Here is a 49,321-nt window from a genome sequence, read left to right on the forward strand (position 1 = left end):
GAAATTTCCGCAATCCGCTGATATAGATCAAGGGGTTCGTCTCCGGACCCTTGACTTTCTTGAGTTTCTCGATGAGATCCCTCGTCATCCGATCGGTCAGGACGCACTCTCTCCCGCCGTGCCTCCTCCAGGCAGATGACTGAAGCTGATGGCAAATCGATGAATGCGCAGGCTGCGCCCTTCTTACGAGCCCAACGCATCGCCTGGAATTCTGGTGAATAATCGGCAAACGGCCATAGAACGGTACGCACGGGCAATTGCTCGGTAAAAGCAAGGATCGCCACCGGAGGCTTGGTGGAGCTACTCGTCAGATGAACAATTTCAGAGGTGGCGTCCGACGGACCTTCAATCAAAACCGCCGTAGGCTGTACATGCTCCAAATAGTCCAGGACATGAAACGCACCGGCTGGCGACAGGTGCCGGACGCCAAAAATATGAACTCCGGCGCCGCGTCCCCCTTTCATGGATTGATCTCCTTGCATGCGTTATAAAGCCCTCGCCAGCCCGCCCCGCGTTTTTTCATCACATGGTCCAGGTACTCCTTCCAGACGAGCCGGTCTTTATCGTCATCCTTGACGATGGCCCCCTGGAGGCCGGCCGCCAAATCCTCGTCCGTCATCTCTCCATCGCCGAAGCTGGCGGCAAGCGCCATACTGTTCGTGAGCAGCGAAATCGCTTCAGCGGTCGAGATGACGCCGGCAGGGGATTTGACCTTTTCCTTTTTATCCAGCGTCATCCCGCTTCTCAGTTCCCTGAATATCGTGACCACCTTGTGAAGCGCTTCGTCTGCCGGAACCGCCGCCTGCAGATCATAAGAAGACGCAATTTCGGCAACACGTTTCTTGACGATCTCGACTTCGGTCTCCAAATCCGCCGGCGCAGGCAGTACGATCATATTGAACCGGCGCTTCAAAGCCGTCGACATTTCATTGACTCCGCGGTCACGGGTGTTGGCGGTAGCGATGATGCTGAAACCTTTCCGTGCATGCGCTTCCTTGCCGAGCTCCGGAACGGAAATCGTCTTTTCCGATAAGATTGAAATTAACGCATCCTGAACTTCCGAGGCACAACGTGAAATTTCCTCAAACCGGGCAATTCCCCCTGCCTCCATCGCTCTCATGATCGGACTTTGCACAAGCGCCTCCGGTGTAGGGCCTTGGGCCAGAAGCATGGCGTAATTCCAGGAATAACGCACCTGTTCTTCGGTAGTCCCTGCGGTTCCTTGAACGACCAAGCCCGAATTTCCGTATATAGCCGCAGCTAAATTTTCGGACAGCCAGGATTTGGCCGTTCCGGGCTCGCCGATCAGCAGCAGGGCCCGGTCCGTCACCAACGTAGCGATCGCCATTTCGACAATCCGCGTGTTCCCGATATATTTGGGAGTGATCTTTTGCTTGCCGGCCACGCCCCCGACGATAAACTTCAATACGGCTTGAGGAGACATCTGCCATCCAGTCGGGATTGTCCCTCGATCTTCCGCTATCAGCGCCTTAAGCTCATCCTGAAACAGCAATTCAGCCGGCAGGCGCATCACATCTTGCATACTATCCACGTTGCTCATATCCGACACTCCTTGTGAATTAGTTTTGTGAGTTCAAAATAGAAGTCAATTGTTCTTCGGCACGGCCTTTAAATTTCGGAAGCACCGCGCGAATTCGTTCCGCATAACGCGCCGGCAAACAGCAAAGCTGCCCGAACAGAAACAACTCGATTTCGTGACATTCCGTATTCCGCTCATCCTCCATAGCGGAAACCAGAGCTTCATGAAGGTCGTGTTCCGGGATGCCCGCCCTTACAAGCCCGATCACCACCAAATTGGCAAAACGGTTGCGGAATTCCGGTGAATTCTTCAACCGGTCCAGCAAAAATGATATCGCACCCTCATGACCGGGCCGGGCAAATGCACTTACCAGTGCCAAATGATCTAGTAGGATAAAATGATCCAGCCATCTTGAATCCCAGCTTGCCGCAATGGATTCTGGCGATGGCATTTCCACATCATAGACATAGACTTCTTCGCCACGGGCCCAATCCTGAGCTAAGCGCTTATAGGTTCGTGAAACTACGAGCCCCTCTATGGTCCCCAGCAGTCGCTTGCAATTTTTCTTGCTCCCGCTTAATGCGGACGCCCCGGTTCCCTGTTCCAGTACATTTGCATATACCTCGTACAGCCTTTGCGGAGAAAGGATCGGCTGTGCTTTAACAAAGATTTCGCATGTAAAATGAACGGTATTGGCAGATCGGGCAAAATCCAACTCCAAAGCTTCCTCCACTAATCGGCGCCCCTCCGCGGTGCCCGTCCTGCTCACGTATCGAATGGCTTCATTGGCCAAATATGACCAATCCAGTTTAAACATGTACCATTCATACCGGCGCAGCACTTCCAGATAGAGCGCTTCGAGCTCGGGGCTTTCTTTGAGATGGAGCGACCAGAGATAACGCTTGATTTGGGCCGCATTGTCCGTTGTTTTTTGCTTATCTGAAAGGGGAGGTATCTCTTGCTGTGACTTTAACAGCTTTGCGAAATCCTGAGCGAGCATTCGTGTTAGTAATGGAGATTGGCAGCGGGACAAGGAAGGATTTACGAGTTCGCTGTCTTTTCTTTGGGATGCTTCATAGAGCCTTTCTACCGCACTCTCCCACCCGCTCTCCGCCAAAGCCGCATAGGCTGCCTCGCGAATGCCCTTCTTCTTGTCGCGGCTCCAGTCCAGCAGGGCTTCCTCGTATTCCTTATGCCCGGCGAGCAAATGGATCGCTGTAGTTCTTACCTCGTCCGAACCAGAGACGGCAGCTTCATATACTGCAGTTAGTACTTCTTTTCCGCCGCACTTCGCCACGACGGTCAGCTTGCGAGCTTCAAGCCTCCCTCCTTCAGCGTGAAAGCTATCCAGCAAATGCGGTACGATGGCGGGTCCGTAAGCGGGCAGGATCCGGTCCATGGCCAGATCGGCAATTTCCGTATAAGGATCACTTAGCGCTTGTATCGCCAAGGGAACCAGTCTGAGGTCCTGAAAATAACCGGACTGATAAGCATCGTAAATGATCTCGTAACGACCTCCTCCCCGGGTCGTCAAGGCGGTCCGGACTGCAGAAAGTTTGCGATAGGATAAAAAAGTACGCAACGGCATCGGGTTGGTGACAAGCGGTGCCGTCTTTCCTTCCGCCGCTCCCTTCCCCTGGGTACGTAATATCGACTGCAACAGCAGGTTGACATCCTGCAGGCGTTTGGCCGAGTCGGTCTCCGGATTATTGGCCGCCGGCTCGATCAGCTCCGCGACCCCTTCCGACAGTTTCATAAAAACCGGTGCCCGCTGGCCCATCTGCTGCAAAACGGGCAGAAGCCGTTTAAGTCTGTAGTCTCGGGCAGCCAAATCGCTTCCGGCTATATACAAGCGCCTGAATTCTTCGTTTAACTCCATCAACGGCGTGTTGCTCATTTGCCCCGGTCCCTCCATATGCTTTTATTTAGTAAATGAAACGAATGATTTCCTTCCCGTTAAGCAGGCTTAACGGCTGAACACGCAATCTGCCGCTCAGAGTATGATGATCGAATAAGACAAGCATTACCGCATCCTTCAGTTGGTCTTGGGGTATAACCTTAAGCAAGGGCACGGTGGAAATCTCAAACAAATCAAGTAGTTCCAGACTTTCTCCGCGGGAATCGGAGATGAACAACCTGCCTTTTTCATCTACTCTCACCTCTTCAGAGTGAAGCAGCATTACAGGATTGGAATCGGCCAAGGGGTTTTTCAGCTGATTTTTCACCTTTTTCGTGGCTTCGGCGTATGAGTTCACGGCAAATTTCAGGACTCCGGACAGATCCGTATCCTCGATTTTTCTTGTTGTAAAGCTTTCATAACGCACTCGTCGGTTCATATCTCCGGGATACCTGTAAAGCTGGGGAATACGGGCTACATCAAAAAAACTGTCTTCTTCCCGCATCAGCTTGGCTGCTTTATAAGGACGATATTGAACCGTGCTGTGGATCTCCCCGCTGTCCAGCTGAATCCAGTAACCAAGGTCGACAAACTCTTGCCGGCTCGGGTCATCATAGCTAATAAACGATAGCTGAATCATTTCAACTTCATGTGTGGTCAAATTAGCTGCTCTTAATTCCGCAATCTGCCAGGCATGGCCAAGCCATTCTTCTATCGTCGATTCATGATCCAGGGCAAGCTCCGGATCTTCCAGCTTCTGAAGTAAATGCGCCCGTCCTTTTTTAATAAAAGCATGGATCACCGCAAGCTGCTCCGCAGCATGGGCATATGCTTTTTCTTTATCCTCTGAGGATAAAATCAATTGCAATTTTCGAAGCTGGATTTGCGCCCCGTTTAAATAGTGGCTTCCCATTTGCTTCACATGCTCTTGAATCATCTTGAGTTCCTTACTGTCCAAGGAGCCAAAGCCTCTGCGGACCATGGTATGCGTCAGCCTCTCCAGTACGTCCAAGCCTTCCAGCTGTGCAGCAATCTTTTTCTTGAGCGCCGATTTATTTACTTTCTTTGGTTTCGATTCTGCCTCTCCGGCCAGTTCTTTGGCTTTCTTTTCTTCCCGTTTCCCCGCCTTTTCGCGCTTCGCGGCAAGCTCCTCCGGCACCCCGGCTTGAGTAAAGGACTTGCCCTCCACATAGGCATATAACAGCCCAAGTCCATGCTTGCACGGAAATTGCCTGCTTGGACAAGTGCAGCGCATTACCGGATTGCCGGGTGTCATAAAATCGGCCGAAGGGATATAAGGGGTCTTTCCGCTGCCTGTACAGATCCCAAACAAAACTTGCCGGTCCTCGGTTTGATGAAATGCAGTAAACTTTCCTTTTTTTACGAGCTCATGTCCGTTTTTAATGGCCGCACTATTGGGAGCCAGTGAATCTACCCAGCTCTCTGTGATTTCTAGCAAAGGAATTCCCTCCTAAACTGGCTATGTATGTAATAAATCAATAATATTACTCTATCTATAAATGTATTCTTATGCGCCCGGGCGAATGTGAACAGGAAACGCAAAAAAGGCCTGCAACAAAGTTGCTAGGCCCGAGGGATGCTTGTAAACCGTTAAAACTGTCTACAGCTTCCGTTTCTTTATGTTTGTCATTCCGGCTGAGGTACCGGTACTCCATCGATCATACGGTACGGAAGCGATTTGACCGGCACAAAAAAAGATTGTTCGGTCAGATATTCCCGCAAATCCTTATCCGCCTGCGGAGAGGATTCCGACTTGTCCACCGCTTGCATAATGTCAAAAGCATAGTCCGCGTAAACCCGTCCGTCTTTGTCTACCAGATAGTCCTGGGACTGACCGGAATACACGCTCTTCAGACTGTAATCCTGTGCCCCGGCCAGCTTCAGATCGACCGTGAATAGCCCGGGGTAGGTTTCTTCCTCTGATGTTACCGGGAGTTTGCCATTTTGCGAGTTACGGTATTTGTCCACCAACCGCTGGACGTCGTTAATCTTCTGGGTCGTCAGCAAGTCCAGTACTTTTACTGCCGGATCGGATTCTTCATTGATAATCAAAAAATAAGCGCTGCCGCCTTTTTCAAAAGCGGTCGTCGGAATCTCATCGATATACCCCTGTTTGTTCAGCAGATCCAGGTCGATCCGGAACTTCTCATAACGCGGGGTTTCCTGCCCTGCGGTGATAATCGGCAAAATACCCTGATCGGCTTGGAACTGGTCCACAGCCCGTTGAATTCTGTCAACGCTTTCAAGGTAGGAGACCCTTCTCTCCTGCCGCTCTTCGCCGGGGTAGAGACAGCCGGCAAGCATTCCAACAAAAACGGCAAGCATGACTGCTGTGCATAGGGGACGAGCCCATACGAGGTACCGTCGTTTTCTTCCACGCCATTCCAAAGTGCCTTCATCCTTTGCTATATGTTATTGTTATTGTTCACCATAGATCATCATCGTTTTGCCGCTCCAGCTGTTTTCGGATCGCCGCCTTAAGCGGATCTTCGGGCAGCTCGACTACGGCGGAGCCGATGATGTTAGCCTGGCAAGCCAGACGGATCCCCTGGTTCAGCAGCGGACCCAGCTTCCGTCGTTCAGCTTCCGTCGGCGGCGTCAGTGCGTCCGCTTGATCCGGAGCCACCTTCACCTTGCACATCAGGCAGCCGGCATTGCCGCCGCACCGGGTCGCAATATGAACCCGAGCCTCGCGCGAGGCCCGGAGAACAGTTGAGCCGGGTCGGACTTTCAACGTCTTTTTCTGCGGTAAAAATGTGATTTGCGTCTCCACCGGACCCTCCTTATGCTTCATGGCTACCCAGTTCGCCCCACCGGCTCGAAAGCAGCGGCTGATCCAGCAATTCCGCCATTCTGGCAATCGTTTCGAATGTCCAGTAATTCCGTTCTAACAGGAGGAACAACAACGGTAAATGCTGTTTCGGATTCTTTCGGATCTCTCCGGCTATTGGCAAATAACGGTCAGGCCGCGCCCTTAGCACGTTAAAAATAAACTCATGCGCTAATGGCATCAGCATTACGACCTCAGATTCCAATGAAACCGTTCCGGCCGCAGGTGCAAGAATATCGGCAACTTCCGTCCGATACAGAGCACCCTCTGTCTTCACCTGAAATCCGCCGACCAATTCGAGCGTCAAATTGCCAAGCTTGTAATGACTTAAACGGGATTTATACAATCCGCTCTCATCCAGCTCAGGCTCGTCCAACGCGAAAGCTTCCAATAAACTGTGCAGTGTGCCGGCATGCTGTGTATCGGCGTAAATATCAATATCTCTGGGTGCGGCAGAGAGCGGCACGCCTTGCAGCCATAGGGCGCAACTTCCTCCCAGCAGCCAGCTTCCCTCGGCATCCTTACAGACCTGAGACAGCTTTTGAATCGCCTGATTGACCTTCGGGTACATTTCCCCCGGGCTTTCGATCTCCATCATCATATTCCTATCCTCTTCTCTTTCTGTCCGGGCCTTAAGTTATGGAAACGATACCTGCCAAAAAGCCGGTCAGCATAATTACAAATGCGATCAGCGACAGTACTCCCCGAAGAACCCCTTTCGTTTTTGTCCGCGCAAACGTAATCAAAAAGACAGACAAGCCCATTACAAGAATCGCTGCCAAGGATAACCACATTTTTGTCATTGCGTCCATGAACATTACACTCCCAATCTTTTTTTCACGGCATTCATATGATGAATATTATAGCATCTACATCTTAAACAGGCTACGCGTTCAAATTGACAGAATACTTGCATGCATTCTTTTACTATAATATGAGTTCAAAAAGTCGGCTTTTCAGCACCGAGAAGGTTGGATGAAGGGGGGACTGAGGAGCGGAGCGTAGGCAAAACCTACGTGAGCACCGGAAGGCCCGCCTGAATTCAAGATTCGATGTCGGGTATGCTACCTGATACACTTCGTGATCAAAAGATGACTTATTGAACAACCAATCCTGAAAAAGCAGAAGGACTGCCTTGGGCCTATGATGGCTTTCGGGAAGTCCTTTAAAAGCAATCTTATTTTTTTATCATCATTTTCATCAGTGCTTCCATATTGGAAGGGTTCATGCCGCTCTTTTTAACGGCCCCGACGATTTCATTAATCGTATCTTCCGAAACAGGCACTTTGGCCATGGCGGAAACTTGCTTGATCAGCTTTCTCAGCTCAGCCTCACTTTGCATCGTTGAGGGCTTCACCGTGCTGGCCAGCTTTTTGACCGCGCCTTCTGATATGTTTTTCCCGGTTTTTTTATTGATCGCATTCAAAGCGTCCTTGGATACTCTGCCCATATATTCGCCTCCTCCATTGTCCTCTCCATCAGTTTATGAGGCGGAGACGAAAAAGGTCCTAGGCCCTTGCGGATTACGATTCCCGCGGAGCCTAGGACTTCGATCAGTCAAACTAAGTATGCCACTGCTCCCAGGTTTCCAGAGACATTACTTCCATCTCGGTCTTGCGGTCCCGACCCATAAGTGCCTCCACGGCGGTTCTTGGATCCAGTCCCTCGAAAAGCACGTGATAGAGCTGTTTGGCAATCGGCATCTGAACCTGGTACTTCTCTGAAATCGTATGGGCTGCCTTCGTAGTCCGAATACCTTCGACCACCATGCCCATGGAGCCGAGCACTTCTTCCACCGATTTGCCTTCCCCGAGCATAAACCCTGCGCGCCAGTTCCGGCTGTGTCGGCTTGTCGCCGTCACTACAAGGTCACCGATGCCGGCAAGTCCTGCAAAAGTAAGAGGATTAGCTCCCATTTCAACGCCGATTCTGGTGATTTCCGCCAATCCGCGGGTGAGCAGTGCAGCCTTGGCATTGTCGCCGTAACCGAGCCCGTCGGACATACCGGCACCAAGAGCGATGATATTCTTCAAAGCTCCGGCCAACTCCACGCCGACCATATCCCTGTTCGTGTATACGCGGAAATAGGAATTCATGAACAAGTCCTGTGCGGCCTTGGCATGAGTTTCGTCCATAGAAGCAACCACGACCGTGGTCGGACAACGTTTGACGACTTCCTCCGCATGGCTTGGTCCGGACAATACGACAATCCGGTCCTCGCTGCATTCAAGCTCTTCCGCAATCACGTTGGAAATCCGTTTCAGGCTCTCCGTTTCAAACCCCTTCGTCGCATGAACCACCAGCATATCTTCATGCCAGAATGGTTTTAACGAGCGGGTTACCTCCCGTACAGCGGATGACGGGGCCACGATCACTACCGCTTTAGCTCCGGCAACCGCTTCCTCCATCTCTGTAGTCGCATGCAAATTGGGCGGCAACTCTACCCCCGGCAAAAAGCGCTCGTTCCGGTGCAGACCGTTAATTTCATCTCTCTGCGCTTCATTCCGGGTCCATACGGCCACATCCATGTTCTTGTCAGCAAGAACGCTGGCAAGCGCCGTTCCCCAACTGCCTGCCACTAGCACAGCAGCTTTTTCAGACAACGCGTTTTCCTCCTTTGGAGCCCAGTTTGTTCTCTTTACCCTGGGCGATTTTCACGATATTGGTGCGGTGTCTCCAAAAGGCGAATATGCAAATGATCAGACTAGTCCAAAAATAGGGTCCGAATTCACCTGTCACCGCAAGAAAGACCGGCGTCAAAAACACGAAAATCAATGAACCCAGCGAAACATATCTGGTAAACACAATGGATAGGATCGCAATAATTCCCGCAAATAATGCGGGTAAAAAGACCAGGGTCGCCATGACCCCGATAGTCGTGGCGATGCCTTTACCTCCGCGAAAGCGGAAATAGAGCGGCCAGTTATGCCCCATAATGGCGGCGATGCCGCACAGCGCGGCCGCCCATTCCGACCCGCCGCCGAGCCAACGGCCAAGCCAAACGGCCGCGATCCCTTTCAACACGTCAAGTGCCAGCACGAGGATCGCCGGTCCTTTGCCCAGCACGCGCAGCGTATTGGTCGCGCCCGCATTACCGCTCCCGTGCTGACGTATGTCGATTCCTTTTAAAGCCTTCGCCAGGACGACGCTAAAACTGACCGAGCCCAGCAAATAGCTTGCAATGATTCCAATGATGGGTAAAATCACTTGATTTCTACTCCCCTAACCTTCATCAGACTTACGCCGCGTAAACAACCGGATCGGCGTTCCTTCAAAATCAAAAGCTGCTCTGATTTTGTTCTCCAGGTACCGTTCGTACGAAAAATGCATGAGCTCCGGATCATTGACAAACACCACGATCGTCGGAGGCTTCACGGTAACCTGGGTGACGTAATTGATCCGCAGTCTCCGCCCTTTGTCGGTAGGTGGAGGGTTAATTGCAATCGCATCGGATACGACATCGTTCAACAGATGCGTCTGCACCCGCTTGTTATGCTGATCGGCAACATGCTGTACTACCGGAAGCAGCTTGTGGAGCCGTTGCTTCGTCTTCGCGGATAGAAACACGACCGGAGCATAGGTCATGAACAGGAAGTGATCGCGAATTTTTTGTTCAAACTGGTGCATCGTCTTATCGTCCTTCTCGACGACATCCCATTTATTGACTACAAACAGCGATGCTTTACCCGCTTCATAAGCATATCCGGCAATGTGCTTGTCTTGCTCGATGATGCCTTCTTCGCCGTTAATCAGGACCAACACCACGTCCGCCCGCTCAATCGCCTTCATCGCCCGCATCACGCTGTATTTCTCGGTCGTTTCATATACCTTGCCGCGTTTGCGCATCCCAGCCGTATCGATAAGGACGTATTTCTGGCCATCCTTCTCAAACGGCGTATCGATCGCATCACGCGTCGTTCCGGCAATATCGCTAACGATAACGCGTTCCTCGCCGAGGATCGCATTCACCAGAGAGGATTTGCCGACATTCGGACGACCGATCAAGGCGACGCGGATAACATCGTCTTCATATTCATCATCCGGCAATTCCGGCAATTTATCGGTGATGGCATCGAGCAAATCGCCGATTCCCGTACCATGGCTCCCGGATACCCCGATCGGGTCCCCGAAACCTAAATTATAAAATTCATAAATATTGTCCATCCGGCCGATGTTATCCACTTTGTTTACCGCAACGACAATCGGTTTACCCGAACGGTATAGCATCCCGGCGACTTCTTCGTCGGATCCGGTAACCCCGGCTTTGGCATCACACATAAAGACGATGACGTCCGCTTCCTCAATAGCCAATTCCGCTTGCATGCGGATCGATTTCAGAATCGGTTCCTCATCGTCCAGCTCTATGCCTCCGGTATCAATGATACTGAAAGGCTTGCCGTTCCATTCCGACGCGCCATAAATTCTGTCGCGCGTAATCCCCGGCTTGTCTTCCACAATGGCCAAGCGGTCGCCGATGATCCGGTTGAATATCGTGGATTTCCCGACATTCGGCCGGCCTACAATGGCCACAACAGGTCTTGCCATGCACATACCTCCTACAAAATGTATTTATATTTTAATCTTTCATGACGATTTCAGGTTATACCTAGATCATCATAGCAAAAAAAAGATCAATTGGCTAACGGTGCCATGAATAAAACAAAGCTAACGAAAAATCGGCGAACCCGCTTCAAAGGGTCCGCCGATCCGTAGCCTGCCTATGTCAAGACTATTTCAATTTGCTCAGCTTGTCGCCGAAACGTTCGCCCAGCGTGATGCTCAGACCTTGGTTGCTCAACGAAACATTCGGGTTGTCTCCCAAATCTTCTTTTCTTACGCTGCTGCCCTTGGAAGGCTTTTCGCTTCTTGGAGTCGGAGCAGGAGCTTCCTCGGTTTCCTTGATGCTGAGGCTTACCCGTTTCTCGCCCGGATTCACATCCAGAACTTTCACTTGAACGGATTGACCTTCTTTCAGCACTTCATGCGGTGTGCCGATATGTTTATGCGAAATTTGAGAGATATGAACGAGTCCTTCTACGCCCGGTGCGATTTCAACGAATGCACCGAAATTGACGAGACGCTTCACTTCGCCGCTCACGATGTCGCCGGTGTGGAATTGCTCGGCAGCCGTTTCCCAAGGACCTGGAGTAGCCGCTTTGATGCTAAGGCTGATTTTGCCTTTCTCAGGATCCACTTTCAACACTTTTACTTTCACTTTGTCGCCTTCGGAAAGAACGTCAGCAGGCTTATCGACATGATTCCACGCGATTTCGGACACGTGAACCAAACCGTCTACTCCGCCTACGTCTACGAATGCGCCAAATTGAGTCAGGCGTTGAACAGTACCTTCGAGAACTTCGCCTTCTTTCAATTGTCCCATTACTTGAAGCTTGTTAGCTTCAAACTCTTCGTCAAGTACATCCTTTTGGGAAAGGATGACCTTGTTGTTCTCACGGTCGATTTCCTTCACTTTAACGCGAAGAGTCCGGCCTTTGTAGTCGCTGAAATCTTCAACGAAGTGGCGTTCAACCATCGAAGCAGGAATAAATCCGCGTACGCCTACATCCGCTACGATTCCGCCTTTAACTACGTCGGCTACCGTTACTTCGAAAGTTTCTTGGCTGTCGAAGCGTTTTTGCAGCTCATCCCAAGCGTTCTCGCTGTCGATCGCACGTTTGGACAGAACAAGGCGTTCTTTCTCGTCGTCGATGCTGACAACCTTGGTTTCCACTTCTTGACCAACCTCAACGGCATCAGCTGCGCTGTCCAGGTGGACAGAGGACAACTCGCGAATAGGAATAACGCCGTCGTATTTATATCCAATGCTTACATAAGCCTGGTTATCTTCGATTTTGACGATCGTTCCTTTAACGGTGTCCCCTTTTTTCAAGGATACGATTTGTTCCAATTCTTCCTGGCTTGCCACCTCAGCGGCTTCCAATTCATTCTTTGTTTCTTCCGACATGTGAATACCCTCCTCAATTCAGAAAAACCCATTTATTTAAACCCGCTGATAGCGAAGTTCAAAACTATTCAATCCTAGCTTTCCAAATGCCCCCTGCCTTCATGCATGAGACATCCTTATCCTCGTGATTTAAGCTCCGCAATCCGGGACATGATCGCCGCGGTTGCCAATTCAGCTGAATCCGGGCCCTTTTCTTCCTTAAAAACCGTCAGATCGACAGGAGCTCCGTAAACCACTCTCATTTTTCTAAAAAGCTTATAATTTCCAATGATAGCTACCGGAATAACGGCCGCATCGCTTCGGAGCGCAAAAGTTGCCGCACCCCTCTTGCCGACCCCTTCGTCTTCACCCTTGTTCCGGGTGCCTTCCGGGAAAATTCCCATTACATGTCCTTCGCGGAGCAGCAACAGGGAGGTTTTAATCGATTCCTTGCTTACGCCGCCACGTTTGACGGGAAATGCTCCCAGCTGCTTGATAAGCCAGCCGAATCCGAAAATATCGAACAGTTCCTTTTTCGCCATAAAATGGACCTTGCGCTTCAGCAATATGCCTATAGTAGGCGGGTCCAATAAGCTGATATGGTTGGAACAGAGCAGAACGCCCCCTTCTGCGGGGATATGTTCCAAACCGCTTGCCTCCAAACGGAACAGCAGTTTGTAGATGAGGCGAAGCGCGCCTCTGCAAAAACCGTAGATCATCCCAGTTCTCTCTCTCTCACAAAAGTTCTGCACATGGAAACGATGGATTCGACAACTTCTTCCAGCGTCATGTTCGTGGTATCCAGCAATACGGCATCCTCTGCCTGGCGCAGCGGGGAAATTTCCCTTTCCTGATCCAGCCGGTCCCGTTCGGACATATCCGCAATGAGTTGCTCCATTGTAATCTGATTCTGTTCCTTCATTTCCTTGTAGCGCCGCCGCGCCCGTTCTTCGACGCTGGCTGTCATGAATATCTTGACTTCAGCATCCGGAAGAACCGTAGTGCCGATATCGCGTCCATCCATCACGACGCCTTTACGCAAAGCCATTTGCCGCTGAAGAGAGACAAGCCTGTTGCGCAGCCCCTCGATTTGCGCATATCGGGATACTTTGGCATTGACCGCCAAGGAACGAATTTCTTCCGTCGCTTCTTGACCATTGACCCGTACCCGCTGTCCATTCTCTCCTGGTATTAATTCAATAACCAGATTGGGTAAAGTTTGAAGCACTTTTTCTTCATCTTCAGGTTCAATCCCCAATTGATTAAAATACCAGGTCGCCGCACGGTACATCGCACCGGTGTCGACGTATACATAAGACAGCAAGCCGGCAACCCGGCGGGCTATGGTGCTTTTGCCTGCCCCGGCAGGCCCGTCAATCGCGATGTTGATCTTGCCATAAGATGATGACGCTCCGCTTGCCAAAAGGGCATTCCTCCTCAAAACACGGTCTCAAGAAAAAAGCAGGCATTGCCTGCGACGTGAAAATTATACCACACATAGCAAATGGATGCAAAAGCCTTGAGTACATTGGAATTGTTTACTAGTGACGATCAAGCCGCTGAACAGGCACTCCTTCAAACTTCTCAGCCGAAGAAAGCAAATGCCGAAAACCCGGTATCGTCAACGCCGCCTGGAATAGACATAGGGCTATAATGAGACAGATCAGCAATCGCATCATCCATAATTCGGCTTGTTGCGAGAAGCTTATAAACAGCGCCGTATAGTCTTGTTCCTCTTCGCCTTTATGCATGAAAGCCCTCCTTCTTTCGATCGCTACAGTCTGCATTCATAGCATATCCAAATGAAGGAAATACGCTTCCTTTCTTAAATAAAAAAATTACCGATTCCGGAAGTCGAATTGGCGTTCGAAGCAATAGCGGATAATTTTCTGCCGCTCCATATCCGAAATGCTGGCGAATTTCAACATAACCAACATTCGTCCGGTCTCCAGCATTTTAGTCCTGACCACTTCCGCTTCAAAGGGCGCATGCTCGATTGAACCGTTCTTATATTGTATCAACAGCCAGCAAAACAACTGATCCCCTTGAGTCAATTTATATTTGCCGTCACACAAAAAAGAAACCCCGCCACCGCCGACATCGTCGGTATGCGCCACAAAACGGGTGTTGTCCTTCAACTTTACGGCAATTTCCAATTCAGCGACGACACGCAAAAAATTCCGGCGCTGGATCTTGGTAATCGATTCCGGCTCCGGCTTGCGGATCCGGATCAGTTGCACGACATCGTCAACGGACCCAAGCACATATGTATTGAAATAATTTTTTACACCGGCATCAGTCAAGAAATAAACAGAGAGCTCGTCCCCGACAAACAGTCGCTTGATTCGCCCGCTTCCGATTTCGATCGGCATCTCGATCAGAAAAAACTCTTCCTCGACATCGGCAATTCTGGACTTGCATTCTTTATCCGTTTCCTTATTATCCGCAGAGGCGACTTGGATATAGACCAGATCGTTTACTTTAGGCAACAACTTTCCCACCCACCCCTTAATGAAATCTTGCTGCATATTGAACAATTATATCATGAGGGCGAGACTTTGGAGCGAGATTTTTAATCGGGGTCGAAAAATACAAAAAGGAGAGCATCCGACAGCGGATGTTCCCCTTCTTGGCTTATGATCGTGCAGGCGCAGCCTGACGGGCATTGCGAATTTCTTCAATCGTCTCTTCGCCGCCGGTCTCGGCATTGATGAAAATTTTGTAATCCGAGCCGTTGATCGACCCTCCGAATTCGTAAGTCGTCACTTTCTCCGACATATCGTTTTCGATTTGCGCAAGACGGTGGTATTTCTCTTTGTAATCCGAGTTCAAAAACTTACGTGCCTGTTCCAGCGTCAATTTCGGTTTTGCCGGAGTCTCCCGATTCTCGCGCTCGTAAACGTAGTCGCTGGCTTGCATGCCTGCTACCTGGCCGTTATCTAACGCTACCCGGACGGTAATCTTCTCGGGATAGATCAGGATATCACCCTGTTTACTTACAAAGGTAAAGGTCCCGATATTGTCATACTCGTCATACGTAACCGGCGTCATATCCTGGAAGCCTTTATCTTTCAGGAATTTCTCCGCTTGTCCTCTCGCTGCTGCGACGTTCACGGATTTCGGCCCGATCGTCCGGCTGTCGGAGTAAGAGATCAAATGACCTCCGTTCTTTGTGAAATCGAGAGTCTTAACATCCCCCTGATTTCCATGAACTTGAGCCGTAAATGAAGCCCATTCCGTTCCACGGCCGTTTTCCACCACTTTAATGGCTCCATGATCGTTATGACCCGTAAAACGTGCAGCATCAGCTTTGACTTTATCCACGGTGACCGGAGTTCCGCCCAGCTTTTTCACCGAGCGTTTGTTGTACATGCTGGAAACCGACGGTCCCCAGTCCAGTTCCGGATATTCGCTCACTTTTTTGTCCACGGTTTTAAAACCGTCGATGATCGTATTGTCCCGCGGCTCTTTTTCGCTCGCCAGTGCGGTCTCTACGTCCATCCACCGCAAGCGGTTATTGATAACCTTGTTCTGAACGGCCTGAAGATCCTTTGAAATTTGGGCGGAGCTTTTGTACAGTTCTTTCAGATTTTTAACCTCTCCATCCGAAAGCGGCTCTTTCGTCAAATCACGAACCCCAGTCTGGTAAGAAAACTTGGAGATTCTCGATAAGAATTCCTCGGTCTTGTTGAAAGGCAGCAATGTCAGCGGCAGCTGGTTAATTTCATTTTGAGCTTCGCTCGTAATTCTCCAAACGTTGACGAGTCCCTTGCGATGGGCCCCTGTAGAAGCGGAATGGACGGCAAGTGTATTGCCGAGTTCGCTATGAAGCCTGTCCACGTGGTACGACAGATCATGGAACGCCCGTTGGTATTGGTTCTCCGCTTTAATCAAAATCGCGTTTTTCTCCTGGTTCTCCTGATAACCCCAGACCAGCGAACCGATCAATAGAATCGCGGCGATCGGAAATAAAATAGCACTCAATCGTTTATACATCCTTAAACGCACTCCCTTCTTCAACTGTCTGAGGATAGTTTGACAAGAAGATAGAAGGTTTATGCATTCAGAGCGTGCAGTTAATAAACAAGAAGAGGAGGTCGCCGTTTATTACAGCGCCTCCTCCTCAATATCAAACCGATGACGATTATCGCAGATGCACTGCTTAAAGCCCGTATCGACCTGCCCCTTTTCTTTTTTGCCCCGGAGAATAAAACGTTCCCCGCAATTTTTACAGATGATTTTCACTTTTACCCGCACCAAAAAGGCACCCCTTCCAGAACAGCGGCCAGTAGCCTTGCTTCTAAAATAAGGATGCCCTCTTTAATTCAACTTTAATCTTGCCCTCTCGCCTCTGTAATCCGGAAAGGCGAACGATTGTTAGCCCTGTACATCTTGCCGATACCTCCATACCATAAAAAGGCCATCAGCGGAATGATATACCAGATCCAGTACAGCGATACGTTCTCAAGAATCCAGTCGTATACCCCATGCCAAAACAAGGGGAGCAACAGTGAGTACAGCAAAAACTTTCGGCTCTTCCTGCCCGTTGAAAACTTGGCACGGCCCAGGTAGTAGCCCATCATGACACCGAACATCGCATGCCCCGAAACCGGAAGCAAGGCGCGTACGAGCATCGTCCCGATCGAAGCATGACTCGCCAGGGCGAAAATCACATTCTCAACGGTTGCAAAACCTAGCGAAATCGCTGCAGCGTAGACGATTCCGTCGTATGGCTCGTCGAACTCCGTATGATTATAAATCATATGGAACAATACGAACCATTTTAACGACTCCTCGACACCGGCTGAAATACCGAAAGCCGATATCAATGGACCATCACCGAGCCAAAGGGCTAATCCACGCTGCACGATCATAACTGGCAATACAATCAAGAAACCAAGCAAAAAAACTTTAATGACCATAGAGAGCGGCTCGGCATCATACTTGTCCTTCAAATAAAAGTAGGTCAAAAGCGCGATACCGGGAGCAACCGCTGCCGTGGCAATCGAGAAAAAGAGCAACGGTTATCCCCCCTTACAGTCATCCGACCGTCCCTTATCTCCCATGTTGTATGCCATCCCTATTTTCATGGAATGACATTAATCCTGACGTTTAAAATGGCTGCAGATGACGTCGATCGCATTCTCGGCCATGATTACCTCTCCGTATTCGTCCAGCATAGCCGGGGTAAGCGAGGTTGCCTCGCCGAATTCGGCCAAAACGGCAATCAAAGCCGGGATCTTCCCTTCGTCAAGCTCGTCAGGTTCCAGCCTCAGAACCCATTTCCCGTTATATTTATACAGTCTGCCGGCTTCATCATGCATATGCCGCAGAACGTGAGCCGCTTCGATCAATACTTCAAAATCATCGAAAGAGTAGAGAATAGTATCGCTCTGCTCCAGCGTCACTTCCATTTCATATACTTCTTCGGGCAGTTCATCCTCATATGGCGATCCGACCCCAAAATGATGGTGATCGTATTTGCCTCGTGTAACGATGACGACCATTCCCTGGGCAGGAAGGGCGAACACTTCCACTGCAAGAGGTCCAGTTGCATCAAAGCCCACTTCGTTATATGCCTGGTCCATCATCTCGGTGAACAGGTCGTGGACTTTCGGAATTTCCTGCCACATATCCTCTTTTTGAATACCGCGTTCGCTTAGATCGTCAAACGTGAGGAAAATCCGTATTTTATCCTGGCCAAGTCTCTCAATCCTCATACAGGATCCTCCTCTCCATACCTTGTTATAACAGATTATGAAACCTGCTCTAATGTGTGCTGGAAATGGTTCTTTGTAAGTATGTTATCATTTATTTTCGGTAAATGCACGTAATAAAATAGTCAAAAAAAGAATCACTTCCGGTTCCCCTAAAGAGAAACCGAAAATGATTCATGCAGGGCAAGGATTACAAACCGGGGATTGTGGAATGAGTTTCCTTCAATATTGCGTCGACCTCGCGGCGGACATCCGGATTGCCTTTAATAAAATCAGTAATCTGCTTCAGATTGTATTCCTTCGAATGATTCTCATGGGTCGAAGAAACCGGACTGGGATGCACCTGGGCCGTTGCAGCGGCACCGATCTTATCCTGGCCTGTGGCGGCCTGCGACGATTTGGGTTGCGATGAATTCGAGTTCGTCTCGTGCGTCTTCAGAACGGACCCCGCTCCGTTCATCATGGACATCAGACCACCTTTGCGGCGCGATGCCCAGACGGCGGCTACGGCACCAAACAATACACCGCATAAAAATGAGGAAGATTTCACCTAAACAACCTCCTTGGATATGTTAGAATCAATTGTAGTGTTCGCGCAATGAAACAAACTCATGCGGAATAAATACAGGAAAGCGAGATGATAAAGTTGATCAGCAAAAAAGTTCTGCTGTTTGCAGCCGTATGCCTGCTCCTAAGTGCATGCGGCCAAAAACAGGAAACACCGGAACCGACTCCCTCCGCAACTGAATCCAATGCTGCCGCTCCTTCCGGAGGCACCTCGGCAACGTCAACGGACTCGGAAACCGGTCAAAATCAGGAGAATGGAACCGATCCAGCAGGACCCAACGATCAAAACAACAATGACAAACAAAATGGGCAAGAGCAGCCGGTAAACCTTTACTATATCGACCATACCAACAATGTAGTTCCCCTTGAAGAGGGCGCCGAAAAGAAAGTGGTGCTTTTGACGTTTGACGACGGTCCAAAGGAAAAAGAAATGATCGACGACCTTATCGATACCTTGGACAAGCACAACGCCAAAGCTATATTTTTTGTCAATGGCTACCGGGTCAAAGAGAAGCCCGAACTCTTGAAGCTGATCCATGACCGCGGTCAAATCATCGGGAATCATAGCTGGGACCACATCGATCTAAATATAGAAACGGAAGACAGCGTCCGTAAGCAGATCGAGGACGTACAGAACATCGTCGAAGATACGATCGGTGAAAAACCCCGGTTTTTCCGTCCGCCATTCGGCTCGGTGAACGACACGCTGCAACAAATCGTCGGAGAGAACGACATGATCTACACGACCTGGTCCAACGACTCGCTTGATTGGGATCCCAAGAATAACAAGCCGGAAGCTGTGATCCAGAACATCATGGATCAGATGCATCCCGGCAGTAATATCCTTATGCACGAACTCCCTTGGACCGTGGAGGGACTTGATGAGCTCCTGACCAAACTGGAAGCTGAAGGCTACAGTTTCGTGGATCCGCGTACCATTTCTGATAATCCCGGAACGGGCAATTAACTTATCCATCCCTGGGGAACAATTCTCTCTTCCGACTCACAAATTACTAGTATCTCCACTTTATTCGCACTTTAAAACAAACTCATACTGCATAAATACAGGAAAGCGAGATGATCCACTTGATCAGCAAAAAATTGGTGTTGTTTGCAGCCGCATGCCTGCTGCTAAGCGCCTGCGGCCAAAAACAGGAAACCCCGGAACCGACTCCCTCTGCAACCGAATCCAACGCTGCCCTTCCGTCCGGAGGCACTTCGACAACGTCACCTGAATCGGAAACCGGACAAAATCTGGAGGCTGAGCAAGAACCTGAGAATGGCACCGATCCGGCAGGAACCGACGGGCAAAACAAGGATGACGAGCAAAATGGGCAAGAACAGCCGGCAAACCTCTACCATATCAACAAAGCCTACAATGTGGTTCCCAATGAAGAGGGCACCGAGAAGAAAGTGGTGCTGCTGACCTTTGACGACGGACCAAAAGAACAAGAAATGATCGACGGTCTTATCGATACCTTGGATAAGCACAACGCCAAAGCGATCTTCTTCGTCAACGGCTACCGCGTCAAATCGAAGCCCGAACTATTGCAGCTGATCCATGACCGCGGTCAAATCATCGGGAATCACAGCTGGGATCACATCGATCTAAAAAAGGAAACGGAAACCAGCGCCCGGAAGCAAGTCGAAGACGTTCAAAACATTGTCGAGGAAACGATCGGCGAGAAACCCCGTTTTTTCCGTCCGCCATTCGGCTCGGGGAATGACAAGCTGCATCAAATCGTCGAAGAGAATGACATGATCTACATGACCTGGTCCAACGGCTCTCTTGATTGGGATTCCAAGAATAAAAACAAGCCGGATGCAGTGATCCAGAACGTCATGGATCAATTGCATGCCGGCAGCAATATTCTTATGCACGAGCTTCCTTGGACCGTTGAGGCACTCGATGAGCTCCTGACCAAGCTGGAAGCCAAAGGCTACAGTTTTGTGGACCCGCGCACCATTTCTGAAAAACCGGAAACGGCTGAATAATGAAAGGCCATGTTCTTCAAATAACTGGATTTTCTACAGTTAATTTCACGTAATTTATTCAAAATTCAAAAATAGATGTAAAACCTCCAGTTAATTAACCGCTATCCCTGTTACATCGGGAAATGGGGCTGAATAGCTGGAGGTTTTACAGTTAATTCACTCAATTTGCCTTTCTATCGGATAATAACTGTAAGTTTTACAGTTATTTGCATCCAGCACGAATCCTGAAATTGTTGTACTTCAGTTCCGTGTTGATCCATCCAAGCGCTGCGCTTGAGGTCCCCTGGGTTTGAATCTCTTTAAGAAGTCAGTCGTTCCTTGCTTCAACAAGACCGGGAACCAACAACTCTCTTCCGCCCAAATAATTACGAAGCGCCTCCGGGATATAGATCGACCCATCCTCTTGCTGATGATTCTCCAGCAGCGGAATCAGGATGCGCGGCGACGCTACCGCCGTATTGTTGAGGGTATGGCAGAATACAAGCCGTCCATCGGTATCACGACAGCGGATATTGGACCTACGCGCCTGGAAGCTGTGCAGGTTCGAAGACGAGTGAGTCTCCCCGAAATCGCCCCGGCTGGGCATCCAGGTTTCAATATCATACTGTTTGAACGTCTTAGGCGACATGTCGCCGGCACAGACAGCCATCACCCGATAAGGCAGCTCAAGCAGCGAGAGTAGCCGCTCCGCATGGCCGGTAATTTCGCGATGCAGCGAATCCGAGACGGCATCGTTCGGCTCACAAATCACTACCATTTCTACTTTAGAAAACTGATGAACCCGGTATAATCCCCGAACATCCCGTCCCGCCGAACCGACTTCATTACGGAAGCAGGTCGACACAGCTGCCAATCTGATCGGCTCCTTCACATCTAGAATTTCGTCCCCGTAATACGAAACAAGCGGCACCTCCGCTGTTCCAGCCAACCATGCTCCTTCATTATCTACCGAGTAGGCCTGGTCCCTCCCCGATGGAAAATACCCCGTATTAATCATTTGCTCCTCTTTCATGAGCAAAGGCACCTCAAGCGGGGTGAAACCCGCATCAAGCAGCAGATCAAGTGCAAGCTGCTGTACGGCCCGATGAAGGAGCAAGCCCGGTCCTTTCAAATAGTAGCTGCGGCTGCCAGCCACCTTTACCCCTCGGGGAATATCAATCATTCCGTGCAGCGCGCCAAGCTCCACATGATCTTTAGGCGCAAAATTCCAGACCGGCAGATCCCCCTCTCTCCTGATCTCCACATTGTCGGCATCGCTTGCCCCAGCCGGAGTATCGGCCGAGGGTACATTCGGAACAAGCAGCATCAACCGGTTGAATTCCAATTCCGCGGTTTGTAATTCCTTATCCACTTCTTCCAATTGCCCGTTCAATTCCTTCAGCGATACTTTCATGCTCTCCATCTTGGACAATTCGCCAGCTTGGGCCGCTATAGCTACCTCCTTCGACCCTTCATTTCTCCGTCTTCGTAACTCCTCCGATTCCTGCAACAGCTGACGCCGACGTTCATCCCACGTTAAAAGTTCCTCCACCGACAGGTTCAACCTTTTTGCATCGGCCGCTTCCTGTACTTGTGTCGCGTTTTCGCGAATCCACCGAATATCAAGCATTACCACCGCTCCTTTTCTTAAAAAAACACAAAGAGCGCCCTCATCCTTGGGACGAGGAGCGCTCTGCTCGCGGTGCCACCCAACTTATTGCAGCGCATACGGCTGCAATCACTTTGGATCCGCGATAACGGGCGGGCCGGTAAACTTAGAAAATTCGGTTTGATTTTCTTGGCGAAAACGCCTCCGAGTTGGATGCTCATCATCGGCATTTTAAGAATTTTAAATTTTTCACAGTATATCCGATTTGCAAATCAAGCGCAACCCCGGATTAGAGACCATGGCTTTCTCCCCAAGGAGAGTCACTGATCCCCCACCACAGCAAATAAATCATGATCGCGATGAATATGTACAATAACGAATTGTAAAACCATCTGGTAATTTTGATACGCTGGGAAGGGAACATCTCTTTTCTCGTCGGCAGTTCGCTCACGTCAGATTCATTGCCTTCCGTGAAATATTCGGTATCACTGATAATTGGTGTGGTTTCTGAAGACACCGCCATTTCAACATAGGATGTCCCCGATGCTTTACGCTCAAGCGTTTCGGACGCCTCGATTCGGCGCGTCCTTTTACGCGTCCCATTAGCGGAGCTGCGGTTTCGTGCATGCCGCTCCGATCTGCTCAGCCTTTCGTTCATGTTTCCCTCCGATATTTGATAGCTAGTCCTGAGATGAGGTCGATGAGAAAATGACAGACGATCGGGGCCCACAGCGTCCCTGTCTGTACGTAGATAAATCCAAGGCCATAACTGCTGGCAAACACCCAGCCCGTCGGGATCCAGTGCTTCAGATAACGGATATGGATCACGGCAAACAGGATGCTGGTCCAGTAAGGTCCCAGACCGTGCTGAATCGCTCCGCGAAACAAAAGTTCTTCACAAATCGACACAACGAAAGCGATCAAAACGATATGCCACACGGGGCGGGCTTGGAACAGCTTGGTATTGATTCCCCCATCATCCAAAGCTTCCTCAAGGACGATTTTTGAAAGCAGCAAGTCAATGACCAGCATGCACCCCGCAAGGCCTACTCCCCAATAAAGGAATTCCGGGGTCTGCGGAAATTTCAGCACGGTAAGCGGATTTCTTTTTTGAAAAAAGAGAATAATCAGTCCAATAAACAAAGCTAAACCTTGAGTAAAATAAAGATTGATCAATAGCAAACGGTCATCAATCTGAGCGGGATCCACTCTCTGGATCTTCACTTTGCCGAATTTGAATTTTTTCATAATTTTGTCAAACCCTGTCTATTGTAATAGAAATACAAGTCAATAAGTCAATCAGTTAGCCAAAGGCAAAAAAATACCCGGCTCGTCCGGAAATGAGCAAATTCGACATTAATAAAATCATACCCAAAAAACCGGTCGGATTCAAGGCCGCTCCCTGCGCCCGAAACCGATCGGACGAAATAGTATTGACACCTCTGACGCCGCATGATACATTATGAAAAATTAGATTTCGCAAAAAACTGTGAAGGAAACAAAGTCGTCCGGAAGCTCCCAGAGAGCCGGTGGTGCTGGAAACCGGCAGTGGAACGACAACTTTAGCGATCCTGAGTCACTGCGTTGAACCTCTTATCAGATTGTAGGCGCAGTCGGAATAATTCCGTTATCATTCCGTCATTATGACATTGAGGCTGTGACCTGCAAAGGTCCAGTGAATTAGGGTGGTACCACGAACAACTCTCGTCCCTTACTACGGCAGTAGTATGCGGATTGGGAGTTTTTTTAGTACCTTTCGCCCAATCGCGCCAAATTCTTTGTTTGCGGTGCTCATCTATCTCTATCCTTTGGCACAGTGTAACGGTAATGGAGAAAAGCAAGTGCGTATGGTAATGCTTCCAGGGGTATGCAGGCTGCTGCGGGCAGTCCGCAATCCCGAAGAAGCAATCCTATAAACAAAAGACAAATTAGGAGGCTAGAAATCATGTTTAAAGTATTAGTTTCGGATCCAATCAGCGACATGGGAATTCAGCAGCTCATGGACGCAAGCGACGTCGTCGTGGAGAAAAAGACAGGACTTAGCGAGGATGAGCTTGTTGCTATCATCGCCGAATACGACGGCCTGCTCGTCCGCAGCCAGACCAAAGTAACCGAGAAGATTATGGAAGCCGGAAAAAACCTCAAAGTTATCGGCCGCGCAGGCGTCGGCGTTGACAACATCAACCTCGAAGCGGCTACCAAGCGCGGGATTGTCGTCATCAATGCTCCCGATGGCAACACGATCACAACTTGCGAGCATGCTTTCGCTATGATGATGGCGCTGGCCCGTCACATTCCGCAAGCGTACGCCAAGACGATCCAAGGCACATGGGACCGCAAGTTCCTGGGCGTGGAATTGCGCAACAAGACGCTCGGCGTTCTCGGCATGGGCCGGATCGGCAGCGAAGTCGCAAAGCGTGCAAAAGCGTTCGGCATGGATATTCTCGGCTACGATCCGTTCCTGACGGAAGAGCGTGCTGAGAAGCTCGGAATTACGCTGGCTTCGGTGGACGATATCGTCCGGAACGCTGACTTCATCACCGTTCACACGCCGTTGACACCGGAAACGAAGCATATGATTTCGCGTCCTCAATTTGAAGTTATGAAAAAAGGCATGCGCATTATCAACTGTGCCCGCGGCGGTGTAGTTGACGAAATGGCGCTTGTTGAAGCGATCGATCAAGGGATCGTAGCCGGAGCGGCGTTTGACGTATTCGAGAAGGAACCGCCGGAAGCGGATCACCCGTTCCTGAACAATCCGAAAGTCATCGTTACTCCTCACCTCGGCGCATCCACAATTGAGGCCCAGGAAAATGTGGCTATCGACGTATCGGAGCAAGTTCTGCACATTTTGCGCAACGAACCGTTCAAGAACGCCGTGAATATGCCTCCGGTAGCTCCTAGCGTAATGAACAAGCTTCAGCCTTACTTTGAGCTCGGTGAAAAGATCGGCGCATTCTTGGCTCAACTCAACGATGTGGCGGTTCAGGAAATTCATGTCGATTACGCTGGCGACTTGGCGGAAGTCGACACTCAGCCACTGACTCGTTATATCATTAAAGGTGTGCTGTCGCGCCATTTCGGAAATGACGTCAACATCGTCAACTCGATGCACCTCGCCAAAGCCCGCGACGTGAACGTTGTCGTATCCCAGGCTTCGGCTACCAAAGGCTTCACCAACCTGATCAGCGTATCGCTTAAAACCCAGGACGGTGCAGAACGCCGCATCGCGGGTACGCTGTTGAACGGGTACGGCGCACGGATCGTTCAAATCGATAAGTTCCCGGTTGACATCGCTCCGGAAGGACATCTGATCTTCATCTCGCACAACGACAAGCCGGGTATTATCGGCAGCGTAGGCACGTTGCTCGGCAAAAACGATGTCAACATCGCTTCGATGCAGGTTGGCCGGAAAATCGTTGGAGGCGAAGCGATCATGGTGCTCACCGTTGATAAAGAAACGCCTAAGGAAGTCCTTGCTGAGCTGACCAAGCTGGCTGAAGTCAACAAAGCTCAACAAATCGCTTTTGAATAATAAGTCTCTGAACTAAGATTCAATCCAATATGTTCCACGTTGAACAAGATTAATCTCTTCGGTTCAACAAAAAAACACCCTTTTTACAAAGGGTGTTTTTACATTTTTACGATAATTGCGGCTTTTCGACAGGCAGCAGCATATGAAATGCGGTTCCCTTCCCCACTTCACTCTCGGCATATATCGAGCCGCCATGGGAATCGACAATGTTCTTCACAATGGACAAGCCTAACCCCGTTCCTCCGGTTTCACCGCGGACGCGTGCTTTATCGGCTTTATAGAATCTGTCGAAGACGAACGGCAAATCGTCCGCCGGAATCCCGACTCCACTGTCTCTAACGGACAAGTGCAGCTCGGATCCATGTCCCCCTTCAGCCATTCCCGCTTCAATAGAGATCGTGCCGCCTTCAGGAGTATGACGGAAAGCATTGTCCAGCAGATTCGTCAGCACCTGCTCCAGACGATCCTCGTTCGCCTCCTGGAGTTCCAGGGCACCGTCCTTAAGCTCCAGCCGCAAAGCGATGTCATTCTCCTTCGAGCGTACGAGAAATTTGCGGTATACGCGTTCGGCGAGCTCCCGAATATCCACAGATTGCATAGTCATATCGGTATGACCAGCCTCCATACGGGCCAAGTCCAATAAATCCCGGACAAGCCGCCCCATTCGAAGCGATTCATCATGAATAACCTGGACCAGCTCTGCGCTCTCCTCCGGAGATGTCGCCATTCCGTCAAGCAACGCTTCGCTGTATCCCTGCATCATCGAAAGCGGTGTCCGGATTTCATGCGAAACATTAGCTACGAAATCCCGGCGCATTTTTTCCAGCTTCACTTCTTCGGTAACATCGCGCAGAACAGCTACCGCCCCGCGAATGCCTCCATCCGAAGCAAGGGGGGCCATATGCACGGACCAGACGCCTTTTTTTACATGGATGTTCATGCTCTGGTCGCCTTCCTGATCCAGCACTTTACGAAACATCTGCTGAAGCGGACGCGGAATCTTTTGCAATGAGCCCTGAACGGTTTCCGCCGCTTCGCTTTCCTCATCCGGCAAATCGCCCCACATCTGCAGAATGCGTTCACCCGGGGGATTGGTCAATATGACATAGCCGCTCCCGTCCAAGGTAATAACCGCATCATTCATGCTGCGAAGCACGCTGGATAGGTGCTCTTTTTCATGGTTCAGACTTCGGATCGTCTTCTCCAATTCCTCGGCCATATGGTTGAACGTATTAGACAACACGCCGATCTCGTCGCTGGTTTTCAGCGAAAGCCGGGTGTCGTAATTCCCTTTGCGAATCGAATCCGTGGCTTGAATAAGCCGCTGCATCGGCTGCGTAATTTTGGTGATCAAAAATAACGCAAAGAACGTTGTCAGCGAGAAGCCGATCATCGAAACGAGGACGAACAGTTTTTTGATGGCTCCCGGATTCGTAAAATTCGTATCGATATAGGGAAGAAAAAACAATCCCACGGAAAGGAGGACAAATGCCACCAGACAAATGATCGTAATCCACAGCTTACCGACAAGCGTTCTTAAGAAATTCACTTATTTCGCTACCTCCAGCTTGTAACCTACGCCCCATACCGTCGTGATCATGGCTGCGGATTCCGGAGATACTTTGTTCAACTTCTCGCGAAGGCGTTTCACATGCGTATCGACCGTACGCAGGTCGCCGAAAAATTCGTAGTTCCATACATCCTTCAAGAGCTCTTCCCGGGAGAACACTTTATCCGGGGAGACTGCCAGATAATGCAGCAGTTCATATTCCTTCGGCGTCAAGCTGACTTCCTGCCCGCTGGCCGTAACCCGGTGAGCGTCATGCTCAATAACGAGATGAGGGAACACGATATTGTTGCTAGTACCGTTTTCCTTGGTCAAGTAGGCTGTCGCCGAAGCGCGGCGCATAATCGCTTTGACCCGGTAAATCACCTCGCGGGGACTGAACGGCTTGACGACGTAATCATCGGCACCGACTTCAAATCCCTGCACCCGGTTGATCTCTTCCCCTTTGGCCGTCAACATTAACACCGGCGTCGACTTCACTTGTCTAAGACGGTTACATACCTCTACCCCGTCGATTCCCGGCAGCATCACATCGAGGAGAATCAAGCCGTAATCGTTGGCGGTCGCTTTTTTCAGAGCGATTTCTCCATCCTCGGCTTCATCGATTTCATATCCTTCTTTTTCCAGATACATTTTAAGCAATCGGCGGATGCGTTCTTCATCGTCGACTACCAGAATACGGTTTTCTTGATCTGACATGGACAACAACCCCTTCATCTTCTTACGCTTGAGCACTGAATGTAGTTCATTATTGGTTAGATTATTATATCATTAGTCTGTGCCCGCATAGGAATGCAAACCCGCAATGATGAGATTGACCCCTACGAGGGTAAACATAACGACTAAGAAGCCGAGCACGGCGAGCCAGGAAGCCTTGCGCCCCTGAAAACCGCGCGATAAACGAAGATGCAGATATGCACTATAGAAAAGCCAGGTAATGAGAGCCCATACTTCTTTCGGGTCCCAGCCCCAGAATCGTCCCCATGCCTGCTGCGCCCAAATCATCGCAAAGATGAGAGCTCCCAGCGTAAAGATCGGGAACCCGATTGCAATCGCGCGATAGCTGATCTCGTCCAGATCATCCGGATCTATACTCTTCACCGTCGGTGCCAGCAATTCGCTGAGCGAACGGCGGAGAATCAAACGAAGCAGGACGTAAATGATTACGCCGGAAATCAGCGCCCACAACACCGTGTTAAGCTTGCGGCCCGAGTTATCGCCTTTCATCCACGCCGGCGCTTCAAACAACGGTTTATCCAGGCCGAGGAACGGTTGAATGGATTCTACACTGCTGTCATGCGGAGCCACAATCGGAGGCATAGAGTACATCTTCTTGTCTATTGTACTATCTTGCTCTACTTGGCTGTCAATCTTTGTCGCATTTTGCGTAAAAACAGCTTCATAACCGGAAGCGCGGAATGCGAATACGGAGACAATGAAGCCCACTACTATAATAATAGAAAAAAGCGTAAATTCAACCCACCATTTTTGCCGGCGGGATATTTTGTCTTTTGCGCTGAAGTCGATTGTCCGTAGCAAATACATTAAACCGGCGGCAAAACCGACCGCAAAGAACGATTCTCCCAAAGCCGCCAAAGTAACGTGTATGTACAACCAGATGGATCTAAGCGACGGAATCAAAGGCTGAACATCCTGCGGAAATACCGCTGCATAAGCCATAATAATTATGGCGATCGGTAAAGCAAACATACCAAGCAAAATTTTACGGTAAATCAAGAAGACGACCGTAAAGGCTACCATAACCATCATGGACAAGAAGGTCATGAATTCGTACATATTACTCACCGGAACATGCCCGCTGTACGCCCAACGCGTACCGCAATAGACCAGATGGGCTAGCAGTCCAAGGGAAGAGGTCGCAAACGAGATAATCCCCCATTTGCGTTCATGCTGCTTCGGATCGCGATTTCTCCAGGTTTTCCCCGTTACGGCCACTACATAAAAAATAAAAGATAAACAATATAAATAAAACGCAATTACAAAAGCCTGTCTACTGACCTCTAAAAAACTCATGACCGATTCCCCCCGTTATCCAATTGCTTCTCATCCACTTCCACATTCATCATTTTGAGAAATGAAGCCACTTCGCGGCGCAAGCCGAACCAGTTCTTCGAAGTGTGGCCCCCCACGGTCAATACGCCGTCATCGATGCGAAGCCAGATCCGCCGGTGCTGCCAGTAAAATCCCATAACCAGCCCGAGCATTACGATTCCAAGACCCGTCCAGACATAAGGCATCGCCCGGTCGATACGGATATTTAAGTAGCTGGAGGACTCGATAAAGTCGACATCTTCCATTCCGATTACATCCAGCTGCAGTTTGTTCTGCAGACCGCCGAGCTTTTCGTTAATGGCATCCTGCTGAAACCGTTCTTTATCGATCTGTTTGGGAAAATAAATGTACTGGCTGCCCTTTTCCGGTAAATCCGGTCCCTTGACCAAAAACAAAAATGCTGGAGCATTCGGATCTTTGGATTTGGAAATCGGCTGACCTTGATCATTTAAGGCAAAATCCATGAACTTGTTTTTCAGCTCCAGCGTGTAAGGGCCAAGAGTGAAATTCTGCTGCGGGTTCGTCATATCAAGCTTGAACTTTCCGTATTGCTCGCCTGTCTCAACATTAACAAGCACGGGTTGTACCGACCGCAGCTTCGGCGTCAAGTCAAAGTCGAACTGATACGCCTTAAAGCCTTTATAGTTCAAAGGGTCATTGACCCGGATCGCATGCTGTTGAACCTCTTTCAGCTTCGGCTCCTTAGAAGGATCGCCGCAATCCGCCGTGCATTCATACAGGATCGCCTTTGTCTCAAACAGCTTCGGAACGATCTTGCCGGTACCACGGAAATCATCGGACATTTCTTCTTCGGTGTAGTATTCGACCGTGAATTTGTCGTTCTTCAAGTAAAGATTCGTGTCGGGAATTTTGGTGATCTCCCCTTCAGGGAACCAGTAATGCTTGTCGAGATGCAGACCCGGCAAACCCCGGAATAGCACGGCCAGCAAAAACACGATCAGGCCGATATGAATCACGTAAGGGCCCCAACGGCTGAACCGCTGCTTCTCGGCCAGGAGGGCGGAACCGTCCGTATGCACGCGGTATCCCTTTTTCTTAAGCGGCTTCACGGCCTGTTGAACCCATTCCTCGCCGTTTCCCTCGACCGGCCCTTGGTAAACCACCTTTTGCCGGGTAAGAAATTGCATGTGCTTGCGAATCTTCTGTTTTGAAAGCGCTTTGTAAAGCGGAAGCACCCGGTCCAGACTGCAGATGACAAGAGAGGCTCCGATCATCACGAGCAGCAAGACGAACCACCAGGACTCGTAAGTGTGGGACAAGCCCAGCTTGTAATAAATATCGCCGATCGTTCCATACTTGTCCTTGTAAAAGGTTGACGGATCAAAACTCACGAAATTGCTTTCCTGTTCAAAAATCGTACCGAAAATCGCACCGATCAAAGTGAATATGATTAGATAAATAGCCACCTTGACCGAGGAAAAGAAGTTCCAAATCTTATCGATAAAGTTCGGGTTTGCGCGTTGCGAACGCCGGGCTACGCCGTCGTAACGCATCTCCAGCAATTCCTTGGAATCCGCATGTTCGTCGAGCGGCTTGCCGCAGGCTTCGCAAAGCACCGTGCCGACCCGATTCTGGTGCCCGCATTCGCACTTCGTATTTTTAATCAAAAGAAAGTCCCCCTATCTCCATCAAGGATTCACCAGCCGCTTGATTTGATCGTCCAAGGTCGCCAAATTCAGCTCGCCTTCATGGATAGAGGCAATTTTGCCTTTCTTATCGACAAAGAAAGTCGTCGGCATCGGCACAACGCCGTAATCCTGAACCGCTTCATTGTTCGTATCGTAAAGCACCGGAAAATCGATGCCGAGCTGCTGCGTAAAATTCCGCACCGTCATCTCGTCTTCGCCAGTGTTGATGCCTAGCACCACCACGCCCTGATCGCTCCACTTCTTCCACTGCGCCTGAAGCGCGGGCATTTCATTAACGCAATACGTACACCAGGTAGCCCAGAAATTAACGACCACCGCTTTACCTTTGTACTCTTCCAGGGTATGTACCTTGCCATCCATCCCAAGCAATTTGATCGCGGGAGGTTTGTCACCCATCTTAGGTTTACCGCTTCCGCCGCCGGATACAGCCGATCCGATGGCATAGACGCCAAGGATGACGATAAAGATTAAAATGACGATTTGTACCGGACGTCTCGCCTTCCCCATAACCAACTCTCCTTCTATGACAAATATCATAATCAATGGACAAAAAGTGAATATCCTATGAACATTATAACGAAAATTGCCATAGTTTCAGCCGGGGGAAATTTGAATATTATGTGTCCTTATCATTATATAATAAATTCATTTTTCTGCAATTTACGAGGCTGGAGTGCAAAAAAACCACCTTTTCCTAAGCGGTAATCTTCGATCCGAGCCAAGCGCAAAAAAACAGGGCACAGAATCTTTACGGATTCCATGCCCTGCATTTCTATTTCGATCTGTCCGCTTGTCCTTTTGCGGACTTATTGCCTGCTATTCTGGCCTGTTTGAGCAGTCCCTCAATCTCTTCCTTGGTCAGATGACGATAAAGGCCTCTCTTCAGGTTGCCGAGGTAAAGATCGCCGAAAGAAATCCGTTTCAATTTGGTAACAGGATGCTTAATCGCATCGAACATTCTCCGCACCTGCCGGTTTCTGCCTTCGTAAATCGTAATGGAAATGGTTGAGTGTTTCTGTTCGGGATCAATATCCTGATATTCCACTTCCGCCGGAGCCGTCATGCCATCCTCCAGCATTACACCCTTCTTCAGCTTGTCCAGTTCAGTTCCATGAGGAACGCCTTTTACGGTTGCATGGTACGTTTTCGGAACATGATGCTTCGGATGGGTCAGCAAATGGGCGAAATCTCCGTCATTCGTCAAGAGCAGCAGACCTTCGGTATCATAATCCAAACGGCCAACCGGATAAAGCCGTTCGGTAATGCCCTTTAAATAATCGGTGACGATTTTGCGGCCTTGGGGATCCGATGCGCTCGTAATAACGCCTTTCGGTTTGTTAAATACGATGTAAATCTTCTTTTCCGCGCCGATCGTTTTCCCGCCGACGGTAATTACATCTACAGCCGGATCAGCCTTGGTGCCAAGTGTAGTCACGGTTTCTCCGTTGACCTGCACCTTCCCGCCGAGAATCAATTCCTCACATTTACGGCGTGATGCTACTCCGGCTCCCGCCAATATTTTTTGCAATCTTTCCATGTCTATAAGTCACCTCATACACATGATACCCATAGGAACCGAAAATCACAATAGCAGCCGTCAAGCTGATCAGTCCGCCGGGGGAGCCGGAGGAGTCTGGGGCGGCTGACCTTGCCCGGAATTTGGTGCTGCAGGTGCATAGGGATCTTGATTTCCCGGCGCTGTTCCGCCAACTGGGGGATCTTGCGTCAGATTACTTTGGAGTTCCTGTTTCTTTTTCTTCTTACCGGTAATAAATCTCCATACCACGCCCAACGCGGCAATAATAACTACCCAGAACTTCCGGATAATCAGGACCAGGGCGCCGATCAGTCCGACCTTCTTCGCCACGGCCAGGCCGGCGCCGCCTACGATCAAAGCGGTGAGGCCATACTCCGCTTTTTTATCCACTTTGGGATCAAAATCCTCATACCGCTGCCCATCCTTCAGAGTAAACGCCGTCAGAATCTGATCCTCCATAATCTGCTTCGACTGAGCAAGCTCTGCCGGATCGGAGATCAACACAGCGGATACATTGCCTTCGCGCGTCAAAATACGAACGTTATAGTTAATAATCTGTTCATCATAGGCATCGTGACCGATGAGCGACCAAGTCAGGCTCCGCAGCTTCTCATCATATTTTGGCGGCGTTTCCCAGCCGTCCACGAACATATGATTCGCTTCATCACGATTCTTATTGCTCTCTTCCGTTCCTTTTATATAACTTTCAAGCAGCGCATCCGCATCGATATCATTCTTTTTCTTTATCGGATATATGTCCGGAGTCTTCATATTCAAACATGACCGCCCAATTCTGAGCATCATCCATCGGAAATACCATCCCGATCTCCATCCCGCTTGGAACTCCGCCGGATTCCTGTTGGAAAGTTTGAGTGTCGGCTCCGTTAAGAAACACGAAAGCCTCGCTCAGCTTCAGTTCAGCCAGATCATCCCCGAGCGTAACACTTTGTCCCGTTCCTTCAATCCAGTTCAATTCCGTTTCGGCATAGGCGCCGTTAGACGTAAAAATGGTTGCGAGCATCATGACAGTAATGGAGGCCGCTCCAAGCCTTCCTATGAATCTTTTCTTCTTCCACATGCTGTGAATTCCCTCTCTTTTCCTTATGTATTTTGAAAAATGCAGACCCGTTCTATATACCCACCACCTTCCTGATTAAATCGAATTTTATGAAAATCTTTAATATTTGAGACTTTAGTCACACAAGAGAGCACAAAAAAACACCGAACCGGGAGTCTCCCCGGAACGGCGTTCAACTTGATGCAAAAGTTATGAAAGTTATGTATGATGCCCTATCCGAACAAAAGCAAGCAAACCGCGATCGCGGCAATAAAGCCGACCACATCGGAAAAGAGCCCCACCTTCAAGGCATATCTTCCGTTTCTGATTCCAACCGCTCCAAAATATACGGTGAGCACATAAAGCGTAGTATCCGTGCTGCCCTGTATGGTAGAAGCAATGCGGCCAATCATCGAATCGGGACCATAGGTTTTGATCAGATCGGTCGTAAAAGCCAAAGAGCCTGTACCCGTCAAAGGCCTCAGAAAACCGAGAGGCAGAATTTCAGCCGGTACCTGGAGCTTCTCAAGAAACGGAGTCATCCACCCTACAAAAAACTCAAGTGCTCCCGATGCGCGAAACACACTGATCGCCACCATCATACCGACCAGGTGGGGGATAATGCCGATCGCGGTAGAAAATCCGTCCTTAGCCCCGTCGACGAAGGACTCGTATACCGGAACCTTTTTCAATTGAGCATATAAAGGAATAAATGCTATCATGACAGGCACGGCCCAGGCGGACAACATATTAATCCAGTTCAGCAAACGGGTCTCACCTCTTTAACGATAGTGTAGACGCAGGCGGAGGAATCACCGGAGGCTGCTTCCAGGCATGCCGCTTTCGGTACCATCGATCCGCCGCGATCGCCGCGATAGTGGCGATGCCTGTAGCGAGCAGAGTCGATCCGACGATTTCAGCAGGATTCGCCGAGTTGAAATTCATTCGGATGGCAATCAGCGTAGTCGGAATCAACGTAATGCTTGCCGTGTTAAGCGCCAGCAGCGTACACATGGCTGGAGAAGCCGTTTCCTTATCCGGATTTAGCTCCTGAAGCTCCTGCATGGCCCGGATTCCCATCGGCGTGGCCGCATTGCCGAGCCCCAGCAAATTGGCGCTCATATTGGAAAGAATGTAGCCCATGGCGGGATGATTTTTCGGCACATCAGGAAACAGATAGGAAACGACCGGACCAAGAATCTTGGAGATGCCCTTTACGAGTCCGGCTTCCTCAGCCAGCTTCATGATGCCCATCCAGAACACTAGGACGCTGATCAAGCCTAGGCAGACTGTAACACCTGTCGCGGCTCCCTCAAACGCGGCCTGGGTCACGACATTGATATCTCCCTTCACCGCAGCGAACACAAAACCGATCAAGATTAGGGCCAGCCAAATCTTATTGATCATTATTCTCCCCCCTCTCCACAATTGCTTGGCGTTGCTCTTCAGACTCTGTGCCACTGAAGATTATCCTGCAAGCAGCATTGTTTTCAGGACCATTTCAAACGAATCCGACCATCCGCCCGGAACAACCTTGGCCCCTGTCCCGGTCGGCATGGCAACCGGATTCCCGAATCCCGCCTTTGCGGACGGACTCGATGTCCCCTGCCCCACTTCATATACGGGGACCGATCCGACTTCGCTATTCCCGATAGAAATCGCAATCTTTCCACGGTAACCGAATGAATCCGACTTTCCGCTCTTTAATATCAGCCTAAGCTCCACTTCATCCTTCTCCTCCTCGGAGAGCGGATAACGGAAGCTTGTGCCTGCTCTTAATCCGTCTTTAACGGCTTGCCCTTCTTCCACCAACGATTTGAGCGGGTAATGGGCAAACGCATAATCCAGCAGCTTACGATGATCACTCCAATCGTCGCCGTCGTTGATCGTAACGGCCACAACTTGCTGTCCGTTCCTCGTTGCCGAGCTGACTAGGCAGCGTCTGGCAATTTTGGTATAGCCCGTTTTAACGCCGTCTGCGCCTTCATAGAACCGCAGCATTTTGTTTTTGTTGTCCCAGCGATAATCCCACGGATCATTCGGGTTTGGCGCTTTTCTGGAAGGAGTGCGCACGATCTCTTTGAACAGCGGATTATGAAGCGCATAGGCTGTCAGCTTGGCCAAATCATTGGCAGACGAATAATGCCCTTTCGCATCCAGGCCATGCGGATTCTGAAACTGTGTATGCTCAAGTCCGAGCATCTTTACTTTTTCATTCATGAGATGAACGAAACCTTCTTCGGAGCCCCCGACATGCTCGGCGATCGCTGTCGCTGCGTCATTACCGGATCGAAGCATTAAACCGTACAGCATATTCTCAAGGCTCATTTCTTCGCCGAGACGCAGATAAATGGAGGAGCCTTCCTTGCCGAAGGCATTTCGGCTGACTTTCACATTCTCCTTGGTTTGTCCGTGTTCGATAGCGACGATGGCGGTCATGATTTTGGTCAAACTTGCAATCGGAAGCTCGTCATCTCCGTGGGAGCTGTACAAAATTCTTCCGGAAGTGACATCAATCAGTGCAGCCGCTTGCGCATGGGTGGACGGTGCAGCAGGTGCCTTCTCCTTAGCCCCGGCGGCCGGTGGAATGGCCAGCAGCAGGCCGAGCGTCAGCAATCCGGCTAATTTTATCTTGGATGAAATTCTCATCGTCATCTTCCTCCGACTCTCGCTTGCGCGAACTAGTAATTACTATATGCAGCAGGCTCCTGGAGTATGTCCAAGCCAGGTAACCGTAATAAAGCCGCAATTTATTAATTTATTCCAATCATTTTCTTCAAAAAAAGTCCCCTCCGGGGTTCCGGAAGGGAACGGCTCTTTAGGCAAAAGGATGGATAGCCGCTTCCGCGGCACTTGCAACATCCGGCTTGCCTGTGGTTACCGAACTTGTCACGGTTTGGACCGAGCCATTCGGAAACATGGTCTGGATTTTATCGATCAGCATGGGAACCGCCTCGATCACCTTCTCCATCAAGTGGGTTTGATTATCAAGCGGAACGATGTGAACCCCCTGTTTACCGACCACGAGAAATGCGATCGGATTGATCGACACGCCGCCGCCGCTGCCGCCGCCAAACGGCCGGGCTTTGCCACCTTCAGAGGTCGTCCCGCTCTTTTCGGGTTTCTCGTCAATGTTGAAATCACTGCCCCCGGCTGCAAAGCCGAAACCGACCCGGCTGATCGGAAGAATGACGCTGCCGTCCGGCGTTTCGACCGGCTCCCCGACAATCGTATTCACGTCAACCATATCCTTGATGTTTTCCATCGCGGTTTTCATTAGCCCTTGTATCGGATGCTCAACCATAAAAATTCCTCCTCAGTGCGATATAGATAAGTACTTACCATCGCTTTTTCGTATTGTGGGCACTTTGAAGGAGGAGTATGCACCATCCCTTTTTATTCCTAAATCGTAACGGGACTTACTCTCCTGATTGATTGCCCTTCGAAAGGAGGCTTCTCCACTTCTTCACTCCGCCCTTAACTTTCAATACGCGGACCACCAGAACCATTCCGGCATAAACAGCATTCCCGAGACGTATTTCAGCCGTACAGTTGAGCTCGGTGGAAAATAACGGGGAACCGCCGAATACGGGAACGACAAACAACTTCGGACGTTGCCGCAAGGAAATATGGTAGGAAAGCCATCCGATCAGCGTAGTTTTCAAAGCCCATAACGCGCCGGTAAGGGTTGCCGTATGGGCAGCATCGGTAAGCGCCACATTTGTAGACCATTCCATGCTGACCAAAGTGACCCGGCGAAGTGTCGTATTCAGCCACTTTTTCAATCCTCTGGTTGCCCGGATCATATCGCGAAATTGATCCGCCCAGAGGTTTACTTTTTCCTTATCGATTTCCTGCTCCCCGGCCGAAGTATGCGTTTTGAAGAAATTATCGCTACTATTGTTCTCGACCCACAGGCCGTCCTGAAGCTTATTCAGCCCAAGGGCCGGAATCCGATAATGATATGTAAGCAGCCCGAACAATAGCGTTACATCAATCAGAATCGTCTCATCCTTGTTTTCCTTCTTGAGCTTGATATGAAACGTTATTTTGGATAACAAAATCAGCGTCAGGACCAGCAGCAACAGGACCAGGATGCTTCCGAGCCAAATCCACACGGGAGTGCCCTCCAAGCCATAATCAGATAACAAGCTCCGAATAGTATGGCACGGTTATCATTAAAAAATTCCAAGTTTGGCATTTTGGCGTAGTATGCAACACAAAAAAGCCGCCCGTAAGGGCGGCTTGAGCAGACTATTCATTTGAGCTGATACGGGTACACGATCATTCCCCATCAACTCTCTTGTTCTTGTTCTTGTTCCTCTTGCTGCTGTTCCTGTTCCGGATTAGCTTCCTGCCCCGTCTTGTCTACATCGTCAAAAGTGAGCTGCTGCTCCTCAAGCTTCTGAAATAACAGCTGAGTCTCTTCCTCTAATTGCTCCGCACTTTCGAAATCGGCCAGATCCGGCAGATCCTTCAAACTGGCCAGACCGAAATAATCGAGGAAAGCTTTGGTCGTTCCGTATAAAATAGGACGTCCGATCGCCTCCGCCCGGCCGACCTCTTCAATAAGATCTTTGTTTACCAGGGTGTGGATGGCTCGTTCCGACTTTACGCCCCGAATTTCCTCCACCTCAATCCGGGTAATCGGCTGACGGTATGCGATAATGGAGAGCGTCTCCAATGCCGCCTGGGACAGAGAGGAACGTGAGGGTGAATAGGCAAGCTTCTCGAAATAAGGCGCGTGCTGCGGCAACGTAGCGAGCTGATAATTACCGGCGATCTGGACGATTTGCAAGCCCCGACCTGCCCGCTCGAAGGAATTCTTCATATCTTGAAGCGCATCCGTGACTAAATCCTGCCTTTGCTCAGTCACCTCCGCAAGCTGCTTCAAACTGATTCCTTCCTCACCTGCTAAGAATAGCAACCCCTCAATAATCGATTTCAATTCCTGATAATTCATCTGCCTTTACTACCCCTCTCCACTCCATGACAATATCATCGAACAACTTGTTTTGATAACATACGATTTGTTTCATTTTCATCAGTTCTAAAATCGCCAGAAAAGTAACTACAATTTCATGCCGGTACATTTCCTGATGCAGCAGCTTGGAGAACAGGAGCCTGCCTCCCTTTCCTACACTTTCCAGCGCGGAAACGACTTCCCGGATCCGGTCCTTGACCGAAATTTCATCCCGGTGAATACGAGCTACCGTGTTGCGCTTGACCGCTTTCCGGATCGCCTTCTGGAAAACCGCAATCAGGTCCGCGGCATGCAGGCCTTTGACGGGATTCTCTTCGATTTCGGGTAAATACGGTGTCAGATCCTCCGGCTCCTTGGAAAATATCAAACTGCGCTCCCACTCGCGCTCGTGAAGATGCTCGGCAATCCCTTTATATTTGCGGTATTCGATCAGTTGGCGGATGAGTTCATCCCGGGGATCCTCTTCGTCCTCCATCAAATAATCGAAATCATCGTCAAATTCGATCACTGGCGGCTTGGGCAGCAGCTGCTTGCTCTTGATCGACAGCAACGTCGCCGCCATGACAAGAAATTCACTGGTCACTTCCAGTTCCAGCTCCTGCATATTGTGTAAATATTCGAGGTACTGGTCCGTAATTTCACTGATCGAAATTTGGTGAATATCTATCTCCGCTTTATCGATCAAATGCAATAGAAGGTCCAGCGGCCCTTCGAATGATTCCAGCTTGTATAATACTGTCGTCAATGAACTTCCCCCACCCATGACATGCAAAATAGCTTATAAAAGAAAAATGCAGTACCCCGAAAAAGAAGGGTACTACATTAAATAAGCACTATTTTAGCTGATTCGTCAAGTTCGCCATTTCAATGGCTGCCATTGCGGCATCCCATCCCTTGTTCCCGGCCTTTGTGCCGGCACGTTCGATCGCCTGTTCGATGTTTTCGGTAGTCACGACGCCGAAGATGGTAGGAACTCCCGTTTTTAGTCCGACCGCGGCAACGCCTTTTGCCGCTTCGTTGCAAACATAGTCATAATGCGAAGTTGAACCGCGAATGACGGTGCCCAGCGTGATCACTGCATCATACTTTCCGCTTTCCGCCAGCTTCTGTGCCGCAAACGGAATTTCGAATGCACCTGGCACCCAAGCTACGCTGACCTCTTCGTCCTTAACGCCATGGCGCTTCAGCGCATCCAGCGCTCCGCCCAGCAGCTTGCTGGTAATGAATTCGTTGAACCGTCCAACTACAATCGCGTATTTCAAGCCGTTTGATACTAGATTTCCTTCATATACATTCATCATTTTGAATACCATCCTTCCACTATTAGGAAATTATTATTTTATATTTCAGAAGACTCGTTTTGCTCCAGGTCATCGAATTTCAACAAATGCCCCAACTTCGATTGCTTAGTATGAAGGTAACCGGAATTATCTTCATTTTCCTCCATTTGAATCGGTACGCGCTCCACCACTTCCAGGCCATAACCCTCCAGCCCTTTGATCTTGCGCGGGTTGTTGGTAAGCAGACGGATTTGGCGAACGCCAAGATCCTTTAATATCTGGGCACCGATGCCGTAATCGCGCAGGTCGGCCGGAAAACCAAGCTTGAGGTTGGCGTCCACGGTATCCAAGCCTTGCTCCTGGAGTTTGTAGGCCTTCAGTTTGTTAATAAGACCGATACCGCGTCCCTCTTGCCTCATATAGAGCAATACCCCTCTGCCTTCCTGTTCGATCTGTTTCAGCGCCGCTTCGAACTGCGGCCCGCAGTCACAGCGATGCGAATGGAATACGTCTCCCGTCAGGCATTCCGAATGCACCCGCACCAGCACCGGTTCGTCTCCGCCGATTTCCCCTTTTACCAGGGCGACATGCTCTTTGGTATCGACGTCGTTCGTGTAGGCAATAGCCCGGAACTCCCCATAATCCGTTGGCATACGCACCTCGACTTCCCGGTTGACCAGCTTTTCCTTTTCATTACGGTAATGAATCAGGTCTTTGACACTGATCAGCTTGAGATCAAAGGTTTTGGCGATCTCCATAAGGTCGGGGAGCCGAGCCATGGTTCCGTCCTCCTTGATCACCTCGCAGATGACTCCTGCGGGATATGCTCCGCACATCCGCGCCAGATCCACCGCGGCTTCCGTATGGCCGGCCCGCCGCAGAACGCCGCCCTTCTTGGCGATCAGCGGAAACATGTGACCCGGACGGCGAAAATGGGCCGGTTTGGCCTCGGGGTCCATAATCCCGCGTACTGTCAGTGAACGTTCGTACGCGGAAATCCCCGTCGTAGTGTCTTTATGGTCAATGGAAACCGTAAAGGCTGTCCCATGATAATCGGTGTTTTGCGCTACCATCGGTTGTAATTCAAGCTCATCGGCACGCTCTTGCGTAATCGGCAGACAGACCAGCCCGCGCCCCTGAGTAATCATAAAATTGATGACTTCGGGCGTAGCCTTCTCGGCTAACGCAACGAAATCCCCTTCATTTTCACGATCTTCATCGTCGACCACTATAATCACTTTTCCGCGCATCAATTCATAAATCGCTTCCTCAACGCGGTCCAACTGGATATCACTATCACTCATCTAAATCCCCTCCACTCTCAACTTTCTTCACGCAAATCCATGCTCCGAGAGGAACGCAAGATTGATGCCGCCTCTACTATCTTCCGGTTCGTCGTCCTGAGCAGTTCCGTTTTGGGCCCTTCCGAATTTGAGCAAGTGCTCCACATATTTGCCCAGGACGTCGCATTCCATATTTACCGTATCGCCGGGACGTTTGTAGGCAAGCCCCGTTTCAGCGAGAGTATGAGGAATTATGGATACCGAGAACCGCCCGCCCGAGGTCTGCACTACCGTAAGACTTATTCCGTCAACCGTAATCGATCCCTGGGGAATTATATATTTAAACATGGACGTTTCTACCGGTTCAATCTCATATACGACCGCATTTTGATCTTTGCGGACCCGGATAATTGTCCCTATTCCGTCCACATGCCCCTGAACAAGATGGCCGCCGAATCTTCCTCCTGCCGCCATGGCCCGTTCCAGATTGATCCGGCTTCCCGGCTTCAAATCCTTGAGGTTCGTGTGGCGGTAGGTTTGCGGCATCACATCGACAGCAAAAGAAGAAGAGTCAAAGGAGGTGGCCGTCAGGCAAACTCCGTTGACGGCGATGCTGTCTCCCAGCTTCAAGCCTTCCGTTACCACGCTGGCCGAGATGCCAAGGACCATCGCTTCTCCTTTGCGGCTAACCGATTTTATTGTCCCGATCTCCTCTACTAGTCCGGTGAACATAAGCTCCCCTCCTTACTCCTAAATTTTGAGTCCTTCCTTAGTAGCGCCTGACCAGACAGGTGTTCCTTTGATGCACACATTATCCCCCATTTGCTCCACTTCCAAATCGGTTAAATAAACGGCGTCTTTCATCAGGCTGTAACCGTCAAACATAAAATTCCCGGGAGACTCGAGCCCTCCTATCAGCTTAGGGGCAAAAAACATGACAACTTGATCGGCCAATTGCTCTTGAATCAAAGAGCCGTTCAATCTCCCCCCGCCCTCTACGAGAATGGATGAAATCTCCTGCTCGCCAAGATTTTCCATAGCCAATTTCAAATCAACCTTCGGTCCCTCGCCGCACGGAATGACCTTAATTCCCCGCTCACGCAAAGCAAGCACCTTGTCCGGGTCAGCTTTATCCGTCGTTAGAAGGACTGTCGGAGCTGCGCCGTCGTTAAGCATTCTGGAGCTTTCCGGGATCCGCAGCTGCGAGTCGACGATAATACGAACCGGTGACAGCCCCGGCACCGGAAGCCGGGTTGTCAACTGCGGATCATCGGCCAGGACGGTTCCAACGCCGACCATGATGGCCTGATGCCGGTGCCGCATCGTATGGACCATCTCCCTTGCTGCTTCGTTCGAAATCCACTTGCTGTCTCCGGTTCTCGAAGCTATTTTGCCGTCCAGCGTGCTTGCGGTTTTGATCGTGACGTAAGGAAGCCCTGTCGTAATAAATTTGATAAATGCCTTGTTGAGCCTAATTGCTTCTTCGCGGAGAACGCCGACATCCACCTGGATCCCATTTTCCCGCAAGCTCCGTATTCCCCGTCCCGCCACTTGCGGATTGGGATCTTCACTGGCAACGACGACCCGTGCCACTTTTTCCCGAATCAAGCGTTCGGAACAAGGCGGTGTCAACCCATGGTGACTGCATGGCTCAAGAGTTACATAAACCGTGCTGCCTTCGGCCATTTCGCCGGCCATATTAAGAGCGTGTACTTCTGCATGCGGCGTACCGCGCCTGAGATGCGTACCCAAGCCAACGACCGCGCCTTCCTTTACCACAACCGCCCCGACGACCGGATTGATGCCCGTCTGGCCTTGGGATCGTTCCGCCATTTGAATCGCCAGTCCCATATAATACTCGTCGTTGATATTGTTCAATTGCATGTCCTCCTTCCTTGCGAAAATGTAAAAAACCCCGCCGGAGCATTCCGGCAGGGTAAATTGAGAGAAATGTATGTACGCGAATAAAGCAAGCAAACGCAAATAGAAGATGTCAAAGCTGATGCATGACAAATCAAACGTCTGCCGTCCTTTTAAAGCAATATTTTCCCAACGCAAATATGACATTGTGAAAACAATTACTTTAAGAACTGCTTCCTGTATTTGAACACATGGCGTGTCTAAACATTCATTAAACCCCATGCGTTCCGCGTCTCCTTCTCCCATCCAGACTATACTGTCGGTCCCGGAATCACACCGGCTCAGCCATATGCTGCTGGTTAAGCTCGCATACGGGTCACGGACTCGTGCTTGCTCCGATTCAAATCACATCCAGTCAAAGGATGCCTCGATCATCGAAGCCAGCCATCACCGTCGGTAGGGAATTTCACCCTGCCCCGAAGGAATGCTATTCAGTTAATTATTTGTTGCAACCCGAATGTTATCACTAACCCCTAAAAAAATCAAGGACATTGCTCCCGCCGCCGTCCGGGAATAAAAACTCCGCCTCTGAGCGAAAATAACTCCGACACCCGTTAATTCAATAAAAATTTCATCTACATTAGGAGGAATTCATTCGTGGCAAAACCTGATGATCGCTCTGATAATGTTGAAAAACTACAGTCCAGCATTCAAAATACGATTCAAAATTTCCGGGAAGGCCAGGATTATTTAAGTGAGCATGCCGACGAAATTTCCGGCGAAGAAAAACACCAAATAGAGGAAAAGAACGCCCGGCGCCTCGACAGCATTCGCGGGTTCCGCGAAGAGGTTAAGGACGAAGCGGCAGACCACTAACAGTTAAAATATGCCGAAATTGTGCAAATACGAAACCCCTCTGAGGAGTAATCCTTCAGAGGGGTTATTGTTGTTGATTCTATTCTATTTCAATTACGCTTCGTCCCAAACCGTAACTTCTTTCATTTTGTCGCCAGGGCGAACCTGATCGACAAGCTCCATGCCGGAAGTTACTTTGCCGAATACCGTATGGACGCCATTCAAATGCGGCTGCGGCTCGTACACGATAAAGAACTGGCTGCCGCCGGTGTCTTTGCCTGCATGAGCCATGGACAATACGCCGCGCTCGTGCTTGGTCGTGTTGGTCGACGTTTCACATTTGATGGTGTAGCCAGGGCCACCCGTACCGTTTCCGACCGGGCATCCGCCTTGAGCAACAAAGCCCGGAATAACGCGGTGGAAAGTCAAGCCGTTATAATATCCGGAATTCGCCAGCTTTTCGAAGTTGGCTACCGTTCCTGGCGCTTCTTCGGGCAGAAATTGAATTTCAACCTCTCCGCCTTTTTCCAAAACAATTTTCCCTTTTTTCATATGGGTCACTTCCTTCTTCGAATTATCATTGTATTAACTTCAGACAAACCTCTTCAAGTGTACTATGAAATGACGTCCGTAGCAAAATATGGCGCAAAAAAAATGCAACAGCATCATCCAATCCGGCCTCCCGGCCAGTCGTATGATGCTGTTACACCTGTATTTCACAGTTCAGTTCCGTTTACTTGAACGACGGCTGCTTTGCAATCCGCTCGGGGATCACGTCGCAGGAAGTAATATCCTGTAAGCTTTCACGCTTTACGACAAGATCGCTTTGCCCGTTTTGAACGAATACGACCGCCGGACGACGGATCCGGTTGTAGTTGCTGGCCATAGCATAGTTGTACGCGCCCGTGCATGCAACGGCGAGCAAATCGCCCGAATTCACTTTAGGCAGCTCCAAATCCCAAATCAGCATATCCCCGCTTTCGCAGCATTTGCCTGCAATGGATACCGTTTCTTCGGCAGCATCCAAGCTGCGGTTCGCCAACATAGCTTCATACTTGGAGTCGTACAATGCAGGACGCGGATTATCCGTCATTCCGCCATCGACGGACACGTATTTACGAACACCCGGAATATCCTTGCTCGTTCCTACGGTATACAACGTCGTACCGGCATCTCCGACAATGCTCCGGCCCGGTTCCACCCAAATTTCAGGGAGCTGCGGATATGCGCTTGCAAATGACGATTTTACGGCATCGGTAATCGCTTTTACATAATCCGAAACCTGAAGAGGCGTGTCTTCTTCCGTATAGCGGATTCCGAATCCTCCGCCCAGGTTGATCACTTTGAATACGACATCCAGTTTTTCTTTAACTTGAAGAGCGAACTCGGCCACACGTTCTACCGCCAGTTGAAAGCCTTCCACCTCGAAAATTTGCGAACCGATGTGGGAATGCAAACCGAGCAGACGAAGATTCGAACTGCGTGAAGCCAGCTCTACCGCTTCAAATGCAGATCCGTTACCGATATCGAAACCGAATTTCGAATCCGTCTGGCCCGTAGAAATATACTCATGCGTATGAGCTTCCACTCCAGGGGTTACGCGCAGGAGAATATTAACCGAGAGTCCTTTGTCTGCGGCCAACGCCTGCAGCATATGGATTTCAGTAAAATTATCAACGACAAAACAACCAATATTGGCCTGAATCGCCATTTCAAGCTCTTCAGGAGTCTTGTTGTTCCCGTGAAAATGGATTCTTTGCGCAGGGAAGCCAGCCTCGAGGGCGGTGTACAATTCTCCCTCTGAAACGACATCGAGGGACAGTCCTTCTTCCTCGACCAGACGGCACATCGCCATCACGCAAAATGCTTTGCTGGCATAGGCCACCTGAAACGACAATCCCGAAGCACGGAACGCTTCCATATATTCACGGCATCTTTGCCGGATGAGCGCTTCATCCATGATATACAGCGGGGTGCCGTAAGTTTCTTTCAACTCGACCGTGTCGACGCCGCCGATCTCCAGATGTCCTTTAGGATTGATTTTGCTGGTACCATGTAAATACATCTATGCAGTCCTCCACTTTCAATTTTCACCAGTATATCAAACAACCCGCGAACTGAAAAATGGATTTTTTCGATTATCATTTGTGTTTTTTTCTGGACACGCCCAATTCATCTCTCACTGCGCGGCATACGGGTATTATCTCGCGTCTTGGTGAAGGACGGTCTTTGCTTCGAGGTAAGCACCGGAACCCGGATCAGAATTCCAGCCATCGCCTTTGCATTAAACGGAATAAACGGCCACAAATAAGAGGAGTTAAACGAACGTTGGGTACTGAGGAAAATAATGAACGCCGTGACTCCTCCTACAAGGCCAGGTACGCCGAATATGGCAACCAGTACCAGCATGATCAGCCTGACAACCCTATTGGCAAGTCCGAGCTCGTAGCTCGGCGTCGCAAACATCCCGATGGCGGCCACAGCCATATATAGCACGACTTCGTTCACGAACAGGCCGGTCTTAACGGCGATATCGCCTATGAGGATCGCCGCGATCAGACCCATGGCTGAGGCGAGCGGAGTCGGCGTATGTACGGCTGCCATCCGCATCAAGTCGACCCCGAATTCCACCAGTAAAAACTGGGCGATAATCGGGATTTTGGCCATTTTTTGCGGGCCGATGAAATCCAGCATCGCCGGCTTCAGCTCCGGATGGATTACCATAAGCATCCATATCGGAAGCAGAAATAAGGAGGCAAAGATTCCGAAGAAACGCACCCAGCGCAAATAGGTGCCCATGAACGGGGTTTGCCGGTTTTCCTCCGCATGCTGACATAAATCGAAGAACGTTGTCGGCAAAATCATGACGCTTGGCGAGGTGTCGACGAAGATGACGACCCGACCCTCCATCAGATGGGAAGCGACCACATCCGGACGTTCGGAGTAACGGACCAGCGGGTAGGGATTCCACCCTTTTTTCACGATCGCTTCTTCAAGCTGCTTGTCGGCCAAGGGAATACCGTCCATTTCAACGCCCTTGAGTTTCTCTCTCACCGCATCTACGAGTACCTTATCCGCAATGTCGTCAATATATGCGATACAAACATCGGTTTGACTTCGCCGTCCCACCTTCATCGCTTCGAATTTGATACCGGGATCGCGGAGCCTTCTCCGTACAAGCGTTACATTCGTCAGCAGCGTCTCGGTAAAACCGTCACGAGCGCCACGAACAACTCTTTCCAGCGACGGTTCCTCCGGGCTGCGGACCGGGTAAGAACGAGTATCCATGACAATGGCCGATTGTTCGCCTTCAATAAACAGAACACTCATGCCGATCAGCACATTGTTAACCGCCGAGCTGAGATGCTCCGTTTTTTCCACTTGTATATGCGGGATGTAAAGATCGAAGAAGGATCGAAGCGCACCTGTCGTCAGATTTTCCGGTGTCAAGTAGGTCAATCGCTTGATGATTTCCTGCATTATCGTATCTTTGGCAAATCCATTGATAAAAAAGAGACCCGTTCGTTTACCGCCAAAAGTCATTTCCCGGAAAACGACATCAAAACCTTGACCGAGGCCGACGACTTCCTCCAGCGTTTTCTTAGTCGTGGTCAAACTGCGGCTGATCTTGTCGTTCTTCTGCCAATATTGGATCGACTCCTTTACAGAATCCGATCGTTCGGCCTCCACCTTATGCCTCCGGTCCTCTTTCGCCTGATCTTCATCCTCCGGCCAGGCAAACTCTCCGGTTCCGGGCATGAATTCCGGAATATCCTGGGATTGCCCCTCCTGCCCTGTTCCACCCCGTTCGTGATCCATCATCGCTGACATACCTCCTTAACTGTATTAACGCCTGTACACGAACCATTCAAATAAAGATCCTGCTACCTTTCCGAACACCATCGCCATCAGGAGCCCGAGCAAATACTTTTGCATATGCAGTCTTTTGGCCAATATCGGCAGCACATTGAGCACTTCAGTAAGCGCGGCTGCCAGCATCCCGACGAAAATGCCATTGAACAGGCCGACCACACCGGTTCCTATCCAGGGACCGTGAATGTTCCAGTTCCAAAAATCCGCGATCGTACCGAGGAATGAGCCGCATACCATCGCTCCCTCGTACCAGTGAACCTTGTCATAGGATCTGGTGATTTGGGCCAGACGCGGAATCATGTCCAGCACGATATAAAGGGCAATCACCCCGCCTCCGACCGCAATGCCTCCCGCCAGTCCGAAGAATATAGAAAAGATCAGGGAGAGCGTTGGAGTCAATGCCTTTTCTCCTCTCCAGGCGCTTCGGACCGGCGCATTTTTTCGTATTCCTCGGCAATCACGTACTGATTCAAATTTTCCTGATAGAGATACATTTCAACTTCCAGAGGGGTAGGTTCCTCATTCCATTTTTTCTTGAACAAATGGTTAAAGAAGATGATCATCCCAAGCCCGAGTCCGACAGAATATGCCACTTGAAATAAATAAGGATGCTCGTCCCTTTCCCCGGTAATCATTTCTACGATCCGGACCTGGACCTCGGGCATGCTGACATCGGCGTGGAAATTCATAATCGTCAGACCGGCACCAAAAAAAAGCAGCAGCCAGACGAGAATAAACAGAGAGATGGAAGGCTTTTTCTCCCGGGTTATCATTTCAACGAGAACATGCGGTTCCCCCAACACTTCAACCTTCAGCGAAGGGAACTTTCGACGGATGCAAGCTATGACCTGAAGCATGTCGATGACGATCAAGTTACCGTCGCTATACTCCGGCCTGTCCATGATGAGCCCAAGGAGCTCCTTTTCATAACGGGGATCGGCCAGTATGCGCGCAATATCCCCCAACCGGACAGGTGCGCCAATCGGAAGCTTTACCTGCTTGCGCAGGCGCAGATAAACGGGAGAGATCGTCCCTTTCTCCATAATGGACACCCCTTTACTGCCGTATTGTCCATAGTATGCCAAGCCCGCCTGCGATTTACTCTTCGAGGGGCTCCGCTATATAAGCTGAACAATGGAAAAGAAGAGCACTGCCGATACCTTCGGCAGTCCTCTTTGCTATTCAGAGCTATTCAATCGACAACAACTTAACTGTAAAACCTGCAGTTATATTTGTGAAATGAGCTCATTCGAGCTAAATAACTGGAAAATGTACAGTTAATTCAGTGGTTTCAGCTCGGAATGGCCTAAATCCTCTGAAATAACTGTAGCTTTTACAGTTAAATTAGCCTAGGTAGCATTTGGAGTAAAAATAGATGTAGGAATGCTCTTCTGTCAATAAAGTGGACACTCTTAAGCCGCAACTTGGTAGTACAGCTGTTCAAAGCGCACCGGTGACATGTAACCAATTGTGCTATTTGAGCGCTTGCGGTTGTAAAAGAACTCAATGTAACGATACAGCTTCTGTTGCGCCTCTTCCTTGGTCCTGAACTTTGGCCTGCTGTAGATGAATTCGCGTTTTAAGATGCTGTGAAACGCCTCGATGCAGGCATTGTCATAGCAGTTACCTTTACGACTCATGCTTGGCT

General features: G+C 50.0%; 54 protein-coding genes and 1 riboswitch (1 of these 55 cut by a window edge). Of the genes, 4 read left to right on the forward strand and 50 right to left on the reverse strand.

Annotated features, from left to right (window positions below; genetic code table 11):
- From KB559_RS06515 to KB559_RS06620, 22 genes are all read right to left on the reverse strand, one after another.
- A protein-coding gene (locus tag KB559_RS06515) for a DUF5682 family protein (protein WP_211020892.1) crosses the window boundary here: on the reverse strand, window positions 1-464 show its beginning. The gene continues 1,882 nt to the left of window position 1, outside the view; the window shows 464 of its 2,346 coding nt (coding positions 1-464); the start codon lies at window positions 462-464; its stop codon lies beyond the left edge, outside the window.
- Window positions 461-1,561, reverse strand: a complete 1,101-nt coding sequence (locus tag KB559_RS06520; protein WP_211020893.1) for an ATP-binding protein — start codon at window positions 1,559-1,561, stop codon at window positions 461-463. Before KB559_RS06520 ends, KB559_RS06515 begins: the two co-directional genes overlap by 4 nt.
- Window positions 1,562-1,580: 19 nt before the next feature.
- Window positions 1,581-3,437 carry a HEAT repeat domain-containing protein gene (locus KB559_RS06525; protein WP_211020894.1) on the reverse strand — a complete coding sequence of 619 codons (1,857 nt, stop codon included), beginning with the start codon at window positions 3,435-3,437 and terminating at the stop codon, window positions 1,581-1,583.
- 28 nt (window positions 3,438-3,465) lie between these two features.
- Window positions 3,466-4,896 carry an SWIM zinc finger family protein gene (locus KB559_RS06530; RefSeq protein WP_211020895.1) on the reverse strand — a complete coding sequence of 477 codons (1,431 nt, stop codon included), beginning with the start codon at window positions 4,894-4,896 and terminating at the stop codon, window positions 3,466-3,468.
- A gap of 188 nt (window positions 4,897-5,084) precedes the next feature.
- Window positions 5,085-5,846 carry a DUF3939 domain-containing protein gene (locus KB559_RS06535; RefSeq protein ID WP_247681599.1) on the reverse strand — a complete coding sequence of 254 codons (762 nt, stop codon included), beginning with the start codon at window positions 5,844-5,846 and terminating at the stop codon, window positions 5,085-5,087.
- A gap of 37 nt (window positions 5,847-5,883) precedes the next feature.
- The gene (locus KB559_RS06540) at window positions 5,884-6,231 is read right to left on the reverse strand and encodes a 2Fe-2S iron-sulfur cluster-binding protein (protein ID WP_211020896.1); all 348 of its coding nucleotides are present in this window, start codon (window positions 6,229-6,231) and stop codon (window positions 5,884-5,886) included.
- 10 nt (window positions 6,232-6,241) lie between these two features.
- Window positions 6,242-6,889, reverse strand: a complete 648-nt coding sequence (locus tag KB559_RS06545; protein WP_247681601.1) for a nucleotidyltransferase family protein — start codon at window positions 6,887-6,889, stop codon at window positions 6,242-6,244.
- 31 nt (window positions 6,890-6,920) lie between these two features.
- Window positions 6,921-7,100 (reverse strand): DUF2768 family protein, encoded by a 180-nt coding sequence (locus KB559_RS06550; protein ID WP_211020897.1) that lies wholly within the window; start codon window positions 7,098-7,100, stop codon window positions 6,921-6,923.
- 365 nt (window positions 7,101-7,465) lie between these two features.
- Window positions 7,466-7,738 (reverse strand): stage VI sporulation protein F, encoded by a 273-nt coding sequence (locus tag KB559_RS06555; protein ID WP_211020898.1) that lies wholly within the window; start codon window positions 7,736-7,738, stop codon window positions 7,466-7,468.
- A gap of 112 nt (window positions 7,739-7,850) precedes the next feature.
- Entirely contained in the window at window positions 7,851-8,891 is a 1,041-nt protein-coding gene (locus KB559_RS06560) for an NAD(P)H-dependent glycerol-3-phosphate dehydrogenase (RefSeq protein ID WP_211020899.1), read from the reverse strand.
- Window positions 8,884-9,495 (reverse strand): glycerol-3-phosphate 1-O-acyltransferase PlsY, encoded by a 612-nt coding sequence (gene plsY / locus KB559_RS06565; RefSeq protein WP_211020900.1) that lies wholly within the window; start codon window positions 9,493-9,495, stop codon window positions 8,884-8,886. Before plsY ends, KB559_RS06560 begins: the two co-directional genes overlap by 8 nt.
- 15 nt (window positions 9,496-9,510) lie before the next feature.
- Complete coding sequence (der, locus tag KB559_RS06570; protein WP_211020901.1) at window positions 9,511-10,833, reverse strand: ribosome biogenesis GTPase Der; 1,323 nt, start codon at window positions 10,831-10,833, stop codon at window positions 9,511-9,513.
- Between the two features lie 184 nt (window positions 10,834-11,017).
- Window positions 11,018-12,253, reverse strand: coding sequence for a 30S ribosomal protein S1 (rpsA, locus tag KB559_RS06575; protein ID WP_211020902.1), 1,236 nt, complete (start codon window positions 12,251-12,253; stop codon window positions 11,018-11,020).
- A 116-nt stretch (window positions 12,254-12,369) separates the two neighbouring features.
- Complete coding sequence (locus tag KB559_RS06580; protein ID WP_211020903.1) at window positions 12,370-12,951, reverse strand: lysophospholipid acyltransferase family protein; 582 nt, start codon at window positions 12,949-12,951, stop codon at window positions 12,370-12,372.
- Complete coding sequence (gene cmk / locus KB559_RS06585; RefSeq protein WP_211020904.1) at window positions 12,948-13,655, reverse strand: (d)CMP kinase; 708 nt, start codon at window positions 13,653-13,655, stop codon at window positions 12,948-12,950. Before cmk ends, KB559_RS06580 begins: the two co-directional genes overlap by 4 nt.
- A gap of 118 nt (window positions 13,656-13,773) precedes the next feature.
- The gene (locus KB559_RS06590) at window positions 13,774-13,983 is read right to left on the reverse strand and encodes a hypothetical protein (RefSeq protein ID WP_211020905.1); all 210 of its coding nucleotides are present in this window, start codon (window positions 13,981-13,983) and stop codon (window positions 13,774-13,776) included.
- Between the two features lie 87 nt (window positions 13,984-14,070).
- Window positions 14,071-14,724 carry a flagellar brake protein gene (locus KB559_RS06595; RefSeq protein ID WP_211020906.1) on the reverse strand — a complete coding sequence of 218 codons (654 nt, stop codon included), beginning with the start codon at window positions 14,722-14,724 and terminating at the stop codon, window positions 14,071-14,073.
- A gap of 142 nt (window positions 14,725-14,866) precedes the next feature.
- Window positions 14,867-16,228: a germination protein YpeB gene (gene ypeB, locus KB559_RS06600; RefSeq protein WP_211020907.1), complete on the reverse strand. Its 1,362-nt coding sequence runs from the start codon at window positions 16,226-16,228 to the stop codon at window positions 14,867-14,869.
- A gap of 111 nt (window positions 16,229-16,339) precedes the next feature.
- The gene (locus KB559_RS06605) at window positions 16,340-16,477 is read right to left on the reverse strand and encodes a hypothetical protein (protein WP_211020987.1); all 138 of its coding nucleotides are present in this window, start codon (window positions 16,475-16,477) and stop codon (window positions 16,340-16,342) included.
- Between the two features lie 86 nt (window positions 16,478-16,563).
- Window positions 16,564-17,253 carry a glutamic-type intramembrane protease PrsW gene (gene prsW / locus KB559_RS06610; RefSeq protein ID WP_211020908.1) on the reverse strand — a complete coding sequence of 230 codons (690 nt, stop codon included), beginning with the start codon at window positions 17,251-17,253 and terminating at the stop codon, window positions 16,564-16,566.
- 78 nt (window positions 17,254-17,331) lie between these two features.
- On the reverse strand, window positions 17,332-17,952 hold the full coding sequence (locus KB559_RS06615; protein WP_211020909.1) for a genetic competence negative regulator: 621 nt from the start codon (window positions 17,950-17,952) through the stop codon (window positions 17,332-17,334).
- A 187-nt stretch (window positions 17,953-18,139) separates the two neighbouring features.
- Complete coding sequence (locus KB559_RS06620; RefSeq protein WP_211020910.1) at window positions 18,140-18,499, reverse strand: hypothetical protein; 360 nt, start codon at window positions 18,497-18,499, stop codon at window positions 18,140-18,142.
- Window positions 18,500-18,586: 87 nt separating this feature from the next.
- Here KB559_RS06620 and KB559_RS06625 point away from each other — a divergent pair, with 87 nt between their 5' ends.
- Window positions 18,587-19,483, forward strand: coding sequence for a polysaccharide deacetylase family protein (locus KB559_RS06625; protein ID WP_211020911.1), 897 nt, complete (start codon window positions 18,587-18,589; stop codon window positions 19,481-19,483).
- A gap of 119 nt (window positions 19,484-19,602) precedes the next feature.
- Window positions 19,603-20,511 carry a polysaccharide deacetylase family protein gene (locus KB559_RS06630; protein WP_481856431.1) on the forward strand — a complete coding sequence of 303 codons (909 nt, stop codon included), beginning with the start codon at window positions 19,603-19,605 and terminating at the stop codon, window positions 20,509-20,511.
- A 307-nt stretch (window positions 20,512-20,818) separates the two neighbouring features.
- Here KB559_RS06630 and serS read toward each other — a convergent pair whose 3' ends face one another.
- The 3 genes from serS to KB559_RS06645 all read right to left on the reverse strand — a co-directional run bounded on the left by serS (window position 20,819) and on the right by KB559_RS06645 (window position 23,347).
- Entirely contained in the window at window positions 20,819-22,120 is a 1,302-nt protein-coding gene (serS, locus tag KB559_RS06635; RefSeq protein WP_211020913.1) for a serine--tRNA ligase, read from the reverse strand.
- A gap of 268 nt (window positions 22,121-22,388) precedes the next feature.
- Window positions 22,389-22,757 (reverse strand): hypothetical protein, encoded by a 369-nt coding sequence (locus KB559_RS06640; RefSeq protein ID WP_211020914.1) that lies wholly within the window; start codon window positions 22,755-22,757, stop codon window positions 22,389-22,391.
- Window positions 22,754-23,347: a CPBP family intramembrane glutamic endopeptidase gene (locus KB559_RS06645; RefSeq protein ID WP_211020915.1), complete on the reverse strand. Its 594-nt coding sequence runs from the start codon at window positions 23,345-23,347 to the stop codon at window positions 22,754-22,756. The genes KB559_RS06640 and KB559_RS06645 overlap by 4 nt, the downstream gene beginning before the upstream one ends.
- A gap of 697 nt (window positions 23,348-24,044) precedes the next feature.
- Between KB559_RS06645 and serA the strand changes: the two genes are divergently transcribed.
- Window positions 24,045-25,634 carry a phosphoglycerate dehydrogenase gene (gene serA, locus KB559_RS06650; RefSeq protein WP_211020916.1) on the forward strand — a complete coding sequence of 530 codons (1,590 nt, stop codon included), beginning with the start codon at window positions 24,045-24,047 and terminating at the stop codon, window positions 25,632-25,634.
- A 106-nt stretch (window positions 25,635-25,740) separates the two neighbouring features.
- On the opposite strand, the gene KB559_RS06655 is transcribed toward serA, so the two are convergent.
- The 19 genes from KB559_RS06655 to ribD all read right to left on the reverse strand — a co-directional run bounded on the left by KB559_RS06655 (window position 25,741) and on the right by ribD (window position 42,963).
- Entirely contained in the window at window positions 25,741-27,183 is a 1,443-nt protein-coding gene (locus KB559_RS06655; RefSeq protein ID WP_211020917.1) for a HAMP domain-containing sensor histidine kinase, read from the reverse strand.
- Entirely contained in the window at window positions 27,184-27,900 is a 717-nt protein-coding gene (locus KB559_RS06660; RefSeq protein WP_211020918.1) for a response regulator transcription factor, read from the reverse strand.
- Window positions 27,901-27,972: 72 nt separating this feature from the next.
- Window positions 27,973-29,235, reverse strand: coding sequence for a cytochrome c biogenesis protein CcsA (gene ccsA, locus KB559_RS06665; RefSeq protein ID WP_211020919.1), 1,263 nt, complete (start codon window positions 29,233-29,235; stop codon window positions 27,973-27,975).
- A complete protein-coding gene (resB, locus tag KB559_RS06670; RefSeq protein ID WP_211020920.1) occupies window positions 29,232-30,902 on the reverse strand; it encodes a cytochrome c biogenesis protein ResB in 1,671 nt (556 codons plus the stop codon). The genes ccsA and resB overlap by 4 nt, the downstream gene beginning before the upstream one ends.
- Window positions 30,903-30,923: 21 nt before the next feature.
- Window positions 30,924-31,451 (reverse strand): peroxiredoxin family protein, encoded by a 528-nt coding sequence (locus tag KB559_RS06675; RefSeq protein ID WP_211020921.1) that lies wholly within the window; start codon window positions 31,449-31,451, stop codon window positions 30,924-30,926.
- A gap of 265 nt (window positions 31,452-31,716) precedes the next feature.
- Complete coding sequence (locus KB559_RS06680; RefSeq protein WP_211020922.1) at window positions 31,717-32,481, reverse strand: pseudouridine synthase; 765 nt, start codon at window positions 32,479-32,481, stop codon at window positions 31,717-31,719.
- Between the two features lie 69 nt (window positions 32,482-32,550).
- Window positions 32,551-33,252, reverse strand: a complete 702-nt coding sequence (locus KB559_RS06685; protein ID WP_247681638.1) for a DUF2167 domain-containing protein — start codon at window positions 33,250-33,252, stop codon at window positions 32,551-32,553.
- Window positions 33,212-33,559, reverse strand: coding sequence for a DUF2167 domain-containing protein (locus KB559_RS25095; protein ID WP_247681602.1), 348 nt, complete (start codon window positions 33,557-33,559; stop codon window positions 33,212-33,214). Before KB559_RS25095 ends, KB559_RS06685 begins: the two co-directional genes overlap by 41 nt.
- 212 nt (window positions 33,560-33,771) lie before the next feature.
- The gene (locus tag KB559_RS06690; RefSeq protein ID WP_280520360.1) at window positions 33,772-34,305 is read right to left on the reverse strand and encodes a spore maturation protein; all 534 of its coding nucleotides are present in this window, start codon (window positions 34,303-34,305) and stop codon (window positions 33,772-33,774) included.
- A 7-nt stretch (window positions 34,306-34,312) separates the two neighbouring features.
- On the reverse strand, window positions 34,313-34,945 hold the full coding sequence (locus KB559_RS06695) for a nucleoside recognition domain-containing protein (protein ID WP_211020923.1): 633 nt from the start codon (window positions 34,943-34,945) through the stop codon (window positions 34,313-34,315).
- Between the two features lie 60 nt (window positions 34,946-35,005).
- Entirely contained in the window at window positions 35,006-36,193 is a 1,188-nt protein-coding gene (locus KB559_RS06700; RefSeq protein ID WP_211020924.1) for a D-alanyl-D-alanine carboxypeptidase family protein, read from the reverse strand.
- Window positions 36,194-36,356: 163 nt separating this feature from the next.
- The gene (gene ytfJ, locus KB559_RS06705) at window positions 36,357-36,842 is read right to left on the reverse strand and encodes a GerW family sporulation protein (RefSeq protein WP_211020925.1); all 486 of its coding nucleotides are present in this window, start codon (window positions 36,840-36,842) and stop codon (window positions 36,357-36,359) included.
- Between the two features lie 115 nt (window positions 36,843-36,957).
- Window positions 36,958-37,656: a DUF2953 domain-containing protein gene (locus tag KB559_RS06710; protein ID WP_211020926.1), complete on the reverse strand. Its 699-nt coding sequence runs from the start codon at window positions 37,654-37,656 to the stop codon at window positions 36,958-36,960.
- A gap of 176 nt (window positions 37,657-37,832) precedes the next feature.
- Window positions 37,833-38,501, reverse strand: a complete 669-nt coding sequence (gene scpB / locus KB559_RS06715) for an SMC-Scp complex subunit ScpB (RefSeq protein ID WP_211020927.1) — start codon at window positions 38,499-38,501, stop codon at window positions 37,833-37,835.
- The gene (locus KB559_RS06720) at window positions 38,470-39,285 is read right to left on the reverse strand and encodes a segregation and condensation protein A (RefSeq protein ID WP_211020985.1); all 816 of its coding nucleotides are present in this window, start codon (window positions 39,283-39,285) and stop codon (window positions 38,470-38,472) included. The genes scpB and KB559_RS06720 overlap by 32 nt, the downstream gene beginning before the upstream one ends.
- 70 nt (window positions 39,286-39,355) lie before the next feature.
- Entirely contained in the window at window positions 39,356-39,823 is a 468-nt protein-coding gene (gene ribH, locus KB559_RS06725; RefSeq protein WP_280520359.1) for a 6,7-dimethyl-8-ribityllumazine synthase, read from the reverse strand.
- 38 nt (window positions 39,824-39,861) lie between these two features.
- A complete protein-coding gene (locus tag KB559_RS06730; RefSeq protein ID WP_211020928.1) occupies window positions 39,862-41,106 on the reverse strand; it encodes a bifunctional 3,4-dihydroxy-2-butanone-4-phosphate synthase/GTP cyclohydrolase II in 1,245 nt (414 codons plus the stop codon).
- Window positions 41,107-41,133: 27 nt separating this feature from the next.
- Window positions 41,134-41,817: a riboflavin synthase gene (gene ribE, locus KB559_RS06735; protein ID WP_211020929.1), complete on the reverse strand. Its 684-nt coding sequence runs from the start codon at window positions 41,815-41,817 to the stop codon at window positions 41,134-41,136.
- Between the two features lie 18 nt (window positions 41,818-41,835).
- Complete coding sequence (ribD, locus tag KB559_RS06740; RefSeq protein ID WP_211020930.1) at window positions 41,836-42,963, reverse strand: bifunctional diaminohydroxyphosphoribosylaminopyrimidine deaminase/5-amino-6-(5-phosphoribosylamino)uracil reductase RibD; 1,128 nt, start codon at window positions 42,961-42,963, stop codon at window positions 41,836-41,838.
- Window positions 42,964-43,235: 272 nt separating this feature from the next.
- Window positions 43,236-43,433: riboswitch (FMN riboswitch) on the reverse strand.
- Between the two features lie 169 nt (window positions 43,434-43,602).
- On the opposite strand from ribD, the gene tlp reads away from it, so the two are divergent.
- Window positions 43,603-43,821 (forward strand): small acid-soluble spore protein Tlp, encoded by a 219-nt coding sequence (gene tlp / locus KB559_RS06745; RefSeq protein WP_211020931.1) that lies wholly within the window; start codon window positions 43,603-43,605, stop codon window positions 43,819-43,821.
- 93 nt (window positions 43,822-43,914) lie between these two features.
- Here the strand turns inward: tlp and KB559_RS06750 are convergent, their stop codons facing one another.
- From KB559_RS06750 to KB559_RS06775, 6 genes are all read right to left on the reverse strand, one after another.
- On the reverse strand, window positions 43,915-44,352 hold the full coding sequence (locus KB559_RS06750; protein ID WP_211020932.1) for a peptidylprolyl isomerase: 438 nt from the start codon (window positions 44,350-44,352) through the stop codon (window positions 43,915-43,917).
- A 181-nt stretch (window positions 44,353-44,533) separates the two neighbouring features.
- The gene (lysA, locus tag KB559_RS06755) at window positions 44,534-45,865 is read right to left on the reverse strand and encodes a diaminopimelate decarboxylase (protein ID WP_211020933.1); all 1,332 of its coding nucleotides are present in this window, start codon (window positions 45,863-45,865) and stop codon (window positions 44,534-44,536) included.
- 107 nt (window positions 45,866-45,972) lie between these two features.
- Complete coding sequence (locus KB559_RS06760) at window positions 45,973-47,619, reverse strand: spore germination protein (protein WP_435530072.1); 1,647 nt, start codon at window positions 47,617-47,619, stop codon at window positions 45,973-45,975.
- 27 nt (window positions 47,620-47,646) lie between these two features.
- Entirely contained in the window at window positions 47,647-48,072 is a 426-nt protein-coding gene (locus tag KB559_RS06765) for a stage V sporulation protein AB (protein WP_211020935.1), read from the reverse strand.
- Window positions 48,069-48,716, reverse strand: a complete 648-nt coding sequence (locus KB559_RS06770; RefSeq protein ID WP_211020936.1) for a stage V sporulation protein AA — start codon at window positions 48,714-48,716, stop codon at window positions 48,069-48,071. Before KB559_RS06770 ends, KB559_RS06765 begins: the two co-directional genes overlap by 4 nt.
- A gap of 369 nt (window positions 48,717-49,085) precedes the next feature.
- Window positions 49,086-49,321 (reverse strand): IS3 family transposase (locus KB559_RS06775; protein ID WP_211020937.1); only part of this gene is annotated, 236 nt, incomplete at its 5' end.

This window comes from Paenibacillus sp. Marseille-P2973 (genome assembly GCF_018101095.1).
Taxonomy (GTDB): Bacteria; Bacillota; Bacilli; order Paenibacillales; family Paenibacillaceae; genus Fontibacillus; species Fontibacillus vini.

Excerpts from the sequence above, each read along its gene's own strand:
- KB559_RS06580 (WP_211020903.1), bottom strand. The coding sequence starts at position 12,951 with ATGATCTACGGTTTTTGCAGAGGCGCGCTTCGCCTCATCTACAAACTG.
- KB559_RS06525 (WP_211020894.1), bottom strand. The coding sequence starts at position 3,437 with ATGAGCAACACGCCGTTGATGGAGTTAAACGAAGAATTCAGGCGCTTG.
- KB559_RS06645 (WP_211020915.1), bottom strand. The coding sequence starts at position 23,347 with ATGAAAAAATTCAAATTCGGCAAAGTGAAGATCCAGAGAGTGGATCCC.
- KB559_RS06640 (WP_211020914.1), bottom strand. The coding sequence starts at position 22,757 with ATGAACGAAAGGCTGAGCAGATCGGAGCGGCATGCACGAAACCGCAGC.
- der (WP_211020901.1), bottom strand. The coding sequence starts at position 10,833 with ATGGCAAGACCTGTTGTGGCCATTGTAGGCCGGCCGAATGTCGGGAAA.
- KB559_RS06520 (WP_211020893.1), bottom strand. The coding sequence starts at position 1,561 with ATGAGCAACGTGGATAGTATGCAAGATGTGATGCGCCTGCCGGCTGAA.
- KB559_RS06660 (WP_211020918.1), bottom strand. The coding sequence starts at position 27,900 with ATGTCAGATCAAGAAAACCGTATTCTGGTAGTCGACGATGAAGAACGC.
- ypeB (WP_211020907.1), bottom strand. The coding sequence starts at position 16,228 with ATGTATAAACGATTGAGTGCTATTTTATTTCCGATCGCCGCGATTCTA.
- KB559_RS06700 (WP_211020924.1), bottom strand. The coding sequence starts at position 36,193 with ATGACGATGAGAATTTCATCCAAGATAAAATTAGCCGGATTGCTGACG.
- KB559_RS06545 (WP_247681601.1), bottom strand. The coding sequence starts at position 6,889 with ATGATGATGGAGATCGAAAGCCCGGGGGAAATGTACCCGAAGGTCAAT.
- ribH (WP_280520359.1), bottom strand. The coding sequence starts at position 39,823 with ATGATGAATGTATATGAAGGAAATCTAGTATCAAACGGCTTGAAATAC.
- rpsA (WP_211020902.1), bottom strand. The coding sequence starts at position 12,253 with ATGTCGGAAGAAACAAAGAATGAATTGGAAGCCGCTGAGGTGGCAAGC.
- KB559_RS06625 (WP_211020911.1), top strand. The coding sequence starts at position 18,587 with ATGATAAAGTTGATCAGCAAAAAAGTTCTGCTGTTTGCAGCCGTATGC.
- KB559_RS06675 (WP_211020921.1), bottom strand. The coding sequence starts at position 31,451 with ATGGGGAAGGCGAGACGTCCGGTACAAATCGTCATTTTAATCTTTATC.
- KB559_RS06685 (WP_247681638.1), bottom strand. The coding sequence starts at position 33,252 with ATGAAGACTCCGGACATATATCCGATAAAGAAAAAGAATGATATCGAT.
- KB559_RS06615 (WP_211020909.1), bottom strand. The coding sequence starts at position 17,952 with ATGAGGATTGAGAGACTTGGCCAGGATAAAATACGGATTTTCCTCACG.
- ribE (WP_211020929.1), bottom strand. The coding sequence starts at position 41,817 with ATGTTCACCGGACTAGTAGAGGAGATCGGGACAATAAAATCGGTTAGC.
- KB559_RS06750 (WP_211020932.1), bottom strand. The coding sequence starts at position 44,352 with ATGAAAAAAGGGAAAATTGTTTTGGAAAAAGGCGGAGAGGTTGAAATT.
- serS (WP_211020913.1), bottom strand. The coding sequence starts at position 22,120 with ATGCTTGATATTCGGTGGATTCGCGAAAACGCGACACAAGTACAGGAA.
- KB559_RS06730 (WP_211020928.1), bottom strand. The coding sequence starts at position 41,106 with ATGAGTGATAGTGATATCCAGTTGGACCGCGTTGAGGAAGCGATTTAT.
- scpB (WP_211020927.1), bottom strand. The coding sequence starts at position 38,501 with ATGAATTATCAGGAATTGAAATCGATTATTGAGGGGTTGCTATTCTTA.
- lysA (WP_211020933.1), bottom strand. The coding sequence starts at position 45,865 with ATGTATTTACATGGTACCAGCAAAATCAATCCTAAAGGACATCTGGAG.
- KB559_RS06550 (WP_211020897.1), bottom strand. The coding sequence starts at position 7,100 with ATGGACGCAATGACAAAAATGTGGTTATCCTTGGCAGCGATTCTTGTA.
- KB559_RS06590 (WP_211020905.1), bottom strand. The coding sequence starts at position 13,983 with ATGCATAAAGGCGAAGAGGAACAAGACTATACGGCGCTGTTTATAAGC.
- KB559_RS06760 (WP_435530072.1), bottom strand. The coding sequence starts at position 47,619 with ATGGATCACGAACGGGGTGGAACAGGGCAGGAGGGGCAATCCCAGGAT.
- ccsA (WP_211020919.1), bottom strand. The coding sequence starts at position 29,235 with ATGAGTTTTTTAGAGGTCAGTAGACAGGCTTTTGTAATTGCGTTTTAT.
- KB559_RS06770 (WP_211020936.1), bottom strand. The coding sequence starts at position 48,716 with ATGGAGAAAGGGACGATCTCTCCCGTTTATCTGCGCCTGCGCAAGCAG.
- KB559_RS25095 (WP_247681602.1), bottom strand. The coding sequence starts at position 33,559 with ATGTGGAAGAAGAAAAGATTCATAGGAAGGCTTGGAGCGGCCTCCATT.
- ytfJ (WP_211020925.1), bottom strand. The coding sequence starts at position 36,842 with ATGGTTGAGCATCCGATACAAGGGCTAATGAAAACCGCGATGGAAAAC.
- KB559_RS06720 (WP_211020985.1), bottom strand. The coding sequence starts at position 39,285 with ATGGGTGGGGGAAGTTCATTGACGACAGTATTATACAAGCTGGAATCA.
- serA (WP_211020916.1), top strand. The coding sequence starts at position 24,045 with ATGTTTAAAGTATTAGTTTCGGATCCAATCAGCGACATGGGAATTCAG.
- KB559_RS06695 (WP_211020923.1), bottom strand. The coding sequence starts at position 34,945 with ATGATCAATAAGATTTGGCTGGCCCTAATCTTGATCGGTTTTGTGTTC.
- KB559_RS06680 (WP_211020922.1), bottom strand. The coding sequence starts at position 32,481 with ATGGAAAGATTGCAAAAAATATTGGCGGGAGCCGGAGTAGCATCACGC.
- KB559_RS06555 (WP_211020898.1), bottom strand. The coding sequence starts at position 7,738 with ATGGGCAGAGTATCCAAGGACGCTTTGAATGCGATCAATAAAAAAACC.